This window comes from Frankia torreyi, assembly GCF_000948395.1.
Classification (GTDB): Bacteria; Actinomycetota; Actinomycetes; order Frankiales; family Frankiaceae; genus Frankia; species Frankia torreyi.
In genome coordinates this window covers 1-46,331 of the sequence record NZ_JYFN01000054.1, presented here as the reverse complement: position 1 = coordinate 46,331, position 46,331 = coordinate 1, and the positions used below count along the sequence as shown (strand labels likewise).

Sequence of the window (46,331 nt, the reverse complement as noted above, 5' to 3'; positions counted from 1 at the left end):
CGGCCCCCACCCCGGCCCCCGCCCCGGCGCCGGTCCGCGCGCCGGAGCCGGCCCCGGTGCCCGCCCAGGCACCGACCGCACCCGCCCCGGTGGCCACCTCCAACGGCGACGGCGGGATCGGTCGCTACGTCACGCCGCTGGTCCGCAAGATGGCCGCCGAGCTGGGCGTCGACCTCGCCGACGTGACCGGCTCGGGCCCCGGCGGCCGGATCACCAAGCAGGACATCCAGGAGGCGGCCCGCTCCGGCGCCGCCCCCGCCGCCCCGGCAGCTCCCGCCGCGCCGTCGGCACCGGCCCGCCCCGCGGCCCCGGCCGCCCCGGCTGCGGCCGCCCCGGCGACGACCGGCACGGGCACCTCCGCCCCCGCCCCGGTCCGTGGGCGCACCGAGAAGCTCTCCCGGCTGCGCGCCCTGGTCGCCAAGCGCATGGTCGAGTCGCTGCAGATCAGCGCCCAGCTCACCACCGTCGTCGAGGTGGACGTCACCCGCATCGCGCGGCTGCGGGACCGGGCCAAGGCCGGCTTCCAGGCCCGCGAGGGACTGAAGCTGTCGTTCCTGCCGTTCTTCGCGCTGGCGACCTGCGAGGCGCTGCGCGAGTTCCCGCAGCTCAACGCCAGCCTCGACGTCGAGGCGGGGACGGTCACCTACCACGGCGACGAGAACCTCGGCATCGCCGTGGACTCCGAGCGCGGCCTGGTCGTGCCGGTCATCCACAGCGCCGGTGACCTCAACCTCACCGGTCTCGCACGCAAGATCGACGATCTGGCCAGCCGGACCCGGGCCAACAAGATCTCCCCGGACGAGCTCGGCGGGGGGACCTTCACCCTCACGAACACGGGCAGCCGAGGCGCCCTGTTCGACACGCCGATCATCAACCAGCCGCAGGTGGGCATCCTCGGCACGGGGATCGTGACGAAGAAGCCCGCCGTCATCGACGACCCGGAGCTCGGGGAGATCATCGCCGTGCGGTCGGCGGTGTACCTGTCGCTGACCTACGACCACCGCATCGTCGACGGGGCCGACGCCGCCCGCTTCCTGACCTTCATCAAGCGGCGGCTCGAGGAGGGTGCCTTCGAGGCCGACCTGGGCCTCTAGGCTCCGCCAGCCTCAGGACGCCGCCAGTCTCCAGGCGCCGGCAGCGGACACGGGCCCGGTCGCCGCCTCGCATCCGAGGCGGCGACCGGCCACGATGGTCACCATGCGCATCGTGGTGACCGGGGCCTCGGGACTGATCGGTTCAGCACTCGTCCCCGCCCTGCACGGGGACGGCCACACCGTGACCACCCTGGTCCGGCGGACACCCCGCACCGGCGGCGAGATCCAGTGGGATCCCGCCGCCGGTCGGCTCGACCCGGCGGCGCTCGCCGGCACCGACGCCGTCGTCCACCTCGCCGGCGCGGGCATCGGCGACCGCCGCTGGACCGACGACTACAAGCGCCTGCTGCGCGACAGCCGGATCGCCGGCACCGACCTGCTCGCCCGCACCCTCGCCACCCTCACCCCGCCCCCGCAGGCGTTCCTCTCCGGCAGCGCCGTCGGCTGGTACGGCACCTCGGCGGGCGGCGACGCCGGCCCGCTCGACGAGAACGCCCCCGCCGGCGCGGGGTTCCTCGCCCGGCTCGTCGAGGACTGGGAGGCGGCGGCCACGCCCGCCCGCGAGGCCGGCATCCGGGTCGTCACGCTGCGGACCGGGGTCGTGCTCTCCCGCCACGGAGGCAGCCTCGGCCGCCAGCTCCCGCTGTTCCGGCTGGGGCTCGGGGGTCGGCTGGGATCGGGCCGCCAGTGGCTGAGCTGGATCAGCTGCACCGACCACGTGGCGGCGTTGCGCCTGCTGCTCGCCGACGACTCGGTGGCCGGGCCGGTGAACCTGGTCGCGCCCGAACCCGTCACCAACGCCGCCTTCACCGCGGCGCTCGCGTCGGCGCTGCACCGCCCGGCGTTCGCCGCGGTACCCCGCCTCGCCCTGCGCGCCGCCCTCGGCGAGTTCGCCGACGAGGGCGTCCTCGCCTCCCAGCGGTTGGCCCCCGCCGTGCTGACCGCAGCCGGCTTCCGGTTCACCCACCCCGACATCGACACCGCGCTGCGGGCGATCCTCACCGACGGCGCCTGAACTAGTTCCCCGCGACGGGGATGCTCTCCGAGACCCGCCAACCGGAGCCCGTGCGGAGCAGCACGAGATCGTGGCGCTGGGGGTCCTTCGCCGGCTGGTGGGCGAGAAGCTGGCCGCGGGCGTCGAGGTAGTCGTAGGCGGCCAGGCGTTCGGTCACCCGCAGCACCGTGCGGTTCGGCTGCTCGTCGCGGACCTGCAGCGCGAGGATCTCGCTGTGCAGCGGCGACGCGTGCGCGCCCTGGGCGATGACCTGTCGCATGAGGGTGACGTCCGCGTTGTAGGCGGGGCTGCCGGCGGCGTCGGACTGCCCCAGCAGGGACTCGTCGGCGTGCTCGAAGGCCCCACTGCGGGCGGTGTTGAGCGCGCCCAGCACGGCACGCCAGATCTGCTCGGGCGACTGGTTCGCCACCGGTGAGGCGGTCGGGTCCCGGCCGGGCACGCCGGCCGCGGGCGGCGACGCCGGCTGCGGCGCGGGCGCCGCGGTATCGCTGGTGCCGTCCCCCGACGGGCTCGTCATGAGCAGCACGACGGCCACCACGACGGCGAACAGGCCCAGCCCCGCGGTGACCGGCAGCAGCCAGCGCCGCCGCCGGGCGCCCGTGCGGCGCGGCCGACGGCCGGCGCCCGCCCGCCCGGCCCGACCCGACGAACCCGCCGCCCCCGGCGGAGAACCAGGCGCCGCGGAAGCACCGGTCCGGCCGTGGGTCCCACGGGATCCTCCGGCCGCCGCGCCGGCGGCGGGCCGCGACGGGCGGGTGGCGGGCCGCGACGCTTCCGGGGGCGCCTTCACCGGGCTCGCTCGGTCCGCCGCGGCCGGGGTCGTGCCGGCACCCCTGCCCGCGACACGGGACGTCCGGCGGGCGGGCGTCGAACGCCGCGGGGGCGGGGGCAGGGAGTCGAGCAGCTCCGCCGCGTCGACGGCGGTGGCGCCGCTGGTCGGCCGGCCGGGCGCGCGGCCGCCAGGAGGGGGCTGGTCGGCGTCGTCATGGGGGCCCGGCCCGTCGCGCGGGTCGCGGGTGCCGTCCGGCCCCGGGTTCAGGCGGGCACCCGCCAGCAGCCGCGGCCGACCGTCGCCGTCGCCGTCGCCGTGTCCGTGTCCGCCGGGCTCCGGGACGCCCACCGCGTCGGCGGGGGGCTGTGGACGGCGCGGCGAGCCGGGTGGGTCGGGCGGCCCGGCCGGGGTGCGCCGCGCGCCGGGCGGCCGGGATTCGGCGGCAGGGGGCCGGCCCGCCGGGGGAATCCGCGGCAGGGTCTGCGTGGGTGAGGGTTCCGCGGGGCGCACGGCCGTCCTCGGCTCGCCGTCGCCGGGCAGCCGCACGGGCAGGGGGGTGGCGCTGCGGGCCAGCGCGGCGGCGAGCTCGGCGGCGCTCGGCCGCCGGTGCGGATCGTCGATCATGGCGGTGGCGACGGCCACCGCGACCGCGGCGGCATCCGGGCCCGTCGCCTCCCGCATCGCCCCCAGCAGCAGATCGGCGAGGTCGTGCACGTCCGCCGAAGCCGCCTCGGGCGGAAGGGGATCGGCCCTTGCGGCGTCGGCCAGCGCGGCGATCCCGAGGCCGGTCAGGACCGGGCGCCCGTTCGGCTCCAGCAGGATGTCCTCCCGTTCGAGCCGGCCGTGCACGATGCCGACCGCGTGCGCGGCGGCCAGCGCCTGCGCGACCGGCAGGCCGACGGTGACGACCTCGCCCGGATCCAGATCGCCGCGCAGCGCCAGCAGGCGGGCGAGGCTGATCGCGCCGACGACCGGTTCGGTGATCAGCGCCAACCCCTCCGCCGTGGGCAGCACCGCCACCACGGGGTTGATGTGCGGGTGCGCCAGCTCCGCCAGCGCGCGGGCCGCGGCGACCGCCGCCGAGCGCAGCACCGGGTCGGGGGCGAGACGCACCCGGCGCACGACGCACTCGATCCCGGACTGGTCGAACTGACCCGCCCAGAGCTCGCCGGAGCCCGCGTCCCGCAGCCGGGAACGCACGCTCACCCCCGGCACCTCGGGTGCCCCGCCGACGCGCCGTGCCGGCCTGTCCGCGGAATCGTCGGTGAAGGTCACAGGTAGCGACGCTAGGCTCAATCGGGGCGACTCTGCATTGTTCTTCGTCCGGTTGTGGATAACTTTTTACGATCACTCCTGCGGCGGCGTCCTGCCCCGCACCGGTCTGGGTGAGGACATGCCTGGTCACGACGGGTGCGGGCCGGCGCCGGGCGAGACTGGGCGGCAGACCTGTCGGACCCGGCCGGAAACCTGACGGCGACGTCCGGCCCCCCGCGAGGGCGCGGATGCGCGGATGGCGGACAATCGCCCGAGACCGGGTCCGGACGGCAGCGCCGCCGGCCGACGAGCCAGGGGGAAAGCGGAGTGCAGATCCTCGCCACCAGCGGCGGTTTCCTTCCCGACGGCCGGTACGGCGCGAAGGTCGGGCCGATCCTGACGCACGCGATCGACCTGGCCGGGGCCGGCCCGCGGCCCCGGGTCTGCCTGCTGCAGACGGCGCTGGGCGACGACCAGGGCGCCTATGCCCGCGGCTACGCCGCGTTCAACCGCGACCGGCCCGACGTGCGGGTCTCGCACCTGGCGCTGTTCCCCATGCCGAACATCCCGGACATCCGCGGCCACCTGCTGGCCCAGGACGTGATCTGGGTCGGTGGGGGCAGTGTGGCGAACCTGCTCGCGGTCTGGGCGGTGCACGGGCTGGGCGAGATCCTGCGCCAGGCGTGGGAGGCCGGCGTCGTCCTCGGCGGCGTCTCGGCCGGCTCCCTGTGCTGGCATGTCGGTGGCACCACCGACTCGTTCGGCCCGGACCTGCGGCCGGTCACGAACGGGCTGGGCCTGCTGCCGTTCAGCAACACTCCGCACTACGACTCCGAGCCGGGCCGCCGCCCGCTGTACCAGCGTCTCGTCGCCGACGGGACGCTGCCAGCCGGCTGGGCGACCGACGACGGCGTCGGGCTGCACTTTCGCGGCACCGACCTGGTCGAGGCCGTCGCCGATCGGCCAGGCGTGCACGCCTGGCGGGTCGAGCGCGGCCCCGACGGCGCCGCGGTCGAGACCTCGGTCACACCCCGCCTGCTACCCGGCGCACGCGTAGTCTGAATGGCGTGGATGTTCTGAGGCTTTCCGTGGTCCCCTACCGCGAAGCGTGGGACATGCAACGATCCCTCGCCGAGGCCCGGGTGGCCGACGAGGTGGACGACACACTCATCCTGGTGGAACATCCCAGCGTCTATACCGCGGGCCGGCGGACGCAGCCCTTCGAACGACCGCTGGACGGCACCGAGGTCGTCGACGTCGACCGCGGCGGCAAGATCACCTGGCATGGCCCGGGGCAGCTCGTCGGCTACCCGATCGTCAAGCTGCCTCGTCCACTGGACGTCGTCGCCTACGTGCGCGCCCTGGAGGAGGCCCTCATCGACTCCTGCGCCGAGCTGGGGCTGGCGACCCGCCGGGTCGACGGCCGCAGCGGCGTCTGGACGATGGACGGTCTGCGCAAGGTTGCCGCGATCGGCGTGCGGGTCCGGCAGGCGGTGACCACCCATGGCTTCGCGCTGACCTGCTCGTCGGACCTGGGCGCCTTCGGGCAGATCGTCCCCTGTGGCATCACCGACGCCGGGGTGACGAGCCTGTCCGCCGAGCTTGGTCGGGCGGTGACCGTCGCCGAGGCCCGGCCGGTGGTCGAACGGCACACCCTGGCCGTGCTCGCCCGCTACCTCGGCGGGCGCAACCTCGGCGATCGCCTCACCGCGCGGGTCGAGCCGGCCGAGGAGCCCCCGGCGCAGCCGCAACCCGGGACCGAGCGGATGGAGCTGGTCGGATGAGCGCGGTCGCCCCCGAGGGACGCCCCCTGCTGCGCCTGGAGGCGCGCAACGCGCAGACGCCGATCGAGCGCAAGCCGCCGTGGATCCGCACCCGGATGCGCACCGGCCCGGAGTACTCCGACGTCAAGGGGCTGGTCCGTGCTGCCGGGCTGCACACGGTGTGCGAGGAGGCCGGCTGCCCGAACATCTACGAGTGCTGGGAGGACCGCGAGGCGACCTTCCTGATCGGCGGGGACGTCTGCACCCGGCGGTGCGACTTCTGCCAGATCGACTCGGGCCGCCCCACACCGCTGGACCGCGACGAGCCGCGGCGGGTGGCGGAGTCCGTGCGCACGATGGGGCTGCGCTACGCAACCGTCACCGGCGTGGCCCGCGACGACCTGGCCGACGGCGGTTCCTGGCTGTACGCCGAGACGGTCCGCCAGGTCCACGCGCTGTCCGCGGATACCGGGGTCGAGGTGCTCATCCCCGACTTCGGCGGGCGGGCCGACCAGCTCGACGAGGTTTTCGGTGCGGCCCCCGAGGTCCTTGCGCACAACCTCGAGACGGCGCCGCGGATCTTCAAGCGCATCCGGCCGGCGTTCCGCTACGAGCGCTCCCTCGACGTGCTGCGCCAGGCTCGCACGGCCGGCCTCGTCACGAAGTCGAACCTGATCCTCGGGCTCGGCGAGACCGGCGAGGAGATCCACGAGGCCATGCGGGACCTGCGCACAGCCGGCTGCGAACTACTCACCGTAACCCAGTATCTGCGGCCCACGCCCCGTCACCACCCGGTGGAGCGTTGGGTGCGGCCGGAGGAGTTCCTCGACTGGGAGCGCGTCGGCGCCGAGCTTGGCTTCTCCGGCGTCATGTCCGGGCCGCTCGTGCGCTCGTCCTACCGGGCCGGCCGGCTCTACCAGCAGGCGATCATGGCTCGTGGCGAGGGCCGCACCGCGATGTCCGATCTCCCCGAAAGTGTGCTGGAAACCTCTCACACGCTGTGACGGGCACGCTGGTGGGCATCCCCCGGACGGGCTAGGCTACACATCGTAGCGTTACCCCCTTGTCACGAGGGGGGTCTCTCTCTGGCCCATCATCGAGGTGTGCGCCCACGACCGTGCCGGGAGGTCGTTCCCATCGTGCTCCGTTCACTGCTCAGTGTCATCGAAGAAGCGACTCTGCTCGTGCTGCCGCATGGCGGACAGAAGACCGCGCGGCGCAACGCCTGGCGCGCAGCCGCCGACCTGCACGTCACATCGGGTTACCGATGGGTCGACCCGGTGTCGGTGGCCCCGATCGCACCCGGACCCGACGCGTGCGCCAGCATCCCGGGCACCGAGGGCGCCGCACGGGTTTCTCGCCTGGCCGGCCTGGGCGGCGCAGCGACCACCGCCCGCATCGGCGCGGCCGTTCGTGGGCTGCCGCGGGTCGTCGCCGCCCAGAGCTGATTCCCCGGCCGGCGGGCTGCCCCGCCGACAGCCAGGACAGCGGGGATCGGGCAGACCGAGCAGATGGTCGCGGCGGATGATCCCGGCGGACGCGACAGCCGCACTGCGGCGAGCCGCCAGGCCGTAGGCTCGCGGTCATGGCACTGAGGAAGCAGCCGAGGGACACCGCGGGATCGTCGACCCCCGCGGCGGCGGGCAGGAACGCGGCAGCGAGCGGGAAGAACGACGGGAGCCGGGGCGGCGCCACGGGCCGCGGCGGTGGTGCGGGCCGCAGTGGTGGTGCGGGCGGGGGCGGCGCCGCGGAGGGGACCGGTTTCGCGGCCCGTCTCGCGCAGTTGCGGATGGTCTTCACGATCACACGCCAGCGCGATCCGCAGGTGCTCTGGTTCACCCTGGCGGCCTTCTTCGTCCCGCTCGTGATCGGCGTTCTGCTCGGCATCCTCGTCGGGCCGCTGTACGTGTGGATCCCTATTGCCATCCTGCTCGGCGTCGTGGTCGCCCTGAACGTGTTCAGCCGGCGCGTCCAGCGCACCGCCTACGCGGAGATGGAGGGCAAGCCCGGAGCCGCGGCCGGCGTGGTCGAGCGGATGCGCGGCGACTGGCGGATCACTCCGGCGGTCGGCGTGAACCGCCACCAGGATGTGGTGCATCGGGTCGTCTCCCGCGCCGGAGTGGTGATCATCGCGGAAGGCCGCGGCCGCGGGCCGAGGGAGCTGCTCGTTGCGGAGAAGCGCCGGATCCGCAAGGTCGTCGGCGACACGCCGGTGACCGACATCATCGTCGGCACCGGCGAGGGCGAGACGCCGCTACCGAAGCTCCAGGGCACGCTGATGCGGCTTCGCCGGACTCTGCGTCGCGGGGAGGTGGACGCCCTCGACCGCCGGCTGCGCGCCATGGGCGGCGCGGCCCTGCCGATCCCGAAGGGCCCGATCCCCCGCAACGTGCCCCGGGGCGGCCGCCTGCGCTGACCCGACGACGCGGCGGTGACGGGGCCGGTCGTGGGCGTGGGAGGGCGAGGCCTGGCGGGCGAGGCCGTGTCACGGCCGACGGTCTGGGTCGAGTCCGGGTGTGGGTGTGGTGAGCCCGGTTGCGCGGAACACATGAACCCGGGTCGCTCCAGTCGCACCTGGCCACGGCCTCTCCCGCCGGGGACCGCCGGACTTCGGGCCTGCCTGCCTAGGGGGCGGAGTCCGCGCGGACGGGATCGCGCACGACCACGGTCCCGGCCGCACGATCATGCAGGCCGCGCTGGTCGCGGTCCCAGACGACCACGGGCACCAGCAGCGCCAGCAGCAGGGTGCGCACCCCGATCCAGGGCCAGGACTGCCGGCCGCGGTCACGCAGCCGGATCACCCGCATGCCCAACAACCGCATGCCGATCGTCTGGCCGCCGGTGCTGACGAGGATGAACTCCTCCAGCAGGAACACCAGGTAGATCGCCAGGCCGCGAACGTCGCCGGCGTAGCTGAGCCCGGCCAGATACAGCACGCCGACGATCAGGTTCGCCACGACCGCGTCGATGAGGTACGCGCCCAGCCGCGGCCCGAAGCCCACGACCGAGCCGCGGCCCTCCGCCGGCAGCCCCAGCCGGACGCCCGGCGGCGTGTCCCGGGGCAGACCAGGCCCTTCGAGCCAGCCTCCAAGTGCTCGTCCCACGACGCAAGCTTATCCGCCGCACCGACCTGCACCCAAGGGTTCACCAAGGGTGATAAAGTGCGCTCCCGTAACATAAACGAAACGACTTCGTGATGTCGCGGGTCCGCCGGGGCATGACCGAAGACACATCGACATGCCGTAACCTACAGGCTTGATAAGCGTGACGGGACGCTGGAGGTCGAATGTTCACAAAAGCCGAGGACGTGCTCCGTTATATCCGCGACGAGGACGTGCAGTTCATCGATGTAAGATTCTGTGATCTGCCCGGAATCATGCAGCACTTCACTATTCCGACGCAGGTCTTCGCCGAGTCGGTGTTCACCGACGGGTTGATGTTCGACGGCTCCTCAATTCGAGGTTTCCAGGCCATCCACGAGTCCGACATGCTGTTGCTGCCGGACCCGCAGACCGCCTTCGTGGATCCGTTCCGTGAACACAAGACCCTCGCGATGACGTTCTTCATCCACGACCCGATCACGAAGGAGCAGTACTCCCGGGACCCGCGGAACATCGCCAAGAAGGCGGAGACGTACCTGCGTGGTACCAGCATCGCCGACACGGCCTATTTCGGACCCGAGGCGGAGTTCTACATCTTCGACGACGTCCGCTATGACTACAACCCCTACGGGTCGATGCACCAGGTCGACTCGGTCGAGGCCGCCTGGAACACCTCCCGAAAGGAAGAGGGCGGCAACCTCGGTTACAAGCCCCGCTTCAAGGGCGGCTACTTCCCGGTCCCGCCGACCGATCACTTCACGGACCTCCGCTCGGAGATGACGCGGGTCCTCTATGAGACCGGCATCACCGTCGAGATGCAGCACCATGAGGTCGGCACCGCCGGGCAGGCGGAGATCGACATCCGCTACGACACGCTGTTGAAGACCGCGGACAACCTGATGCTCTACAAGTACGTCATCCGCAACGTCGCCCGCAGCCGGGGCAAGACCGTCACCTTCATGCCGAAGCCCCTGTTCGAGGACAACGGGTCCGGCATGCACGTGCACTCCAGCCTGTGGAAGGACGGCGAGCCGCTGTTCTACAGCCCCAACGGCTACGGCGGCCTGTCGGACACCGCGCGCTACTACATCGGCGGCCTGCTGCACCACGCACCGGCGCTGCTGGCGTTCACCAACCCGACCACGAACTCCTACCGCCGGCTGGTCCCCGGCTACGAGGCACCGGTCAACCTCGTCTACTCGGCGCGCAACCGCTCCGCGTGCTGCCGCATCCCGCTCGGCGGCGACTCGCCCAAGGCGAAGCGGGTCGAGTTCCGCGTCCCGGACCCGAGCTGCAACCCGTATCTGGCCTTCGCCGCGATGCTCATGGCCGGCCTGGACGGCATCCGCAACAAGATTGACCCGCCGGACCCGATCGACAAGGACCTCTACGAGCTCCCGCCGGACGAGCTGGCCGCGGTCCCGCAGGTTCCCGGCTCGCTGGAGAAGGTGCTCGACGCGCTCGAGGCGGACAACGATTTCCTCCGCGAGGGCGACGTCTTCACCACCGATCTGATCGAGACCTGGCTGGAGTACAAGCGGCTCAACGAGGTCGACGCCATCCGGCTCCGGCCGCACCCGTACGAGTTCACCCTCTACTACGACATCTGACCGACAGCGTCACCTTCACCGCCGGCCGGGCCGAGAAACCCGGCCGCGCGGCCGGGGCGCCGCGCGCGCCGGCCGAGAATCGGTGGAGATTCCCGTCGGCCGCCTTCTCCGGGCCCCGTTCCAACAGCGCCGGAGTGGGGCCTCCCGCACGGTCGTGGGCGCCCTCCGAGAAAAATATTCCGTGCTGTCTGGGCGGGACCGGTAAAATTGACGCCCACCACCTTGGGACGACCGGCCGAACGGCTTCGAGGAACCAATGCCCTGGTCCGGCCGCCAATACCATCTGTGACGCACCAGAGACGAAGAATTAACAATCGCGGAACCGGGCGGTAACGGGGCCCGACGAGGCTCCGACCGAACCCTCCCGTCCATCGCGGCCTGGGTCGGCCTCCCCCAGGCCGATCACGAAGTCGCACCGTTTCGTGCAGGACCAACCACGGGGAGTATTGAGTGAGTTATCAGGCCGAGTACATCTGGATCGACGGCACCGAGCCCGAGCCTTTGATGCGTAGCAAGACGCGCATCATCAAGGACGGCAAGGAGCCGGAGATCTGGGGCTTCGACGGCTCGAGCACCAACCAGGCGCCGGGATCGAACTCGGACTGCGTGCTGCGTCCCGTCTTCGAGACGCCCGACCCGATCCGGGGAGGCGACAACCGCCTGGTGCTGTGCGAGGTCCAGCTGACCGACTTCACGCCCCACCCGACGAACACCCGGGCGGCCGCCCTCGGTGTCGCCGAGCGGTACGCCGACATGTCGCCCATGTTCGGCATCGAGCAGGAGTACACCTTCTTCAAGGACGGCCGCCCGTACGGCTGGCCGGAGGTCGGCTACCCCGCGCCGCAGGGTCCGTACTACTGCGGCGTCGGCGGCTCGAAGATGCCCGGTCGCCAGATCGTCGAGCGGCACACCCAGGCATGCCTCGACGCCGGCCTCGCCATCGAGGGCACCAACGCCGAGGTCATGATGGGCCAGTGGGAGTTCCAGATCGGCGTCCTGCCCGCGCCCGCCATCGGCGACCAGATCTGGTTGGGCCGCTGGCTGCTCCACCGGATCGCCGAGGACTACGGCGTCGAGGTGTCCTTCGCCGCGAAGCCGATCCCCGGTGACTGGAACGGTGCCGGCGCGCACACCAACTTCTCCACCAAGCAGACGATGGAGGGCTGGGACGCCATCGTCACGTGCTGCGAGGCGCTCGGCACGCGCGTCACCGAGCACGTCACCCACTACGGGAAGGGCATCGAGGACCGGCTGACCGGCAAGCACGAGACCGCCCCCTGGAACAAGTACTCCTGGGGCGCCTCGGACCGCGGCGCCTCGGTCCGCATCCCCTGGGCCGTCGAGAAGGCCAAGAAGGGCTGGCTGGAGGACCGTCGTCCGAACGCGAACATGGACCCGTACCTGGTCACCGCGCTCATGATCGACACCTGCTGCAGCGCCCTGGCCGGCGACAAGCCGACCCTGTTCGTGCCGTCACAGACCACTCCGGCGCCCGCCGAGGCGAGCGTCTGAGCCTGACCGACACGTCTGCCCGGACCGGTCGGCCGAGCAGTCCGCCGGGCCGGAAACACGCCGGCGCGGCGGAGGCAGGTCGACACGCCTGCAGCAGGTCGACGCGGCTGGGCAGACATCGCGTCCTGGCCGGGGCGCTCGCGCGGGGGAGCGCCGGCGCCCCGATCCCCCGGTTCCCGCAACGGTGCGCACCGCGACGTGAGGTGGCAGCCGACAGGCCGGCCGTCCGAGGCTTCCCTCGGACGGCCGGCCTGTCGGCGTCCTGGGGCGGATTCACGACCCCGAGATCGGGCCGGAGCCGGCGGCGCGCCGGAGCGGACGGCGGTCCGCGGCGCTCAGCCGAACTCGGCGGTCCGCTCCCGCGCGAAGACGTCCGCGACGACCGCCTCGGCCCGCGTCGCCAGCCGCCGGTACTCGGCGAGGAGGTCGTCGGCGCCGTCCGCCGGCCAGCCCGCGGCCCGCGCCGTCGCCTCCAGGGCCCGCGGGCGATCAGGGAGCACGTCCGGCCGCGGCCAGCCCGCGAGCGTGCTCGCGTTGCGCAGCCGCGACGCCGACAGCCAGGCCGCCTGCAGGTCACCTGCCTCCGCCTCGCCGAGCAGCCCGGCGAGCACCGCGGCCCGCAGACCGTCGAGGGTTGAGGTGGTGCGCAGCGACGGGACCTGCCGGCCGTGGCGAAGCTGGAGAAGCTGCACCGCCCACTCCACGTCGGTGAGCCCGCCGGGACCGAACTTCAGGTGGCGGGTGGGATCGACCCCGCGGGGGATCCGCTCGCGCCGCATCCGACCGCGAAGCCGGATGATCTCATCGATCGCCGCCGCCGGCAGCGTCGTCGGGTAACGCACCGTATCAGCGAGCCGGCAGAACCGGTAGGCGAGCTCGGGATCCCCCGCCAGCGGCCGCGCGCGCAGCAGCGCCTGCGACTCCCAGTCCTGCGACCAGCGGCGGTAGTAGGCGTCGTAGGCGTCGAGCGGGCGCGACAGGGCGCCGCTGCGGCCCTCCGGGCGCAGCGTCGTGTCCAGCCGAAGCGCCGGATCCGGGCCGGGCACGGCGAGCAGCCGGTGCAGCTCCCCGATCACCTCGGCGGCGGCCCGGTGCGCCTGCTGCGCCGAATGGCCCGGGCGGGCCTCGTGCACGAACAGGACGTCGGCGTCGCTGCCGTAGGACATCTCCGCCCCACCGAGCCGGCCCATCGCGATGACGGAGATCCGCGCCGGCAGGCAGGTGGGATCTCCCCCGGCGATCCGGCGCTCCGCGACGAGCAGCGTCGCGGCGACGGTGGCGGCGGCGGCGTCCGCCAGGGCCCGCCCGACCGCGGCCACGTCGAGCAGGCCGAGCAGATCGGCGCAGGCGACCCGGACCAGCTCTTCCCGGCGCACCGCCCGGGCCCGGCCGACGGCGTCCTCCCAGTCGGGGTTGCGGTGTGCGATCGCGAGCATCGTTCGGCTGAGCGTCTCGCGCGGCACGGGGACGAGGTCGGCCTCCGTGCGCAGCAGCCGGACCGATTCGGGCGCCCGCGTCATCAGATCCGCGACATACCGGCTGGAGGCGAGGACCCGGGCGAGCCGGTCGGCGGCGCCGGCGGAGTCGCGCAGCAGCCGCAGGTACCAGGGGGCGCGGCCGAGCGCCTCGCTGACCCGGCGGTAGGCCAGCAGGCCCGCGTCGGGATCGGGCGCGTCGGCGAGGGTCGGCAGCAACGTCGGTAGCAGATGCCGCTGGATCGCGGCCGTCCGGCTCACCCCGCTGATCAACGCCTCGATGTGGCGCAGGGAGCGGTCCGGGGCGGCGAATCCCAGCGCGGCGAGCCACTGCTGCGCCTCGGCGTGGGACAGCCGGACCTCCTCGGTCGACAGCCGGGCGACCGCCTCCAGCAGCGGGGCGTAGAACAGCTTCTGGTGCAGTGACCGCACGGTGCGCACGATCCGGGCGTGGGCGTCGGCGAAGTCCTGGGCGGTACGCATCCCCATCGACCGGGCAAGCCAGCGCAGCTCGCCCGGATCTCGCGGCAGGCTGTGCACCCGGCGCAGGCGCTGAAGCTGGAGCCGGTGCTCGGCGTTGCGCAGGAAGCGGTACGCCTCGGCGAGGTCGGCGGCGTCGCGCCGGCCCACGTACCCACCGCGGGCGAGGCCGTCGAGGGCGGCGAGCGTCGAGCGCTCCCGCAGCTTCGCGTCCACCCGGCCGTGAACAAGCTGCAGGAGCTGGACGGCGAACTCGACGTCGCGCAGCCCGCCCGGGCCGAGCTTGAGGTTGCGCTCCGCCTCCGCGCGCGACAGCGACGATTCGACCCGCCGGCGCATCGCCCGCACGTCGGCGACGAAGTCCGGCCGAGAGGCGGCGGTCCAGACCAGCGGCGCGACCATGGCACAGAACTCCGCGCCGAGCACCAGGTCGCCGGCGATCGGGCGGGCCTTGAGCAGGGCCTGGAACTCCCAGGTCCGGGCCCAGCGACGGTAGTAGGTGCGGTGGCTGTCGAGGGTGCGCACCAGGACGCCGTCGCGGCCCTCCGGGCGCAGGCCGACGTCGACCTGGAACAACGCGCCCGCGGAGGTCGCCAGCCCCGCCGCCCGTACCAGCCCCTCGGCCATCCGCGTCGCGGCCCGCAGCGCCGTCTCCGCATCGGCCGCCTCGCCGCCCGCCACCGGCTCGGCGACGAACAGGACATCGACGTCACTGACGTAGTTCAGCTCCCGGCCCCCGCACTTGCCCATGCCGATGACGGCGAGCCGGACCGCGGGCAGGTTCGGGTCGAGGCCGGCGCGGGCGATCGCCAGCGCCGCGTCGAGTGCCGAGCCGGCCAGGTCGGCGAGCTCCGCGGTGGCGTCGTCCAGCGCCACCGCGCCGGTGAGGTCCCGCGCAGCGACGACGAGCAGCGCCCGGCGGTAGGCGACGCGCAGCGCGTCGAGGGTCGCCGGCCGGTCGTCGGCGGCGCAGGGCGCCGGATCGGCGGGGTCCGCGCCGACCGCGCGCAGCAGTGCCGCCCGGACCCGGCCGGCCTCGGGCGGGGCGCCGACCAGCTCGTCGGGCCGCAACACCCGCCAGTCCACGGGATGGCGGGCCAGGTGATCGCCGAGTGCGCGGCTCGCGCCGAGCACGGCGCACAGCCGGTCCCGCAGCCCGGCGTGCCCGGCCAGGTCCGCGACGAGTGCCTGCCCGTCGGCCGGGCCGAGCGCGTCGATGAGCCGGTCCAGCGCGGCGAGCGCCAGGTCGGGGTCGGCCGCCGCGGCCAGCGCGCCGACCACGACGTTCGCCGCGAGCCGGACCTCCCCGCCGGAGCCGGGCCGCCCATCCCCACGGGTCGGCCCATCCCCACCGGTCGGCCCATCCCCACCGGTCGGCGCCGCCGAACCGCCGAGCAGGCCGAGCCGCTCCATGGTCGCCGCCACCTGGTCGACGTCGCTGAAGCCGAGGCGCGCGAGCTGGGCGGCTACCGAGCTGCCGCGCGGATGGTCCGCCGCGGGCGGCGCGCCGGACCCGGTCGAGATCCCCGGCCATTCGACACGCATGCCGGAACGCTCACAACACGGGCAGGTAGCGGTCGATCTCGAACGGCGTCACCTGCCGGCGGTAGTCCTGCCACTCGGCCCGCTTGTTCCGCAGGAAGAACTCGAACAGCTCGTCGCCGAGGGTCTCGCGCACCAGCGAGGAGCGCTCCATCACCGTGATCGCCTCGGCCAGCGAGCCCGGCAGGGCGGTGATTCCCCGCTCCTGACGCTGGACGTCGGTAAGCGTCCACACGTCGTCGGCCGCCGGCGCGGGCAGATCGTAACCGCCCTGAACACCCCGCAGCCCGGCGGCCAGCACCAGGGCGAAGGTGAGGTAAGGGTTGCAGGCGCTGTCCGGCAGCCGGAACTCCACCCGGGTGGCCTGCGACTTGTGCAGCTTGTACAGCGGCACCCGCACCAGGGCCGACCGGTTGTTGTGGCCCCAGCACACGTAAGCGGGCGCCTCCAGCACCTCACCGAGGCGCTGGTCGCCGATGAGCCGCTTGTAGGAGTTCACCCACTGGTTCGTCACCGCGGTGATCTCCGCGGCGTGCGTGAGCAGGCCGGCGATGAACGCCTTCGCGACCTTCGAAAGCTGGTATTCGTCGGTCGGGTCGTGGAACGCGTTGCGGTCACCCTCGAAAAGGCTCAGGTGAGTGTGCATGCCCGAACCGGCCTGATCGCCGAACGGCTTCGGCATGAAGGTGGCATAGATTCCCTGCCGCAGTGCCACCTCCTTCACCACCTGCCGGAAGGTCATGATGTTGTCCGCGATGGTGAGGGCGTCGGCGTAACGCAGGTCGATCTCCTGCTGCCCGGGCGCAACCTCGTGATGGCTGAACTCCACCGAGATACCCAGCCGCTCCAGCATGCTGATCGCCTGCTGGCGGAAGTCATGGCTGATGTCGTTCGGCGTGAGGTCGAAATACCCCGACTCGTCGACCGGCGCCGGCATCGGGCCACCGCGCTTCGGCGGCTCCTTGAGCAGGAAGAACTCGATTTCGGGATGCGTGTAGAAGGTGAAACCCGCATCCGCCGCCCGGGCCAGGGCGCGGCGCAGTACCCACCGCGAGTCCGTGGCGGCCGGCGCCCCGTCCGGCATGATCAGGTCACAGAACATCCGAGCGGTGAGCGGATGCTCACCGCGCCACGGAAGCACCTGGAACGTGGAGGGGTCCGGCCGGGCCAGCATGTCGGCCTCGTGCACCCGCGCAAAACCCTCGATCGCGGAGCCGTCGAAACCGATGCCCTCGGCGAGCGCGCCCTCGAGCTCGGCGGGCGCGATCTCCACCGACTTCAGGTAGCCGAGCACGTCGGTGAACCAGAGCCGAACGAAGCGGATGTCCCGCTCCTCCAGAGTCCGTAGAACGAACTCCTGCTGCTTGTCCATGGTGCCTCCGCGCTGAGGTGGGGACTCGACCATACGGGCCGCCCGGTCAGCCTGACCCGACCATAGCGAGGACATCGCTCCGCCGCCGTGATGTTGCGTGCCGGCAACCGGCCCGCCAACAGCGCGTCACATCCTGCCCCCAGCACCTACAGCACGGTCTACCCCGCAACCCACAGCCGCACCGCGGATCATGCTGCCGGCGGAGCGAGGCAGAGACGGAACTCAGGCCTGACCCTTGCGCCCCATTCCCAGCGCCTTCCGGTAGAGCTCCGGGACGCGATAACGCTCGGCCTCGTCCCGCGTGCCGGAGTCGATGTGCAACAGGCCGACCTCCAACCCCAGGCTGACCACATCCGAGTCCACCGCGAGCTCGCCGGCCGGGAACGGCGTGCGCCCGATCTCCCGCAGCGCGTCGAACAGCGGGACGAGTTCGGCGAACTCCTCCTCCAGCGAGACCATCTCCTGGTCGCTGATGTCGTCCAGCGATTCCACCAGCGCCCTGGGCCGGATCAGGCTTCGCTCGTACGGCGATGCCGGGTACCATCCGCGCTCCCGCCCCAGAGCGCGATCGAACAGCCGGACCAGCGATCGGGGCGAATGATCCCCGTTGCCGTCCGCCAGTCGACGCCATACCCAGTTGTAGGTGAAGGCGGTCTTGTCTCCGGAGATCCGCTCCCCCACCAGCACGCGCCAGGCATCGATCACCCGGGACTGCGGCCATGAATCGACCACGGCCGGCGAAAGCGCAGCCGAGCCGATATCAGACATTCTCTGCCCGACCAGTTCGGCAACTTCCCGAACCCGCAGCGCCTGTTTGACGATCACCTTGAGATAGTCGGTCTGGTTCGCCCAGGACAGCCGTGCGTCGCGGCCGAAGAAGTGGGACTTGTTCGGGAGCTGGACGGCGCGCCAGATGTCGTCTCGGAGCAGGATCTTCAGCCGGAGGTTCACCAGCTCGTCCCCCCGCTCGGATACCAGCGACAGCAGGCCACCGACGCCGTCGCGGCGTCTTTCCAGATCCTCCGGGGTGCGCCCGAAGCCCGCATCCAGACCGTCGAACAGCAGGAGGGTGTCACGCGGCATCGTCGCGTCCAGCTCCCGAAGCCACTGCCAGGAGACAAGGCCGACGTCACGGGCCGCGAGCATCGTGCGCACGTCCTCGACCAGATCGAGCGCGGTGTACTCCGACTCGTCCTTCGCCTTGCAGGCCAGCTCACCGAAGGCGGCGGGCACAGTATGGCGGTCTCCCCCGCGGAGCAGGATCGCCACACCGATCACCAACGTCCAGGCCACCCGCCAGTCATTGCCACCGTCCGAGAGTGCCGTACCCACCGCCTTGTACGTATCGCTGGATGGCATCCATGGACGGCGCATGGGCAGGTCGGGGGGGCTGGTCACCACGACGCTCCCGCCCGCGGTGGCGAGCCGGCGGAACAGCGCCGTCTTGCCGGTGCCCTTGCGCCCCAGGATAAGCGGGATGTCTGCCCGGGTGGCCCGCCCGACCGTCTCGGTCTGGAGAAACGTCTCCTGGAATTCGACGTCCGACTGGTCCTCGGCAGCGCCGGCCGAGAACCGCAGCTCGGCCAGGGCGGCGGATTTCGAGGTCGACACGAGCGCGACCGACACCACCGGGGCACCGAGTTCTTCGGCTGCCGATCCCGGGACGAAACCCTTGATCCATTCACTGATCGGCGCGTAAGCGCCGATCCCGGTCTCGGTGACCACGCTGTCGGTTCCAGCCACATCCTCGCTGTAGCCGACGACGTGGATGAGCTCCTCGACCTCTCCGAAGGCGGCCTGGCCGCCCTCGACGACCGCGGGCGCGAGCCACTCGCCGATCCAGTCGGCGGCCCGGTCCTCGTAACGCCTCCGGATCTCCGGCGCTCCCGCGCCGGGCACCGGACTGACGACAAACCGTGGTTCGGGCGTATAGGAACGTTCGGACCTCGCGGCCAGCAGCGCCCGCGTCAACGCCCGCGTCCCCACCCGCGCCTGCGGATGCGGAAAGAAGGTCACGACGGCGATGTCGGCAACGTCGAACAGCAGCGGTGCCGACAGCGGGCTGATTCCGGTCCGCGCGTCGATGAGGACGATCTGCGGGGCGATCCGCAGCCGGCCTACCGCAGCGATCAGATCCCGCAGCGGGTTGTTCTCCTCCCGGTACCACGCCGCCGGGTCGAGCTGGGCGAGCTGGCGGGCATAGTTGGCGTCCGGGTGACCGGCGGGAAGCAGGTAGAGCTCACGGTCGGGGTGCACACGCAGCAGATGGGGCGTCACGTCCGGGACCTGCCCGGCGATGTCGGACTCCAGCAACAAGGGAACGATGCCCCGTCCAGGCTCCACGTCGCGCTCGACGTCGAAGAGCGCCGCGAGACCGGGGGCCTCCAGGTCCATGTCGAGGCAGAGGACCCGGTGCTCGCGAGAGAGCAACAGGGCGGTATAGGCGAGCGACGTCGACCTTCCGACACCACCGCGTAGGGAGTAGAACGTCGCGACCAGCGGCTCGGAAAGAAAGTCGTCCGAGCGGGAGGGCAGCCGGACCTCGATCGGCTCCTGTTGGCCGCGCGCAAGCGAATCCGGCCACAACGGCAGCTCCAACGCCTCGTGCCGCAGGATGTCCGCCGTTCCCTCGGCCGCTGACGCGGCTGCCTCATCGGGCGTGAGAAGACCGATGGCTGCGATTTCAGAATCCGGCAGAACTGAGCCGAGCGCAAGTGAACGTCGCTCGGCCGGAATCTGATCGTAGAAAAGTCGGGTGACCACCCGGATCCGATAGCCACGGAACGGGTCCGGCGCCACCTGCACCTGCGCCAGGTGGTCGCGTGCGCGCAGCCGACTCAGGACGGCCACGCGGATCCGATCCGCCGCCTCCTGGGCGCTGTTCGGCATGTCCACGCCTCCCGCCCTTGTCGGTGATCGTGCTGGCTACGCCTTCGCGCGCCAGGAGCGCGACGAGATCATCCTAACCGTCGGAGCCGAAGCCCGAGGTAGGCGGCGAGCCGCCGGGCCCGCGCCAGCTCGGTGGCGTAATCGATGTCGGGAGAAAGCGTGGGGTCGTACCGCATGGTGACCGTACGCTCGTCGGCGTAGGTACGTAGATCTCCCGGAAGATCGGTCCGATGGATGCCGCAGTCCTCAAGCAGCGGCATAAGTTCATGTATCTTTTTCGCCGACTTGCCGCGGGCCGAGGCAAGCGCCTTGGCGTAAGCCTCGACGACATATCCCATGAAGTACAGCGCCGCGAGCTGACGCGACTGCGCGTGCAGCACGTCGGCGTCGGTGCCACGTTCACGGGCGACAGCCGCCCAATGGTCGGCCCGCCTACGCCATGCCGGATCCAGTGCCCCCGCCTCCCCCACCCCTCACGGCAACATCTTCGCGCGAGTGTAACCAGTCGGTATCGGGGCGGATTCGCGCACTGAATGCGATTCCGGAAGGCGAGCTCATCTGGACACGGGCTGTCCCTCCACGTCGGTACCCGGGTAGGACGTGAAGGGGCGGCGGTCAGACCTGGAGGCGGCGGGTGACGGCGTCGAGGATCTCGGCGACGGCCTCGTCGACGGGCACGCCGTTGCGCTGGGAGCCGTCGCGGAACCGGAACGACACCGCGCCCTTGGCGACGTCCTCGTCCCCGGCGAGCAGCATGAAGGGGACCTTCTGCTTCTGCGCCGTACGGATCTTCTTCTGCATCCGGTCGTCGGCGGAGTCGACCTCCACCCGGAGGCCGTGGGCGGCCAGCTTCGCGGCGACGGCGTCGAGGTAGGGCACGTGCTCGTCGGTGATCGGGATGCCGATCACCTGGACCGGAGCCAGCCACGGCGGCAGCGCCCCGGCGTAGTGCTCGAGCAGGATGGCGAGGAACCGCTCGATGGTCCCGAACAGCGCTCGGTGGATCATGAAGGGGCGCTGGCGGGTGCCGTCCGCGGCCTGGTACTCCAGGTCGAAGCGCTGCGGTAGCTGGAAGTCGACCTGGATGGTGGACAGCTGCCAGGTCCGGCCGATGGCGTCGCGGGCCTGCACGGAGATCTTCGGGCCGTAGAACGCGCCGCCGCCCGGGTCCATGACGAGCTCCAGGTCCTGCTTCTGCGCCGCGGCCCGCAGCAGCTCGGTGGCCTCCTCCCATTCGGCGTCGGTGCCGACGGCCTTGCCCTCCGGCTTGGTCGACAGCTCCAGGTAGAAGTCGCTGAGCCCGTAGTCCCGCAGCAACCCCAGGACGAAGTTCAGCACGCTGTCGAGCTCCGCGGGGAGCTGCTCGCGGGCGCAGAACAGGTGGGCGTCGTCCTGGGTGAGCCCGCGCACCCGGGTCAGGCCGTGCACGACACCGGACTTCTCGTACCGGTAGACCGTGCCGAACTCGAACAGCCGCAGCGGCAGCTCCCGATACGACCGGCCCCGCGACCGGTAGATCAGGATGTGCATCGGGCAGTTCATCGGCTTGAGGTAGTAGTCGGTGCCGCCGTCGAGCTCCATGGGCGGGTACATGCCGTCGGCGAACCAGTCCAGGTGACCGGAGATCTCGTACAGGTCCGACTTGGTGATGTGCGGGGTGTTGACGAACGAGTAGCCACCCTCGATGTGCCGGCGCCGCGCATAGTCCTCCATGGCGGTGCGGATCGCGCCGCCCTTGGGGTGGAACACGGCCAGGCCCGGCCCGATCTCGGCCGGGAAGGAGAACAGGTCCAGCTCGGCGCCGAGGCGACGGTGGTCGCGCTTCTCGGCCTCGGCGAGCCTGGACTGGTAAGCCTTGAGGGCGTCGCGGGACTCCCAGGCGGTCCCGTAGATGCGCTGGAGCTGCGGGTTCTTCTCGCTGCCCCGCCAGTAGGCCGCCGCCGAGCGCAGGAGCGCAAACGCCGGGATCGACCGGGTGCTCGGCACGTGCGGTCCCCGGCAGAGGTCCTTCCAGCACAGCTCGCCGGTCTTCGCGTCGAGGTTGTCGTAGATCGTCAGTTCGCCGGCGCCGACCTCGACGCTGGCCTCGGCGTCGTCGCCCGCGCTCGACTTCAGCCCGATCAGCTCGATCTTGTACGGCTCGGCGGCGAGCTCGGCGCGGGCCTGCTCCTCGGTGACCACCCGCCGCGAGAACCGCTGGCCCGCCTTGATGATGGCCTGGGCCTTCTTCTCGATGGCCTTCAGGTCATCCGCGGTGAACGGCGTCTCGACGTCGAAGTCGTAGTAGAAGCCGTTGTCGATGGGCGGGCCGATGCCGAGCCGGGCCTTCGGGAACAGTCCCTGGACGGCCTGGGCGACGACGTGCGCGGCGGAGTGCCGCACGATGGCCCGGCCGGCCGGCGAGTCGATCGCGATGGGCTCGACGACGGCGCCGTCGTCGAGGACATGCGCGAGATCACGCTGCTGGCCGTCCACCAGGGCGGCGATGACGTCGCGGTCGTCGGCGAACAGGTCGGCGGCCGTCGTCCCGGTCGGCACCACCCGCGGATCGCTACGCTGGGCGTGCTGGACGGTAACGCGGACGTCGGACACCGAAAGTCTCCTGTTGCGATAGAACACACGCGCGGGGATCACCGCGCCGACGACGTGTCGCCGGCCCTGCGGGCGGCCCCACGGCGGGCCTTCCTGGCCCGATCGCGATGCTACTCGCGCCCGCGCAGGGCCCCCAAGGCGTTTGTACTCAGGGTGACGAGTCCGCCCCGCCACGCCCGTTGGTGACGACCGGCCCGGTCAGCCGGTGCGTCCCGCCGGAGCCATGCCGGCCGGCCACGCCACGCACGGCCCGGGTCGGGTACACCCCGCCGTGGCCACGCGAACCGCCGACGCCATTGGGCCCACCGGCGCTGTACGGACCGCCGGCGCCGTAGGGCCCGCCGACGCTGTACGGACCGCCCACCGGGTACGGACCGCCCACCGGGTACGGACCGCCGACCGGGTAGACGCCGGAGTCCGACCCGCCGCCCGCGCCCGGATGGGCGGGCGTGCCCGAGCCCGTGGAACCCGCGGTCCCCGCGGCGCCGACCGGGACCGCGGGGCCAGCCGAACCCGCAGGTCCCGCCGAATCCGGCCCGTCAGGGCGGGCCGGGCCCCGCGGGCCGCCGTCCGGGTCGTCGGCGCCGGGGGCGGCCTCCGGGCCGGCATCGGTTCCCGGCAGCCCGGGGTCGCGGCGCAGGATGCCACCGAGCACGGTGTCGACGATCGTGCCGATGCGAGTGCCGCTCACCTCACGATTGCCACTCATGTACTGGCGGTAGGCGACCGGACCGATGAGCATGTCGACGACCAGGTCGACATCGACATCGGCGGCCAGCTCCCCCGAGTCGATGCCCCGGCGCAGGAGATCGGCCGCGCGTTGCCGGGACGGCTCGATCACCTTCTGCGAGTAGGTGGCGAACAGCTCCGGATGGGTGGACCGCTCCGCGGCGAGCCTGGGCAGGATGCGCCCGGACAAGGACTGGATGTTGTGCCGGCGCAGGGCGTTGAGCCAGGCCACGAGGTCATCGCGCAGCGAGCCGGTCTCGACGGCGTCCACGCTGTCGGCCAGCGTGTCCAGAGCGTCGACGATCAGGGCGTCCTTCGTCGGCCACCGCCGGTAGACGGTGGCCTTGCCGACGCCGGCGCCGGTCGCCACCGCCTCCATCGACAGGCCGGCGAACCCGACGGTGGCCAGCTCGTGCAGGGCGGCGTCGAGGATCGCCTCATCGCAGCGGGGATCCCGGGGCCGGCCGGGAGAGCGCGCGGGCTTCACTCCGGAGGGCACACGATCGGCCGGACGCCGGGGACGCGGGGGGCGCGCATCCGCGGTCGTCATCCGGCGCGTCCTCCGTCTGCTCTGCCATCCATCCCGTCACCACCGTGCCGATGCATCCGCATGGATAGGCCACCCGCTACCTGGTCGCGCCGTCTGTTCCCGCCGCATTTCAAGATCAGCATACGTGCCCGGCGGCCCAGACGCATCCGTTTGCCATGGCAGCGGCGTGGCGGGCGATTCCATTCCGCCCAGGTGTGCGGTGCGCACCGGTTTCGCCCACTCGGCGGGTGGGCCCGACCGTGGCAGCATGGACAGCACGCCGGGACGCCCAGCGCCCGGACGGACGCATCAGGAGTGCTCATGGATTCGTCAGGCACTGTCCGCAATCAGACATCCGACGACCACCCGCGGCCCGCGGACTCTCCGGGCACGGCGGCGACGCTCTACGGCGCGCCGGCCGAAACCCGGCCGCCGCGCCGGTCGCGGTTCACGGTCCGCGACGTGGCGGCGGCGAAGAGCCGGGGCGAGAAATGGTCGATGCTCACCGCGTACGACTTCACCACCGCCACCGTCTTCGACGAGGCCGAGATCCCCGTCCTCCTGGTCGGGGACTCGGCCGCCAACGTGGTCTACGGCTACGACACGACCGTGCCGGTCACGGTCGACGAGCTGATCCCGCTCGTGCGCGCCGTGGTGCGCGGCGCGCCGCACGCGATGGTCGTCGCCGACCTGCCGTTCGGGTCGTACCAGGCCGGCCCGGAACAGGCGCTCGCGACCGCCACCAGGTTCCTCAAGGAGGGCGGCGCCCAGGCGGTGAAGCTCGAGGGCGGCGCGCGGGTCGCTCCGGCGGTCGCCGCGCTCGTCGGTGCGGGCATCCCGGTGATCGGTCATCTCGGCCTGACCCCGCAGAGCATCCACGCCCTGGGCGGCTACCGGGTGCAGGGCCGAGACGAGGCGGGCGAGGTCCTGCTCGCCGACGCGCTGGCGATCGAGGCCGCCGGCGCGTTCGCGGTCGTGTTGGAGGTCGTGCCCGCGGATCTCGCCGCGCGCGCCACCAAGGAACTGCGCATCGCCACGGTCGGGATCGGCGCCGGCGCCGACTGCGACGCGCAGGTACTGGTCTGGCAGGACATGGCCGGGCTGAGCGGCGGCCATGTCCCCCGCTTCGTGAAGCGATACGCCGACCTGCGCACCGTGCTCGGCGACGCCGTGCGCACCTACCGCGACGAGGTGCGCGGCGGCCAGTACCCGACGGTCGAACACAGCTACTGATCGCCCGCTGATGCCGACGGTCGGTGGCCGGTCGCGGACGCCGCGATCCGGCCACCGACCGCCCGTCCACCGGCTCCGCCCCGGCCCGAGACTCCGGCGCGCCGGGGTCGGGCGGTCAGGCGCGGGCCAGCGCCGCCGCGAGTTCGTGGCGCGCCGCCGCCAGCGACGGTCCGTACCAGGTCAGCAGGCGGCCGGGGACGCAGACCGCGGGGGCGGCGAACGCCTCGGGCCCGTCGGTGGGGCTGAAGGCGTACGGCTCGTCGGGCAGCACGACGAGGTCGTGCGGCGGGAGGTGGGCCGGATCAAACCGCGGGTAGCGCTGCGGGGAGTCCGCCAGCACGTTGTCCACCCCGAGGCGGCGCAGCACGTCGCCGGCGAAGGTGTCGCGCCCGACCGCCATCCACGGGCGGCGCCAGATCGGCACCAGGGCGCGGCGGCGCGCGCCGGGGCGCACGGCATCGCCGACGGCCGCGTTGGTGACGGCCGCGTTGGTGACGGCCGCGTTGGTGGCGGCCGCGTTGGTGGCAGTGCTGGCTGCGTCGGCGGCGGTGTCGGCCCAGGCCGCCCGGGCGGCGTCGAGCCAGGCGGGGCGCGGTAGTCCGCAGGCCAGCCGCAGCATCCGATCGAGGCTGTCCAGGGCCGCCTCGACGGTATTCGGCGCCGTCACCCACACCGCGAGCCCGGCGGCGCGCAGAGCGGCGAGGTCGGACTCGCGGTTCTCCTCGGCGTTGGCGCAGACCAGGTCCGGGGCGAGCGCAACGACCGCGTCGACGTCCGGATTCTTCGTTCCGCGCACCCGGGCCACCGCGAGCCCCGGCGGATGACTGCACCAGTCGGTCGCCCCCACCAGCAGTCCCGGCGCGGAAAGGGCGATCGACTCGGTCAGGCTGGGCACGAGCGAGACCACCCGGCCCACCGGTGCGGAAATCCGCACCGGGTGGCCGAGGTCGTCGCGGCTCAGGTCGTCGCGGTGAGGTGCGCCCGGGTGGGGCCCTGTCTGCATCGCCCGCGCGGTGGTCAGACGTCGGTGATGCGCAGGCCGGCGTGCGACTTGTAGCGGCGGTTGACCGAGATCAGGTTCGCGGTCAGCGCCTCGACCTGGCCGGCGTTGCGCAGCTTGCCGGCGTAGATGCCGCGCATCCCGGGGATGCGCTCGGCGAGCGCGGCGACCAGGTCGGTGGCGGCCCGGTCGTCCCCGAGCACGAGGATGTCGGTGTCGATCTTCGCGACCGACTCGTCGGCCAGCAGCACGGCGGAGACATGGTGGAAGGCGCCCACGACGGTGCTGTCCGGCAGGACGGCGGCGGCCTGCTGGGCGGCGCTGCCCTCGGGCACCGCCAGCGCGAAGGCGCCGCCGGAGTCGAAGCCCATCGGATTGACGCAGTCGATGACGATCTTCCCGGCGAGCGGCTCCCGCAGCGCCTCGAGCGTCTCCCGGTGACCGTCCCACGGGACGGCGACGATCACGACGTCGGCACGCTGCGCGACGGTGGCGTTGTCGGCGCCCTCGATGCGACGCCCGGGGCCGGCGAGCTTGGCCGCCGCCTCCTGGCCGCGCTCGGTCGACCGGGAGCCGATCAGGACAAGGTGGCCGGCTGCGGCGAAGCGCAGGCCCAGGCCGCCGCCCTGCGGCCCCGAGCCGCCGAGGATGCCGATCGTCAGTGCGGGGACGTCCGGGAGGACGCGGTCAGTCGAAGTCACCCTGTCATCCTGCCCGACCGGGCCGTTCGCCGCGCGAATCCATGACCGGCCGTGAATCCGTTCCCGGACCTTTGCCGAACGGTGGGAACCGGGACGTTCACCCTCCGGCGCGACGTCCAGCCACGAGCCCACCCCCCCGCGGACAGCTGGGGGCAATGAGGGACTATGCATGAACAACGGGACAGCTACGTGTTTGCTTCACCCGCCCCCAACCGGCCGGGACTTCGGCCACACCCGACGGGGCCCACACACGTCGCTACCGGCAGAGGAGCAGCGCACGTGACTGACAGCTACAACACCTGGACCACCACAATAGGTGATCGAGCGCATACGCCGAGCGAGACCGGTGGCATCCACGGCAACCCCGGGCGTGCATTGGTCCCAGATGGGCCGTACCGTTCCGTTCCACACGCATCGAGCAGATCTTCCGAATCAGGCGAGAGAGGTCGAGCAATGGCGGACGTATCGGTTCGCTTCGCGATGACGAACGACAGCGAAGTGGTGCTGAACCTGTCGCTGCCGCAGGCGCTGCGCCTGATGGAAGCGATCGCACGCAAGGTGGGCGAGACTCTCGCCGAGCGCAGCACGCAGGCGGTCGGCGGAGTCGGCGGGGTGCCGACGTCGGCGCCGTCGAACGGCATGCCGAGCCTGGGGCCCTACACCCCGTCCTGAACGGCCGGTTCCGGGCACGCTCGGTCGCTACCGGCGGCAGGGCCGCCCGCGCGATGCCGTGCCGCCCGAGTGCTGTGCCGCCCGAGTAGCGTGCCGGCCGAGTACCGTGCCGGCCGATCGGGGCACGACCGGCGCGGCCGCAGCGGCGCCGGTGGGGTTCCTCATCCACCGGCCGGGGGCCCGGGAATCCAGCCACCGCCGCCGGCGGCGGGCGGACCCGTGCCCAGCGCCCGGGGATGTGACGTCGCATACACCTCTCGCAGCCGATCCACCGTCACCAGGGTGTAGATCTGGGTGGTGCTGACCGATGCGTGGCCCAGCAGCTCCTGGACAACCCGGACGTCTGCTCCCCCGTCGAGCAGGTGGGTGGCGAAGGAATGCCGCAGCACATGCGGTGAGACGCCGTCGACCCCGGCCTGGGCAGCCGCGGTCCGCAGCACCGTCCACGCGCTCTGCCGGGACAGCCGGTTGCCGCGCCGGGAGAGAAAGACCGCCGCCCCCGACCGGGGCCCCGCGAGGCTCGGCCGGCCCAGGCGCAGGTAGTCCGCGAGCGTGGTCACGGCGCACCGGCCCAGGGGAACGATCCGGTCCCGGCCGCCCTTGCCGTGCAGCCGCACCGCGGCAGCCTCCAGGTCGAGATCGTCGACGTCCAGCCCGACCGCCTCGGAGATCCGCGCACCGGTCCCGTAGAGCAGCTCCAGCAGCGCCGTGGCGCGCAGCCGGCGGACCGCTTCGGCGGGTTCCACCGCCGCCGGCGCGGGATCCTCGGCCCGGTCCGCCACCCCCGCCACCCCCGCCTGCGCGGTGCCCGCGGCCGCGGCGAGCACCGCGGTCACCTGGTCCACGGAGAGCGCCTTGGGCAGCTTGCGGGGCGGCGTCGGCGGTCGCACCGGACGGGACACGTCCTCGCTGACGTCCCCCTCCTCGGCGGCGAAGCGGTGCAGTGAGCGCACCGCGACGAGCATCCGCGCCACCGATGCCGCGGCGAGCGGCGGATGGGTGTCGTCCCCCGCACGCAATGCCGCGGCGAAGCCGGCAACCTCTGCCTCACCGACCGCGTCCAACGAGCACAGGCCATGCGCCGACAGATGGCTCAGGTAGCGGCGCAGATCGCGACGGTAGGCAAGGACGGAGTTCTGGGCGAGTCCCCGTTCGCCCTCCAGATGATGGAGATAACGCGCGATGATGTTCCCGGGCGTGCCCCGCTGCGAGGGCACGGGATGATCGAGGGCGCGGGCGGGCCCGCTGCCGCCGGGCGGCGTTCCCAGCCGCACCGCCTCGACCGGCCCGCCCGCCGCAGCGGGAGGGCGCATCCGGAATGTCCGGTCGCCGCCGGTGGCTCCCATCATCAAACTGATAGTAGGACCTGCGCATCGTTCTCCGTTGGCGCCTATCCACATGCCGGGCTCCTGCGGCTATTCTGGCGACTTGTGCGGACGGACGCCGAATCGTCACGCTACGCCGCACGGCTGGGGGTCGTCATCACCGCCGTCACGACACTTGCCCTCCTGTCGGGAGCGGGCCTGCTCGCGGGTTGTGGCGGCGACGGCCACGAGCCCGCTGGCGCGGCCGTCCCCGCCCGCCCGGACGCGGCGTCCGCCGGCAACCCGCCCGTCGGCAACCCGCCCGTCGGTGGCTCGTCTGTCGGTGGCTCGTCCGTCGGTAACCCTTCCGCTGGCGGCTCCTCCGCAACGGCGGCCGGCCCGGCTGGGGGCTCCGACGACGCGCCCGCCGCGGCCGCCCGCACGGTCGAGGCCTACTTCCGCGAGATCAACGACGCCGCCCGGGGCGGCCGGCTCGCCGTGACCACGCCGACCGCGCTGGCCGGCTGCCAGCCGTGCGCCCTGGACGTCGGGGTGACTCGATCGCTCCAGCAGCGCGGCCTGCACGCCGACGCCGCCGCCTACCGCCTGACCGACCTGTCCGCCCGGCCCCGGGCCGGGCTCGTCGCCGCAGTGACCTTCACCCTGCACACCAGCGCCGTCGGGCTGCTGGACCTCGCCGGACGCCACGTCGCCGACGCCCCCGGCGTGCCCACCCGGGCCGCCACCGCCGAACTTGCCCTCACCCAGCACGGCTGGCGCATCCAGACCCTGCGCTACGCCCCGGGGCCGGCATGACGGCCCCGCCTGCGTCCTCGGACTCCCGTTGCGGTCGGCGAACGCTCGCCAACCCGCGTCCGCTGTCGGGCCGGCGGTGGCTCGTCCGGATGGCGGTGGTCGCCGTCATGGTCGGGCTGCTCGCGGGTGTCGGCGGTCTGCTGCCCGGCCCGGGGCTGCCGGGCCTGTCCACCGCCGGCCGCGCCGAAGCGGCTCCTGGCGACGAGACCCGGGTACCCTGCGTCGGCGTGCTCTGGGGAAGCTGCGACACCCGGGCCACCGCCAACGGCTACCAGTACCGTTACCACGACGGGGTGCTCGAGCGGATCCCCGACGGCGCCGACGGGGGCGTCCCGAGGCGGGCATCCTGCGGGCAGGCCTGCCCGGATGACCCCGCCGCGGTCTGTGAGCTGTACGAGCTCGTCGGCCCGGACCCGGCGATGACACCCGCCGAACGCGCCCAGTTCGACCAGACGATGGCCGGGTGCAACAACTACCTGCTGCCCGACAACGCGGTGCCGCTCGCGGCCGTGCAGGCGGCGCTCGCCGACTACCTGCGGGACAAGCTCCTACCGAAACCGTCGATCGTCATCGCGCCGTCCGGGCGCAGCTTCGCGAACCTGGCGACGATCCTCTACACGCCCGTGCCGGAGTCGTACACGTTCAACGTCGACCAGCCCGTCGTCGCCACGATCAGCGCGATCCCCCACTACCGCTGGGAGTTCGGCGACGGCGAGACCGGCCCCGACGCGCCCGGGCGGCCCTACGATTCGGCGATTTCCCCGCGTGACCATCCCGAGGCATACGTGTCGCACGAGTACGCCCGGCCGGGGCAGTACCAGGTGACCCTCACCGTGACCTGGGACGGAACGTTCACCCTGCCCGGCGTCGCGGAGGCCTTCCCACTGAACCCGGTGACCCTCGCCGCCGCGCAGGGCCTCGTCGTCAACGAGGCCGCCGGCGTCCTGGTCCACAACGACTGACCAGCCTGGACGGAACCCTAGGGGCCCTCGTGACCGTCCATGAGCACCGGCGAGCCCACGCACGGGTCGGGCGCGGGTGCGGCAGCGGATGCCTGGGAGAGCGCCTCCATGTCTCTTCCACAGGGTTCAGCGTCCGGATTTATCCCTGTGGAAGAGACAGATGGCGCCGCTCCCCCGCCCGGCGCTAGCCGCGGTGGGCTGGTCGGGCCGGCCAGGGGGAGTCGATGGGGCGCAGGCCGGCGAAGTTCGCCGCCCGCGCCCGCGCCGTCGCCAGCAGGCCGACGACCGCCATCGCGTTGGTGATCTCGCCGCGCAGGACCCGCGCGACGGCCTCGTCGAGGTCGATGCGCGCCAGACCCATCTCGGCCTCCTCGTGCACCGGCACGTACCGCTCGGCCGCCGGAATCTCGTGCAGGTCCCGAGCCAGGAAGACCCGGTATGCCTCGTCGGTCATCCCCGGCGAGGACCAGACGTCGACGAGCAGGTCGTACCGGTCGGCGCGCAGCCCGGCCTCCTCGGCGAGCTCCCGGGCGGCGGCGACGGACGCCGGCTCCCCGGGCACGTCGAGGATGCCGGCGGGCAGCTCCCACAACGGGCCGCCGACGGGATGGCGGTACTGGTGCACCATCACGACCCGGCCGCCGTCGTCGAGTGCAACCACGCCCACCGCACCGGGGTGGACGACGACATCGCGCTGGGAGACGTCGCCCTCGGGCATGCGCACCTGGTCGCGGCGGACGGAGATGATCCGCCCGGAGTAGGCGAGCGTGCTCTCGGTGACCTCGTAGCGGTGCGCGTCGGCGGTCACGGCGACACCAGGGCGGCCGTGCCGTTCGAGCTGGCCCCCGGACGGGCGTTGCCGGCGCCGCGGCGGCCGCCGCCACCCCGGCCGGATGTGCCCCCCGGGCCGCCCGCTCCCCCGGCGTGCCCCGCGCCGGCGACGGCCGGCGCCGCGGCGTCGTCCTCGGCCCCCTCGGCGAGGGCGGCCCCCGCCCGGGCCCCGGTGTCGGCCCCAGCGCCGGACACGGTTCCGGCCGTGGCAGTCCCGGCCCCGGTGCCGACCGCCGAGGCGTCCGTGCGGGCCCCGGACACCGAGGCGGGCGTGGCGGCGGCGTCGGTGGCCGGCAGGTCGACGGGCAGCACCCCGCGGCGACGATCGGCGTGCGCGATCGCCGCGGCGACGAGCCCCCGGAACAGCGGATGGGCCCGCGTCGGCCGGGACCGGAACTCCGGATGCGCCTGGGTGCCGACGTAGTAGGGGTGCACGTCGGCGGGCAGCTCCACGACCTCGACCAGCCGGCCGTCCGGCGAGGTGCCGGAGAAGACCAGCCCGGCGGCGGCGAGCCGCTCGCGGTAGTCGTTGTTGACCTCGTACCGATGACGGTGACGCTCGGCGACCTCCGGCACCGCGTACTCGCGGCGGGCGACCGTGCCGGGGGCGAGCGTGCACGAGTACAGGCCGAGGCGCATCGTGCCGCCCATGTCCCTCGTGCCGGCGACGACCTCGTGCTGGTCGGCCATCGTGGAGATCACGGGATGCGGGGTGTCGGGCACGAACTCGGTGGAGTTCGCTCCCTCGAGGCCCGCGAGCCCGCGGGCCGCCTCGATGACCATGCACTGCAGGCCCAGGCAGATCCCCAGGGTCGGCAGGCCGTTCTCGCGGGCGTGCCGCAGCGCGGTGAGCTTGCCCTCGATGCCCCGGATCCCGAAGCCGCCGGGCACGATGATCCCGTCGACCCCGTCGAGCAGCGCGGCCGTCTCCTCCGGAGAGGAGCACTCGTCCGAGGTGATCCACCGCAGGTCGACCCGGGTGTCGGTGGCGAACGCGCCCGCCCGCAACGCCTCGGTCACCGACAGGTAGGCATCCGGCAGGTCGACGTACTTGCCGACGATCGCGATCGTCGCCGAGTTCGTCGGATGATGCACCCGGCGCAGCAGGGTGTCCCACTCGGTCCAGTCGACGTCGCGGAACGACAGCCCCAGCCGGCGCACCACGTAGGCGTCGAGGCCCTCCCGGTGCAGCACCCGCGGGATGTCGTAGATCGAGCTCGCGTCCGGCGCCCCGACGACCGCCTCGTCGTCGACGTCGCACATCATCGCGATCTTCTTCTTCAGGGCGTCGGGCAGCGGCCGGTCGGAGCGGCAGACCACCGCGTCCGGCTGCAGGCCGATGCTGCGCAGCGCCGCCACCGAGTGCTGCGTCGGCTTGGTCTTCAGCTCCCCCGACGGACCCAGATACGGCACCAGGCTGACGTGGACCGTCAGCGCGTTGTCCCGGCCGACCTCGTGGCGCACCTGGCGGATCGCCTCGAGGTAGGGCAGCGACTCGATGTCGCCGACGGTACCGCCGACCTCCGTGATGACCACGTCGACGCTGTCGCCGGCGAGCCGCCGGATCCGATCCTTGATCTCGTCGGTGATGTGCGGGACGACCTGCACCGTCTGGCCGAGGTAGTCGCCGCGGCGCTCGCGGGCGATGACCGCCGAGTACACCTGGCCGGTCGTGACGTTCGCGCTGCCGTCGAGGTTCACGTCGAGGAACCGCTCGTAGTGCCCGATGTCCAGGTCGGTCTCGGCGCCGTCGTCGGTGACGAACACCTCGCCGTGCTGGAACGGGTTCATCGTGCCGGGATCGACGTTGAGATAGGGGTCGAGCTTCTGCATCGTGACCCGCAGTCCGCGAGCCTTGAGAAGCCGCCCGAGGCTGGATGCGGTCAGTCCCTTGCCGAGACTGGACGCGACCCCGCCGGTGACGAAGATGTGCTTCGTAACATGCACCTGGCCCACGTGAAACTCCCGTGGTCACGCCGCCGGTCCGGACCCGACGCCTCCACGGGACTTCACGGTAACACCTTCCCCGTGAGGTGCCTCCGGCACCTCACGGGGACCCCGGGTTCCAGGCCGCCGTATGGGGTCTCGTTCGATCGCCTCCGGCGATCCTCCTGGACACACCACCCGGCGACGCCTTGGGCGCATCACGGGGACCCCGAGTAGCCAGAGAGGTCCAGGAGTTCGCGGCTCGCGGCGACGATCACAGAGCGTGGCGGCGGCTGGCGGGTGTTCGGGGTGCATGCGTGGGAGAGCGCCGACGTGGTTCCTCTGATGGGTTCGGCGTCCGGTTTGTCCACACAGAGCGACCACGTGGCACCGGTCCCACGCACATCCCCGCTTCCGGCCCCTTCGCCGGCCACGGAACGTCGTCGTCAACCCCGACCCGACCCGACCCGGACCGGCGCAAGCAACCGTGCTTACGCGGCCGCCGCCGACCGTGACAGTCCCGCCCCGCCGCACAGGAGGACAGCCCGCCGCACCCGCAGCAGACGAACTCACGTCAGGCGATCGCGCCCAGGATCCGGGGACGATGCGGTCCATGCTCGCGGTGGATGACGATGGGAATCAGTAGCGGGCGCCGACCACCTGGGCGTCGAGGGCGTCGAGGACAGCCAGGTCGTCGGCGTCCAGGGTGAGGTCGAGGGCGCCGGCGTTCTGCTCCAGCCAGCGGCGGCGCTTGGTGCCGGGGATCGGGACCACCGGGACACCGAGCCGCTCGGCCTGCCCGTGCACCCAGGCGAGGGCGACCTGCGCCGGGGCGGCGTTCCTGCGGGCGGCGATGTCGGCGACCGCCTGCACGATCGCGCGGTTGGCCTCGCCGGCCTCCCCGACGAAACGCGGGCTGCGCGACCGGAAGTCGAGCGCACCGAGATCGGAGCCGTCGAAGGTCGCGGTGAGGAAGCCCCGGCCGAGCGGGGAGTAGGGCACCAGCCCGACGTTCAGCTCGCGCAGGGCGTCGAGGACGGACGTCTCGGGATCGCGGGTCCACAGCGAGTACTCGCTCTGCACCGCCGCGATCGGGTGCACGGCGTGCGCGCGCCGCAGCAGCGCGCCGTCGACCTCGGACAACCCGAGATAGCGCACCTTGCCCTGCGCGACGAGCTCGCCCATCGCCCCGACCGTCTCCTCGATCTCGGCGGTCTGCGGCGGCCGGTGCAGGTAGTACAGGTCGATGACGTCCACGCCGAGCCGCAGCAGCGAGGCGTCGCAGGCCCGCTGGACGTACGCCCGTTCCCCGCGGACGACCCTGGCGCCGTCGCCGCCGGAGCGGTCGATGCCGAACTTGGTGGCCAGTTGCACCTGGTCCCGGCGGTCGTGGATGGCCCGCCCGACCAGCACCTCGTTGTGCCCGGCCCCGTAGACGTCGGCGGTGTCCAGGAACGTGACGCCCAGGTCGAGCGCCCGGTGGATCGTCGCGATCGACTCGTCCCAGTCGGTGGCGCCGTACCACTCGCTCATCCCCATGCAGCCCAGCCCCTGGGCCGAAACGTTCAGTCCACCAAGGTTGACCTCGTGCATGCCGCTGCTCCCTGCCCGCCGATCCGTACGCCGTCAGCGGTAACCCTAGGTGTTGGAGCGCGCGCTAAGACAAGCCCGCGCTTACGGTCGGGCCTTGTCGGCGGCGGCGGCGGCGAGGAGTTCCTCGGCGTGGCCGCGGGCCAGCGTGCTCTCCTCCTGGCCGGCGAGCATCCGGGACAGCTCGCGGACGCGGCCGGCGTCGTCGAGGGTGATGACGCCGCTGCGGGTGACCGAGCCGTCGTCGGCCTTGTGCACGACGAGGTGCCGGTCGGCGAACGCGGCGACCTGCGGCAGGTGGGTGATGCAGATGACCTGGTGGGTGCGGGCGAGGCGGGCCAGGCGGCGGCCGATCTCGACGGCGGCGCGGCCGCCGACGCCGGCGTCGACCTCGTCGAAGACCATCGTGGAGCCGGCGTCGTCGGCGGCGAGGACGACCTCGATGGCGAGCATCACCCGGGACAGCTCGCCGCCGGAGGCGCCCTTCTGCACCGGCCGGGGCGGGGCACCGGGATGCGGGATGAGGCGCAGCTCCACGTCGTCGACGCCGGCGGGGCCGAAGGCGACGAGCCGGTCGCCGACGGGCAGGCCGGCGGGATCGTCACGCTGGGCCACGGCGGCCTCGACCCGGGCGCGGGGCATCGCGAGGCCCGCGAGCTCGGCGGCAACCGCCTCACCGAAGCGGGCCGCCGCCGCCGACCGGGCCTCGCTGAGGGTGGCGGCGAGGCGGGCGAGCTCGGCGGTCAGCTCGTCGCGGCGGGCCGTGAGGGTCTCGGCGCTGTCGCCGGCGCCGTCGAGCTCCAGCAGCCGGCGGCCGGCCTGGTCGGCCCAGGCGAGCACGCCGTCGATGTCGGTGCCGTGCGCGCGGGTCAGGCCGGTCAGGGCGGCCTTGCGGTTCTGGGCGTCGGCGAGGCGCTCCGGGTCGGCGTCGATGCTCTCGGCGTAGGAGGCGAGGTCGGCGGCGACGTCGGTGAGCAGCATGCTCACCTCGGTCAGCCGGGCACCGAGCGCGGCGAGGTCGGCGTCGAGGTCGGCGTCGCCGGCGATGACGCGGCGGGCGGCGGAAACCAGGTCGACGGCGCCGGAGTCGTCGGAGCCGGACGCGGGATCGCTGATCAGCGCCGCGTGGGCTGTGCGGGCGGTGCGGACGAGCGTCTCGGCGTGTTCGAGCTTCGTCAGCTCGGCGTCGAGAGTGACGTCCTCCCCCGGCGCCGGTTCGACCCGCTCCACCTCGGCCAGGCCGATCCGCAGCAGCTCCGCCTCCTGCTCGCGTTCCCGGGACCGCTCGGTGACCTCCGCGAGCGCCCGGCTGACCCGGCTCAGCTCCGTGTAGACCACGCCGTAGCGGGCCAGGGGCCCCGCGACGGCGTGGCCGGCGAAGCGGTCCAGCGCCACGCGCTGCGTGGACGGGCGCAGCAGCCGCTGCGCCTCGGACTGGCCGTGGACGGCGATGAGATCCTCGGCGATCTCCGCGAGGAGGCTCGCCGGCACCGAGCGGCCCGCCACCTGTGCCCGGGAGCGGCCCTCCGACGTCAGCGTCCGCCCGACGACGAGGACGGCGCCGCCGGGATCGTCGTCGAGGTCGCCGCCGACGTCGCGGACCCGCGCGGCGACCGCGGAGTCCGCCGGGATGAGCAGGCGCCCCTCGACGAACGCCCGCTCCACCCCCGGCCGGACCAGGCCGTAGTCGGCCCGGCCGCCGGTGAGCAGGCCCAGGCCCTGCACAATCATCGTCTTGCCGGCGCCGGTCTCGCCGCTGACCACGGTCAGGCCGGCGGCGAGATCGAGGGCAGCGTCGTCGATGACCCCGAGGCCGCGGATGCGAATCTCCTCGAGCACGCCCCGAACTCTAGCCGCCCCACCGGGTCCGCCGACATCCTCAACCGTCAACAACCGTCTACAACCGTCAACGGACCCGCCCGAGTCCACCCCAGCGGGTCCGATGGCCGCTCAGCGCTCGTTGCGGCCCCGCCAGCCCGCCACGGGCAGGTCGAACTTGGCGACGAGCCGGTCGGTGAACGGCAGCGGGCGCACCACGGCCAGGCGCACCGGCCGCCGGCCGCGCACGACCTCGACCCGCGACTCGGGCGGCACCTCGGCGAGACGCCGCCCGTCGCAGTAGAGCACGCCGGGCACCGGCTCCAGGATCTCCACGGCGACGGTCGCGCTCGGCGCGAGCACGAGCGGCCGGGCGAACAACGCGTGCGCGCTGATCGGGGCGACAAGCAGCGCCTCGACCCCCGGCCACATCACCGGGCCGCCGACGGAGAACGCGTACGCCGTCGATCCGGTGGGCGTCGAGCAGATCACCCCGTCGCAGCCCCACCGGGACAGCGGACGACCGTCGATCTCCAGGACGCATTCCAGCATCCGCGCCCGTTCGGCCTTCTCCAGCGACATCTCGTTGAGCGCCCAGCCGGAGTAGGTGACCTCGCCGCGGCGGCGGACGGTCACGTCGACGGTCATCCGGTCCTCCACCGTGTAGTCCTTGCGGACGACGTGGTCGATGGTGGACTCCAGCGCGTCCGGTTCGGCCTCGGCGAGGAAACCGACGTGGCCGAGGTTGACGCCGAGCAGCGGCACGTCGGCGCCGCGGGCGAACTCCGCCCCGCGCAGCAGGCTGCCGTCGCCGCCGAGGACGAGCACCATCTCCACCCCGACGGCGGCGTCCGCGTCGTGCGGGACGACGTTCGCGCCGGTCAGGTCGAGCTGCTCGGCCTCGTCGCGCAGCACCCGCGGCGACACCCCGGCGCCGGCCAGCCCCTCGATCACCCGCTGGGCGCTCTCCCGCACGATCGAGCGGCGTGGATGGGTGACGACGAGGATCTCCCGGGTCATGCCGGACGCTCCGGTCGGTTCCCGGCAGGACCGGCCTCGATGGCGCGGGTGAGCGCGTCGTCGTCGAGTGGCGGCGCGCCCGCGGCGAGCCAGAGCAGGTACTCCACGTTGCCGGCCGGGCCGGGCAGCGGACTCGCGGTCACCCCTCGCACGCCGAGACCGAGCCCGCCCGCCACGGCCGCGACCTCGCGCACCACCTCGGCGTGCAGCGCCGGATCGCGGACCACGCCGCCGGCGCCGAGCCGCTCGCGACCCACCTCGAACTGCGGCTTGACCAGAAGCACGAAATCGGCGTCCGGCGCCGCGCACTCCCGCAGCGCCGGCAGCACCAACCGCAGCGGGATGAACGACAGATCCCCGACGACCAGTTCGACCGGCTCGCCGACCTCGGCCGGGGTCAGCGCGCGGGCGTTGACCCGGTCGAGCACCCGCACCCGCGGATCCGAGCGCAGCCGCCACAGCAGCTGGCCGTAGCCGACGTCGACCGCGACGACCGACGCCGCACCGTGGCGCAGCAGCACGTCGGTGAACCCTCCGGTGGACGCCCCCACGTCGAGGCACCGCCGCCCGGCCACCACCAGCGACCCACCCGGATCCGCCACGGCCGGCGCGGTCGACGCGGCGTTGGGCTCGGCATTGACCGCCTCGGCATTGACGGGCTCGGCAGCGACCGCCTCGGCGTCGTAGGCGGGGACGCCGAAGGCGGCGAAGGCGCCGAGCAGCTTGTGCGCGCCGCGCGACGCCCAACCGGGATCGTCGCTCGCGGATACGGCGATCGATGTCGTTCCGTCGACGACCGTGGCGGCTTTCGTCGCCGGGATGCCGCCGACCAGGACCCGGCCGGCGTTGATCGCGGCCACGGCCTGCTCCCGCGAGCGGGCGAGTCCACGCCGGACGAGCTCGCTGTCCAACCGCACGCGACGGGCCACCACGCCCCCTGCTCGACTCACCGAACCGGCCGGACCGGACCCGGCCGTGGCTGCGCCCGATCGACCTCGGCTGCCGCGCCGCCGCCCGACCCGTCCAGGTCGGCCAGGGCGTCGGCCAGTCGGCGGTTCATCTCCTCGAAGACCTCCACATGTTCCGACGTCGCCACGACGTCGAGGGTGTCCAGCCGCGTAAGCGCGTCCCGGATCTCGGCGGGCAGGTTCTCGGTGCTCACTCTGTCAGCCTCCCGCACTTTTCGTCGATGGTGCGACGCCTCCCCCACGACGTGGGTCATGCGACGAATCTCATGACCCGCCGCATCCGCCGCGGTGCCGCTCGCGACCCGTCCGCCCGGGCGCTGCGCCACCTTCGCCGGCCACTCGCCCGGTGAGCGTCGCCTACCGCCCGATGGAAGGCACCATGGGAGGGCCCCCGCCGACGGGAGGCCCCGAACCGACCCGAAGGAGGCCGGAGCTCCCGATGGCCGACAGGTCACAGTGTGAGACCGCGTTCCGTAGCATCGCCGACCGTCTGGACAGGCTCGCCGCCGAGGGCCGCCCGCCCCGAACCCCCGACCGCACGATCGTCTGCCGCATCCCGGACCTGGGAACCGCCTTCTCCGGTGAGCTGCGCGACGGCTGCCTGCGCGACCTCGGCGAGGGTCACCGCGACGACGCCCAGATCACCCTGACCGTGAACAGCGACGATCTGATCGCGGTCACCGAGGGGCGGTTGTCGGTGCTGTCCGCCTGGACGAGCGGCCGGCTGAAGGTGGACGCGAGCGTGCGCGACCTGCTGAGGGTCCGCTCCCTGCTCTGACCGGCCGCCGGGTGTGCCCGCGCTGCCGACGTACTGCCGAGGTCAGGGCGCGACGGTGGGTACGACCAGGTCCGCGCAGCCCGCGGGCCGGTCGGCCGCGATCGCGTGGACTGCGACGCCCACATCGATAGCGGACCAGACCGCCGCGCACGCGGCCCGCAGCGCGTCGAGTCCGTCCCCCGCGCCGCCCTCGCCGTCACCGCCGTTCGCGTTGCCACCCTTGGTGTCGTTGCCGGCGTTGATGCCGTCGCCCCCGTCGTTCGCCGACCAGCTCAGCTCGCCGTCGTCGACGCGGGCGACCCACCCGCCGCAGGCGGCGGCGTGCTTGCCGGCGTCCGGCCGCGCCCGCACCGGTGGCGCCGGCCGCAGCAGGCCCCGCAGGTCGGCGGCCAGGAAGGTCGGGCGGTGCTCCGGCGGCGCGGCGAGCAGCTCCGACGGCGTCGTGACCCCGGTGAAGACGAGCAGGGTGGGCGTGGACGACCGGGTTCCGGCTTCGATGTCGGTGTCGAGCCGGTCTCCGACGATCATCGGGGTGCGGGCGCCGCTGCGCCGCATCGACTCCCGGTGCATCGCCGCCTCCGGCTTGCCGGTCACCAGGGGCTTCTGGTCGGTCGCGGCGCGCAGGAACGCGGCCACGGCGCCGTTGCCGGGGGCGATGCCGCGCTCGGTCGGCACCGTCCGGTCGGCGTTGCTCGCGACCCACCAGGCGCCGGCCCGGATCGCGTAGGTCGCCTCGGCCAGGCGGGCGTAGGTGAGGTCGGGGTCGAATCCCTGGACGACGGCCACCGGGGCGTCCTCGGCGGAGTCGACCGGGGTCAGCCCCTCCTCGATGAGCGCCTGGCGCAGCCCGCGCCCGCCGAGCAGGAGCACCCGGGCGCCGGCGGGCAGTCGTTCGGCGAGGACGTGCGCCGCGGCCTGCGCGGAGGTGACCACGTCCTCGGCCCGCGCCGGCACGCCGAACCCGGTCAGCCGGTCGGCGACCTCCGCCGGCGGGCGCAGGGCGTTGTTGGTGACGTAGACGGTGCGCAGGCCGCGACGGCCCGCGGCGGCGATCGCCTCCGGGGCGTGCGGCACCGCCGACCCACCGCGGTTCACCACCCCGTCGAGATCCATCAGGGCGACGTCGAACAGGTCGGCGAGCGGTCGGTCGGTGCCGCGCAGCGGGCCGGCCTCGGCCGCGTCGCGGGGCTTGGCCACCAGGCCGGCGGTCAGATCTGGGGACACGGCGAACTCTCCGGGGATCGCGCTGGTCGCGGGCCTGTCGGCCGCGCGGGACGGTGGCCACCGGGACGTCCCCGGCAGCCGATCGGTCATGCCCGGGCCAGGGCCGCGCGGGCACCGCGCAGCGCGACTCCGTAGTGCCGGATGTCCGGGCGCATCGCCACTGCCAGCGCGAGGTGCTCGACGGCCGCACGAAGATCGCCGATCTTGCGGGCGGACAGGCCGAGGCCGAACTGCGCGTAGTCGTCGGTGGGATGACGGTCGACGATCCAGGCGAAGGTCTCCCGGGCGGCGACGTACTGGCCGGCGCTGAACTGGGCACGGCCCAGCGCCTCGCGAACGCTCGGCGAGGCCGGCTCGGCCGCGACCGCGTGCGCGAGCAACTGCACCGCGGCATTGGCGTCCCCGTGGCCCAGCAGGGCCATCCCGCGGGTGTACCAGTCGTAGACCTCGCCTGCCGGCCCCGGGCGGATGCTGTCCGTCGGGGCGCCCTCGTCCGGAGTCTCTTCCGGGCGGCCGGTCTTGTCGACCATCTTCACCTCCACCACGTGGACGAACACCTACGCTGCGCCGGCCGCTCGCACACCCCTACGCGGCGGACCACTCTGCGACAGCGTCCCCGGCGAGCACCGCCTGCGCCGCACGGCGCCGCAGCGCAAACCCGCCCCCTCGGACCAACACCGCCGTGGACGGAATCACTCCGGTCGGCTCTGCCGCGCCTGGCAGGCCCACCAGCCGTGATCCCAAGAGCTGGGAATCACGCTTCGTAATCACTCCTCTCACCAGCGAGGATGGCGACACTCCCGGGTCCAGTGTCGCCGCAAAGCCCGCCGGGACGCCCCCGGATCGGATAATGATCACTACCGGTGGCCCGCGGCCTTGCCGTCACGACCGGACACACCACGCCCTGCGCTCACGGCGGCCGCGGCGGGCGATACCCGATGACGCCCACCAACGGGCCGCCGGCGCCACCCCACCCGGCCGGCGGATCCCCGGGTCGGCCGGCCGGCACCGGCCGGGTCCTACGATGCGGCTCATGCTGCACGCCGATCATCCCGTCCCCGTTCCCGCGGGACTCGTGCTCACCCCGTTCCGGGCGGCGCGCTTCCCGGTCTCAGGGCCGGCTCTCGCCGCGTTGACCTCGCCGCCCTACGACGTGATCGACGATGCCGAACGCGCCCAACTCCTGGCCCGCGACGTCCACAACGTGGTGCGGCTCATCCTGCCCGGCGACGACTACGACGGCGCCGCCCGCACGCTGCGGGAGTGGCTCGACGGCGGGGTGCTGCGCCGGGACGACAGGGCGTCCGTCTACGTGTGTGAGGAGGAGCAGGACGGCCACGTCCAGCGGGGGCTGATCGGCGCCGTCGCACTGGCCGACCCGGCGGCGGGGATCATCCTGCCGCACGAGAACACCATGGCGGGGACGGTCTCGGACCGGCTGGCGCTGACCCGGGCGACCCGCGCCAACCTGGAGCCCATCTTCCTGCTGTACTCCGGCGGCGGCGAGACCAGCCGAGTTGTCAGCGAACTGGTCGAGACTGTCCCGCAGATCGAGACGACCACAGACGACGGGGTGACCCATCGGCTCTGGGCGATCGACGACCCGACGGTGCTCACCGCCATGGCGGCCGACCTGCTGCCCCGGCGGGCCGTCATCGCCGACGGGCACCACCGCTACGCCACCTATCGGCAGTACCAGGCCGAGCGGCACGCCGCCGGGGACGGCTCGGGTCCGTGGGACTTCGGCCTCGCCTTCCTCGTGGACGCGACCGTCTCCGGCCCGCGGGTGCACGCCATCCACCGGGCGGTGACCGGTCTGGACCTCGCCGCCGCGGTGCGCCGGGCCGCCGCCGAGTTCACCGTCCGCAGACTCGCCGGCCCGGACGTCGCCAGCCCCGAACGGGCCGGCGCTGCACCGGCCGCCGCTGAACGGGCCGGAACCGAACAGGCGGGCGTCGACCCGAACCACCTGCTCGACGAACTGGCCAAGGCCGGTCAGGGCGGGCACGCCTTCGTCGTCACCGACGGCACCTCCGCCTACCTGCTTACCGAGCCCACCGCGGGCCTGCTGGCCCGCAGCCTGCCGGCGGGCCGCTCGGCCGCCTTCCGCCGGCTCGACGTCACCGTCGCCCACCTGGCGCTGATCGTTGACGTCTGGGAACTCGCGGACACGGTCGGCGTCGTCGACTACCACCACGACGCACCGGCCGCGATCGCCGCGGCGGCTGCGGCCGGCGGGACCGCGCTGCTGCTCAACCCGACCCCGGTCGCGGATGTGACCGCGGTCGCCGAGGCCGGGGAGCGCATGCCTCGCAAATCGACGCTGTTCACCCCGAAGCCGCGCACGGGCCTCGTCCTGCGCCCGTTGGACGCCTGACCGGCCCGACCGCGTCGCCCCGGCCACACGCCGTCTTCCGGCCACGCCGTCTTCCGGCCACAGTGCGGCCAGATCGTGCCGAGGCCGGAACGCGGTCTCGGCTCCGAGAACCGCCGCCAGACCTCGACACGATTCGGTACCGGCCTAGGACGGATCGTGTGACCGCTCCGCCGCTTCCCCCGAATCCGCTTCCGCCGAATCCGCCGGATTCACCACCGCTGCGGTGACGTCCCCCGAGTCGGCCAGATCCCCCGCATCCGCCAGATCGCCCGAGTCAGCCAGATCTCCTGCGCTCGTGGCATCCGGCGCATCAACGACGTTCGGCTCCTCGATGGCGGAGCCCCCGAAATCCGGATCGGCATCCGTGATGTCGACCGAATCGGTGGCGCCCGCTGCCGAGGAATCGCCAGAACCGGTGACGCCGGCTGCGGCCTCCTGATCCGTGGCTGCCTGCCCGCCGCCCAGCAGCTCGACGGCGTTCACCGCCTCGGACTCGACGTCCGCCTCGGACTCGACGTCCTCGTCCTCGGGCATCGGCTGGCCGGTGACGATCTCGTAAGCGCGAGCGGCCGCGTCCGTCTCGCCGTCGTCGACGGCCGCGGCGGAGGTGAACCACCGGGCCGCTTCCTCGGGACGGCCGGCGGCCAGCAGCGCCTCGGCGTAGGCGTACCAGAGCCGCGGAGCCCACGGCGCCGGCGCGCCCTTCGCGGTGGCGAGGTCGCGCAGCAGCACGACGGCGGCCTCCGGCTGGCCCAGGTCCCGGCGCGCCCCGGAGATCACGATCAGCATCTCGGCGCGGGCCGCCGGGTCCAGTTCGTCGGCCTGCGGATCGCGCAGGTAGGCGATGGCCCGCTCGGGCCGACCGAGGCCGCGCTCGCTGTCCGCCATCAGCGGCAGGTTGTGGCCCGAACCGTCCATCCGCCGGGCGGCCCGCAGCTCGACGAGCGCCGTGGCGTACTCGCCGGCGTGGTAGGCCGCGATGCCGACCGCCTCACGCACGGCGGGAAGGCGGGGCACCCGGTCGGCGGCGGCCCGCGCATGGGCGAGGGCCGCGGCCGGATCGTCGTCGAGCAGGAGCGCGGTCGCGACGAGATGCCGGGCGATCGTGTCCGCCAGATTCGTCGGCAGCCCCCGCAGCGAGCGGCGGACGTCGTGGTCGAGCATGTCCGCGCGGGCCTCGTCCGGCAGCGGCGGGGTCTGCACCCGGGGCCGCCGGCTGCCGACATCGGTGCGATCCGGCCGGGCCGACCGATCCGGACGGTCCCCCCGCCGATCGTCGGGACGGCCAGGTCCACCTGGTCGCCCACCGCGTCCCTGCGGGGCCCCGCGCCCCTGGCTCGCCCCGCGCGCCGCGGCGCCTCGGGGGGCGCCGTTACCCCGCGCGCCCGGTGCACCGGCGCGTTCCCCACGGCCACCCGCGTCCCGAGCACCCGCGCCCCGAGGGCCGGCGCCAGCGCCTCGAGTACCTGCGCCCGAGCCTCGAGTACCTGCATCGGGGACGCCGGAGCCAGCCCCGTCGCGCCATGACCGCTGCTCGCGGTACTCGCGCCGCTCGGCGCCGTCCGCCGCGGCCGGTCGGGGCGCGGCGGGTGCGTCACGACGATCGTTACGATCGTCGCCGGCCGTGGAGCCAGCGGGCCGCGTGTTCGCCGGACGGTTGGACGACCACCTGTCGGATCGGCCGTCACGCGCCGACGGATCACGGTCCGGTGCCACACGCTCCCGGCCGCGCTCCCACGGCCGCTGCTCCCGGCCATCTCGCTGGTCCTGGCGGGGACGCTGGTCCTGGCCTTGGCGGGGCGGCCGCTCGCCACCGGCGACCCGTGGCCGTTCGGACGGCGTTCGGGTTCCGGTGGACGGCCGCTGCCCGGCGGTCCACGGCCGGGCAGCGGGCCCTCCGCGTCCCTGTCCCTGGCCGGACTCGGCCCGCTGCCACCCGCCGCGGCCGGCAGCGCTCTCGGGACGCGACGGCCGCTCAGCCTGCACGCGTCCGTGCGCCATGCCGCGGTCGGGCGCGCCGCGGTCGGTGCCACGCTCGGTGGTACCGGCCGCACCGTACCTGCGGGCACCGTCGTCACGACGGTCGTTCCGGTCGCGCGACGGCTCCCGGAATGGGCGGCGCTGCGCGTCCGGGGCGCCGGTACGGTGGCCGCCGGTGGCGGTCCGCTCATCCGCACCCGGCCGGCCGCGGCGAACCCGCCACGCCGACTCCGCCGTCATCCGCCCCGGGACCTGCCCCGCACGGCCGACGCCGCCGCGCGCCGCCCCGCCAGCACGCCCGCCACCGCTGGCACCCGCGCCCTGACGAAAGCCGGGGCCGCCCTGACGGTCCCCGCCGGTTCGGTCGTCACGGGGCTGGCCGGCACCGAAGGACGCCCCGGCCGGCCCGCGCCGATCGAAGCGGTCGCCGCCGGACGAACCCTGCCCACCCTGCGGGCGGTCATTTCGCGGGCGGTCGGTCCGCGGAAAGCGCGCACCCCCGTCCGGACCACCGCCGGAGTCGCCGGCAGGCCGCGGCCGCCGGGCCGGTGAATCGGCCCGGCCATACCCACCGCTCTCGCCCTCCGTCCGGTCGGCCCAACGGCGGCCTGCCCCGGTTGGCCGAGAGCCTCGGCCGGGGGCGGCGTCGGTCAGCCGCCGGACCTGCCCGGACCTGGCTCGGCCCGCGCCGCTGGCGGCATCGCCGGACCAGCCGCCGCGGGTAGCGCTCTGCCCCCGGGTGCCACCGGCACGCGGCGCCGCCGACCGGGCCGGAGCTGCACCCCGCCCGGCGCCACCCGCCGCATGGTCACGGCGCGGTGCTCCCCCGAACGCACCGTCCGGGCCGGACCGGCCACCGCGCCGAGGGGTACCGTCCCGCCCGGGCTCCCGGTCACGCCGCTGGGGCCGGTCGGAGGCGTACGGCACCGATGTGCCGCGCTCATTCGCTCTGTCTTCCCTCGCCATGACCGGCCGTTCCCCTTCGTCCCGCATGCGCCGCGGTCGGCGGCCGCGGATCTGATGTGTGCTCTGCCAGGAGGGCATGGACCCACCGGTCTGCCCCGGCGCGGTCCGCCGCGGCGTCGGAGGAGACCTCGACGAGGATCCGGACGCCGATCCGCGGGATGCCCGCAGCGATGTCCACAGTACGGGGTATGCCCGACGCCGCCGCTCCCAGCCGGTCGGCGCCGCCACGCCGGCAGCGAGTCCGGGCCGGTCTGATCCCCGACCGGCCTGGCGCCGAACGCCGCCGGAGGACAACGCCGGAACCGGCCTCAGCCGCACGCCGGGGATCGTCCACGCACAAAACAAGTGTGGGGTTGCCTTAAAAAGGCAACCCCACACTTTGTGTAAGTCCGGCGGCGTCCTACTCTCCCACACAGTCCCCCATGCAGTACCATCG

Annotated in this window: 37 protein-coding genes; 16 read left to right on the top strand and 21 right to left on the bottom strand. The window is 73.3% G+C overall.

Annotated features, from left to right (window positions below; genetic code table 11):
- The coding region (gene sucB, locus FF36_RS24590; protein ID WP_044887545.1) for a 2-oxoglutarate dehydrogenase, E2 component, dihydrolipoamide succinyltransferase at positions 1 to 1,094 on the top strand (1,094 nt) is incomplete at its 5' end.
- Between the two features lie 103 nt (positions 1,095 to 1,197).
- A complete protein-coding gene (locus FF36_RS24585) occupies positions 1,198 to 2,109 on the top strand; it encodes a TIGR01777 family oxidoreductase (protein WP_044887544.1) in 912 nt (303 codons plus the stop codon).
- Between the two features lies 1 nt (position 2,110).
- On the opposite strand, the gene FF36_RS24580 is transcribed toward FF36_RS24585, so the two are convergent.
- Entirely contained in the window at positions 2,111 to 4,087 is a 1,977-nt protein-coding gene (locus tag FF36_RS24580) for a protein kinase family protein (protein ID WP_242419273.1), read from the bottom strand.
- Positions 4,088 to 4,462: 375 nt separating this feature from the next.
- Here FF36_RS24580 and FF36_RS24575 point away from each other — a divergent pair, with 375 nt between their 5' ends.
- The 5 genes from FF36_RS24575 to FF36_RS24555 all read left to right on the top strand — a co-directional run bounded on the left by FF36_RS24575 (position 4,463) and on the right by FF36_RS24555 (position 8,314).
- Positions 4,463 to 5,197: a Type 1 glutamine amidotransferase-like domain-containing protein gene (locus FF36_RS24575; RefSeq protein WP_044887536.1), complete on the top strand. Its 735-nt coding sequence runs from the start codon at positions 4,463 to 4,465 to the stop codon at positions 5,195 to 5,197.
- A gap of 5 nt (positions 5,198 to 5,202) precedes the next feature.
- A complete protein-coding gene (gene lipB, locus FF36_RS24570; protein ID WP_044887535.1) occupies positions 5,203 to 5,919 on the top strand; it encodes a lipoyl(octanoyl) transferase LipB in 717 nt (238 codons plus the stop codon).
- On the top strand, positions 5,916 to 6,902 hold the full coding sequence (gene lipA / locus FF36_RS24565; RefSeq protein WP_044887534.1) for a lipoyl synthase: 987 nt from the start codon (positions 5,916 to 5,918) through the stop codon (positions 6,900 to 6,902). Before lipB ends, lipA begins: the two co-directional genes overlap by 4 nt.
- A gap of 135 nt (positions 6,903 to 7,037) precedes the next feature.
- A complete protein-coding gene (locus FF36_RS24560) occupies positions 7,038 to 7,346 on the top strand; it encodes a hypothetical protein (RefSeq protein WP_044887533.1) in 309 nt (102 codons plus the stop codon).
- A gap of 137 nt (positions 7,347 to 7,483) precedes the next feature.
- Positions 7,484 to 8,314 carry a DUF4191 domain-containing protein gene (locus FF36_RS24555; RefSeq protein WP_044887532.1) on the top strand — a complete coding sequence of 277 codons (831 nt, stop codon included), beginning with the start codon at positions 7,484 to 7,486 and terminating at the stop codon, positions 8,312 to 8,314.
- A gap of 208 nt (positions 8,315 to 8,522) precedes the next feature.
- On the opposite strand, the gene FF36_RS24550 is transcribed toward FF36_RS24555, so the two are convergent.
- Positions 8,523 to 9,002 carry an RDD family protein gene (locus FF36_RS24550; RefSeq protein ID WP_242422811.1) on the bottom strand — a complete coding sequence of 160 codons (480 nt, stop codon included), beginning with the start codon at positions 9,000 to 9,002 and terminating at the stop codon, positions 8,523 to 8,525.
- Between the two features lie 182 nt (positions 9,003 to 9,184).
- Here FF36_RS24550 and glnA (FF36_RS24545) point away from each other — a divergent pair, with 182 nt between their 5' ends.
- Both glnA (FF36_RS24545) and glnII read left to right on the top strand, forming a co-directional pair.
- A complete protein-coding gene (glnA, locus tag FF36_RS24545) occupies positions 9,185 to 10,609 on the top strand; it encodes a type I glutamate--ammonia ligase (RefSeq protein WP_044887530.1) in 1,425 nt (474 codons plus the stop codon).
- Positions 10,610 to 11,059: 450 nt separating this feature from the next.
- Positions 11,060 to 12,121 (top strand): glutamine synthetase GlnII, encoded by a 1,062-nt coding sequence (gene glnII, locus FF36_RS24540; RefSeq protein WP_044887529.1) that lies wholly within the window; start codon positions 11,060 to 11,062, stop codon positions 12,119 to 12,121.
- 335 nt (positions 12,122 to 12,456) lie between these two features.
- On the opposite strand, the gene FF36_RS24535 is transcribed toward glnII, so the two are convergent.
- From FF36_RS24535 to FF36_RS40130, 6 genes are all read right to left on the bottom strand, one after another.
- Complete coding sequence (locus FF36_RS24535; RefSeq protein WP_044887528.1) at positions 12,457 to 15,621, bottom strand: bifunctional [glutamine synthetase] adenylyltransferase/[glutamine synthetase]-adenylyl-L-tyrosine phosphorylase; 3,165 nt, start codon at positions 15,619 to 15,621, stop codon at positions 12,457 to 12,459.
- Between the two features lie 10 nt (positions 15,622 to 15,631).
- Positions 15,632 to 16,990 (bottom strand): type I glutamate--ammonia ligase, encoded by a 1,359-nt coding sequence (gene glnA, locus FF36_RS24530; RefSeq protein WP_041939652.1) that lies wholly within the window; start codon positions 16,988 to 16,990, stop codon positions 15,632 to 15,634.
- Positions 16,991 to 17,212: 222 nt separating this feature from the next.
- Positions 17,213 to 19,879 (bottom strand): KGGVGR-motif variant AAA ATPase, encoded by a 2,667-nt coding sequence (locus FF36_RS24525; protein WP_044887543.1) that lies wholly within the window; start codon positions 19,877 to 19,879, stop codon positions 17,213 to 17,215.
- 68 nt (positions 19,880 to 19,947) lie between these two features.
- Entirely contained in the window at positions 19,948 to 20,349 is a 402-nt protein-coding gene (locus tag FF36_RS24520; RefSeq protein ID WP_110431508.1) for a HEPN domain-containing protein, read from the bottom strand.
- Positions 20,350 to 20,494: 145 nt separating this feature from the next.
- Positions 20,495 to 22,471, bottom strand: coding sequence for a threonine--tRNA ligase (gene thrS, locus FF36_RS24515; protein ID WP_044887526.1), 1,977 nt, complete (start codon positions 22,469 to 22,471; stop codon positions 20,495 to 20,497).
- A gap of 148 nt (positions 22,472 to 22,619) precedes the next feature.
- Positions 22,620 to 23,750, bottom strand: coding sequence for a TetR/AcrR family transcriptional regulator C-terminal ligand-binding domain-containing protein (locus FF36_RS40130; RefSeq protein WP_044887525.1), 1,131 nt, complete (start codon positions 23,748 to 23,750; stop codon positions 22,620 to 22,622).
- A gap of 300 nt (positions 23,751 to 24,050) precedes the next feature.
- Here FF36_RS40130 and panB point away from each other — a divergent pair, with 300 nt between their 5' ends.
- A complete protein-coding gene (gene panB / locus FF36_RS24505; protein ID WP_044887542.1) occupies positions 24,051 to 24,962 on the top strand; it encodes a 3-methyl-2-oxobutanoate hydroxymethyltransferase in 912 nt (303 codons plus the stop codon).
- Between the two features lie 115 nt (positions 24,963 to 25,077).
- On the opposite strand, the gene FF36_RS24500 is transcribed toward panB, so the two are convergent.
- Both FF36_RS24500 and npdG read right to left on the bottom strand, forming a co-directional pair.
- The gene (locus tag FF36_RS24500; protein WP_044887524.1) at positions 25,078 to 25,965 is read right to left on the bottom strand and encodes a helical backbone metal receptor; all 888 of its coding nucleotides are present in this window, start codon (positions 25,963 to 25,965) and stop codon (positions 25,078 to 25,080) included.
- Positions 25,966 to 25,979: 14 nt separating this feature from the next.
- The gene (npdG, locus tag FF36_RS24495; RefSeq protein WP_044887523.1) at positions 25,980 to 26,663 is read right to left on the bottom strand and encodes an NADPH-dependent F420 reductase; all 684 of its coding nucleotides are present in this window, start codon (positions 26,661 to 26,663) and stop codon (positions 25,980 to 25,982) included.
- 453 nt (positions 26,664 to 27,116) lie between these two features.
- Between npdG and FF36_RS24490 the strand changes: the two genes are divergently transcribed.
- On the top strand, positions 27,117 to 27,335 hold the full coding sequence (locus tag FF36_RS24490) for a hypothetical protein (protein ID WP_009742848.1): 219 nt from the start codon (positions 27,117 to 27,119) through the stop codon (positions 27,333 to 27,335).
- Positions 27,336 to 27,496: 161 nt separating this feature from the next.
- On the opposite strand, the gene FF36_RS24485 is transcribed toward FF36_RS24490, so the two are convergent.
- Entirely contained in the window at positions 27,497 to 28,648 is a 1,152-nt protein-coding gene (locus tag FF36_RS24485; protein ID WP_370657120.1) for a site-specific tyrosine recombinase XerD, read from the bottom strand.
- 117 nt (positions 28,649 to 28,765) lie between these two features.
- Here FF36_RS24485 and FF36_RS24480 point away from each other — a divergent pair, with 117 nt between their 5' ends.
- Complete coding sequence (locus FF36_RS24480) at positions 28,766 to 29,455, top strand: hypothetical protein (RefSeq protein ID WP_044887522.1); 690 nt, start codon at positions 28,766 to 28,768, stop codon at positions 29,453 to 29,455.
- A gap of 95 nt (positions 29,456 to 29,550) precedes the next feature.
- Positions 29,551 to 30,417: a PKD domain-containing protein gene (locus FF36_RS24475; protein ID WP_082122196.1), complete on the top strand. Its 867-nt coding sequence runs from the start codon at positions 29,551 to 29,553 to the stop codon at positions 30,415 to 30,417.
- Positions 30,418 to 30,601: 184 nt separating this feature from the next.
- On the opposite strand, the gene FF36_RS24470 is transcribed toward FF36_RS24475, so the two are convergent.
- The 7 genes from FF36_RS24470 to FF36_RS24440 all read right to left on the bottom strand — a co-directional run bounded on the left by FF36_RS24470 (position 30,602) and on the right by FF36_RS24440 (position 38,764).
- Complete coding sequence (locus FF36_RS24470; protein ID WP_044887520.1) at positions 30,602 to 31,225, bottom strand: NUDIX domain-containing protein; 624 nt, start codon at positions 31,223 to 31,225, stop codon at positions 30,602 to 30,604.
- On the bottom strand, positions 31,222 to 33,204 hold the full coding sequence (locus tag FF36_RS24465; protein ID WP_044887519.1) for a CTP synthase: 1,983 nt from the start codon (positions 33,202 to 33,204) through the stop codon (positions 31,222 to 31,224). Before FF36_RS24465 ends, FF36_RS24470 begins: the two co-directional genes overlap by 4 nt.
- Positions 33,205 to 33,813: 609 nt before the next feature.
- Positions 33,814 to 34,767, bottom strand: coding sequence for an aldo/keto reductase (locus FF36_RS24460; protein WP_044887518.1), 954 nt, complete (start codon positions 34,765 to 34,767; stop codon positions 33,814 to 33,816).
- Positions 34,768 to 34,848: 81 nt separating this feature from the next.
- Entirely contained in the window at positions 34,849 to 36,603 is a 1,755-nt protein-coding gene (recN, locus tag FF36_RS24455) for a DNA repair protein RecN (protein WP_044887517.1), read from the bottom strand.
- Positions 36,604 to 36,714: 111 nt separating this feature from the next.
- A complete protein-coding gene (locus tag FF36_RS24450) occupies positions 36,715 to 37,602 on the bottom strand; it encodes an NAD kinase (RefSeq protein ID WP_044887516.1) in 888 nt (295 codons plus the stop codon).
- A complete protein-coding gene (locus FF36_RS24445) occupies positions 37,599 to 38,531 on the bottom strand; it encodes a TlyA family RNA methyltransferase (protein ID WP_044887540.1) in 933 nt (310 codons plus the stop codon). Before FF36_RS24445 ends, FF36_RS24450 begins: the two co-directional genes overlap by 4 nt.
- A gap of 17 nt (positions 38,532 to 38,548) precedes the next feature.
- Positions 38,549 to 38,764 carry a hypothetical protein gene (locus FF36_RS24440; protein ID WP_044887515.1) on the bottom strand — a complete coding sequence of 72 codons (216 nt, stop codon included), beginning with the start codon at positions 38,762 to 38,764 and terminating at the stop codon, positions 38,549 to 38,551.
- A gap of 245 nt (positions 38,765 to 39,009) precedes the next feature.
- Between FF36_RS24440 and FF36_RS24435 the strand changes: the two genes are divergently transcribed.
- Positions 39,010 to 39,348, top strand: a complete 339-nt coding sequence (locus FF36_RS24435) for an alkyl sulfatase C-terminal domain-containing protein (RefSeq protein ID WP_044887514.1) — start codon at positions 39,010 to 39,012, stop codon at positions 39,346 to 39,348.
- A 42-nt stretch (positions 39,349 to 39,390) separates the two neighbouring features.
- Here FF36_RS24435 and FF36_RS24430 read toward each other — a convergent pair whose 3' ends face one another.
- Both FF36_RS24430 and FF36_RS24425 read right to left on the bottom strand, forming a co-directional pair.
- A complete protein-coding gene (locus FF36_RS24430; protein WP_236706615.1) occupies positions 39,391 to 40,572 on the bottom strand; it encodes an HAD-IIA family hydrolase in 1,182 nt (393 codons plus the stop codon).
- A gap of 86 nt (positions 40,573 to 40,658) precedes the next feature.
- The gene (locus FF36_RS24425) at positions 40,659 to 41,102 is read right to left on the bottom strand and encodes a tetratricopeptide repeat protein (protein WP_173667376.1); all 444 of its coding nucleotides are present in this window, start codon (positions 41,100 to 41,102) and stop codon (positions 40,659 to 40,661) included.
- Between the two features lie 494 nt (positions 41,103 to 41,596).
- Here FF36_RS24425 and FF36_RS24420 point away from each other — a divergent pair, with 494 nt between their 5' ends.
- Positions 41,597 to 42,949, top strand: a complete 1,353-nt coding sequence (locus tag FF36_RS24420) for a DUF1015 family protein (RefSeq protein ID WP_044887513.1) — start codon at positions 41,597 to 41,599, stop codon at positions 42,947 to 42,949.
- Positions 42,950 to 43,093: 144 nt separating this feature from the next.
- Here FF36_RS24420 and FF36_RS24415 read toward each other — a convergent pair whose 3' ends face one another.
- Positions 43,094 to 44,152 (bottom strand): tetratricopeptide repeat protein, encoded by a 1,059-nt coding sequence (locus FF36_RS24415; RefSeq protein WP_044887512.1) that lies wholly within the window; start codon positions 44,150 to 44,152, stop codon positions 43,094 to 43,096.
- 588 nt (positions 44,153 to 44,740) lie between these two features.
- Between FF36_RS24415 and FF36_RS24410 the strand changes: the two genes are divergently transcribed.
- Entirely contained in the window at positions 44,741 to 45,481 is a 741-nt protein-coding gene (locus FF36_RS24410; protein ID WP_044887511.1) for a hypothetical protein, read from the top strand.
- Positions 45,482 to 46,331: the final 850 nt, after the last annotated feature.

Excerpts from the sequence above, each read along its gene's own strand:
- FF36_RS24585 (WP_044887544.1), top strand. The coding sequence starts at position 1,198 with ATGCGCATCGTGGTGACCGGGGCCTCGGGACTGATCGGTTCAGCACTC.
- lipA (WP_044887534.1), top strand. The coding sequence starts at position 5,916 with ATGAGCGCGGTCGCCCCCGAGGGACGCCCCCTGCTGCGCCTGGAGGCG.
- FF36_RS24555 (WP_044887532.1), top strand. The coding sequence starts at position 7,484 with ATGGCACTGAGGAAGCAGCCGAGGGACACCGCGGGATCGTCGACCCCC.
- glnA (WP_044887530.1), top strand. The coding sequence starts at position 9,185 with ATGTTCACAAAAGCCGAGGACGTGCTCCGTTATATCCGCGACGAGGAC.
- FF36_RS24535 (WP_044887528.1), bottom strand. The coding sequence starts at position 15,621 with ATGCGTGTCGAATGGCCGGGGATCTCGACCGGGTCCGGCGCGCCGCCC.
- glnA (WP_041939652.1), bottom strand. The coding sequence starts at position 16,990 with ATGGACAAGCAGCAGGAGTTCGTTCTACGGACTCTGGAGGAGCGGGAC.
- FF36_RS24525 (WP_044887543.1), bottom strand. The coding sequence starts at position 19,879 with ATGCCGAACAGCGCCCAGGAGGCGGCGGATCGGATCCGCGTGGCCGTC.
- FF36_RS40130 (WP_044887525.1), bottom strand. The coding sequence starts at position 23,750 with ATGACGACCGCGGATGCGCGCCCCCCGCGTCCCCGGCGTCCGGCCGAT.
- panB (WP_044887542.1), top strand. The coding sequence starts at position 24,051 with ATGGATTCGTCAGGCACTGTCCGCAATCAGACATCCGACGACCACCCG.
- FF36_RS24500 (WP_044887524.1), bottom strand. The coding sequence starts at position 25,965 with ATGCAGACAGGGCCCCACCCGGGCGCACCTCACCGCGACGACCTGAGC.
- FF36_RS24490 (WP_009742848.1), top strand. The coding sequence starts at position 27,117 with ATGGCGGACGTATCGGTTCGCTTCGCGATGACGAACGACAGCGAAGTG.
- FF36_RS24485 (WP_370657120.1), bottom strand. The coding sequence starts at position 28,648 with ATGCGCCCTCCCGCTGCGGCGGGCGGGCCGGTCGAGGCGGTGCGGCTG.
- FF36_RS24460 (WP_044887518.1), bottom strand. The coding sequence starts at position 34,767 with ATGCACGAGGTCAACCTTGGTGGACTGAACGTTTCGGCCCAGGGGCTG.
- FF36_RS24450 (WP_044887516.1), bottom strand. The coding sequence starts at position 37,602 with ATGACCCGGGAGATCCTCGTCGTCACCCATCCACGCCGCTCGATCGTG.
- FF36_RS24435 (WP_044887514.1), top strand. The coding sequence starts at position 39,010 with ATGGCCGACAGGTCACAGTGTGAGACCGCGTTCCGTAGCATCGCCGAC.
- FF36_RS24425 (WP_173667376.1), bottom strand. The coding sequence starts at position 41,102 with ATGGTCGACAAGACCGGCCGCCCGGAAGAGACTCCGGACGAGGGCGCC.
- FF36_RS24420 (WP_044887513.1), top strand. The coding sequence starts at position 41,597 with ATGCGGCTCATGCTGCACGCCGATCATCCCGTCCCCGTTCCCGCGGGA.